57 protein-coding genes and 6 pseudogenes (1 of these 63 running past the window's edge) are annotated in these 57,671 nt (G+C 40.9%); 16 read left to right on the forward strand and 47 right to left on the reverse strand.

The window, feature by feature from the left end; genetic code table 11:
• Window positions 1-1,376, reverse strand: a 1,376-nt coding sequence (locus tag N9I19_RS09710; protein ID WP_317777655.1) for an SH3 domain-containing protein, incomplete at its 3' end; no start/stop codon positions are given.
• Window positions 1,377-1,983: 607 nt separating this feature from the next.
• On the opposite strand from N9I19_RS09710, the gene N9I19_RS09715 reads away from it, so the two are divergent.
• From N9I19_RS09715 to N9I19_RS09730, 4 genes are all read left to right on the forward strand, one after another.
• Window positions 1,984-2,589, forward strand: a complete 606-nt coding sequence (locus tag N9I19_RS09715; protein ID WP_317777656.1) for a protein kinase family protein — start codon at window positions 1,984-1,986, stop codon at window positions 2,587-2,589.
• Between the two features lie 30 nt (window positions 2,590-2,619).
• Complete coding sequence (locus N9I19_RS09720; protein WP_317777657.1) at window positions 2,620-3,063, forward strand: DUF6376 family protein; 444 nt, start codon at window positions 2,620-2,622, stop codon at window positions 3,061-3,063.
• 143 nt (window positions 3,064-3,206) lie between these two features.
• A complete protein-coding gene (locus N9I19_RS09725) occupies window positions 3,207-3,635 on the forward strand; it encodes an SRPBCC family protein (RefSeq protein ID WP_317777658.1) in 429 nt (142 codons plus the stop codon).
• Window positions 3,636-4,007 (forward strand): ArsR/SmtB family transcription factor, encoded by a 372-nt coding sequence (locus N9I19_RS09730; RefSeq protein WP_061465208.1) that lies wholly within the window; start codon window positions 3,636-3,638, stop codon window positions 4,005-4,007.
• A 41-nt stretch (window positions 4,008-4,048) separates the two neighbouring features.
• On the opposite strand, the gene N9I19_RS09735 is transcribed toward N9I19_RS09730, so the two are convergent.
• The 12 genes and pseudogenes from N9I19_RS09735 to N9I19_RS09800 all read right to left on the reverse strand — a co-directional run bounded on the left by N9I19_RS09735 (window position 4,049) and on the right by N9I19_RS09800 (window position 15,600).
• Window positions 4,049-6,901 (reverse strand): YhgE/Pip family protein, encoded by a 2,853-nt coding sequence (locus N9I19_RS09735; RefSeq protein WP_317777701.1) that lies wholly within the window; start codon window positions 6,899-6,901, stop codon window positions 4,049-4,051.
• A 2-nt stretch (window positions 6,902-6,903) separates the two neighbouring features.
• Window positions 6,904-7,410: an Rrf2 family transcriptional regulator gene (locus N9I19_RS09740; RefSeq protein ID WP_063574903.1), complete on the reverse strand. Its 507-nt coding sequence runs from the start codon at window positions 7,408-7,410 to the stop codon at window positions 6,904-6,906.
• Window positions 7,411-7,585: 175 nt separating this feature from the next.
• A pseudogene (locus tag N9I19_RS09745) lies at window positions 7,586-7,915 on the reverse strand (thioredoxin family protein); the annotation flags it as partial.
• A 561-nt stretch (window positions 7,916-8,476) separates the two neighbouring features.
• Window positions 8,477-8,875 (reverse strand): VOC family protein, encoded by a 399-nt coding sequence (locus N9I19_RS09750; RefSeq protein ID WP_317777659.1) that lies wholly within the window; start codon window positions 8,873-8,875, stop codon window positions 8,477-8,479.
• 47 nt (window positions 8,876-8,922) lie between these two features.
• Entirely contained in the window at window positions 8,923-10,200 is a 1,278-nt protein-coding gene (locus tag N9I19_RS09755) for a family 8 glycosyl hydrolase (protein ID WP_317777660.1), read from the reverse strand.
• A 101-nt stretch (window positions 10,201-10,301) separates the two neighbouring features.
• On the reverse strand, window positions 10,302-10,886 hold the full coding sequence (gene plsY / locus N9I19_RS09760; RefSeq protein WP_317777661.1) for a glycerol-3-phosphate 1-O-acyltransferase PlsY: 585 nt from the start codon (window positions 10,884-10,886) through the stop codon (window positions 10,302-10,304).
• A 74-nt stretch (window positions 10,887-10,960) separates the two neighbouring features.
• Window positions 10,961-11,626, reverse strand: a complete 666-nt coding sequence (locus tag N9I19_RS09765) for an O-methyltransferase (RefSeq protein ID WP_125161224.1) — start codon at window positions 11,624-11,626, stop codon at window positions 10,961-10,963.
• A gap of 1 nt (window position 11,627) precedes the next feature.
• Window positions 11,628-12,332: a glyoxalase gene (locus N9I19_RS09770; RefSeq protein WP_317777662.1), complete on the reverse strand. Its 705-nt coding sequence runs from the start codon at window positions 12,330-12,332 to the stop codon at window positions 11,628-11,630.
• A 164-nt stretch (window positions 12,333-12,496) separates the two neighbouring features.
• A pseudogene (locus N9I19_RS25220) lies at window positions 12,497-13,206 on the reverse strand (alpha/beta fold hydrolase).
• 287 nt (window positions 13,207-13,493) lie between these two features.
• Window positions 13,494-14,141: a pentapeptide repeat-containing protein gene (locus N9I19_RS09790; RefSeq protein WP_061465229.1), complete on the reverse strand. Its 648-nt coding sequence runs from the start codon at window positions 14,139-14,141 to the stop codon at window positions 13,494-13,496.
• A gap of 331 nt (window positions 14,142-14,472) precedes the next feature.
• Entirely contained in the window at window positions 14,473-14,946 is a 474-nt protein-coding gene (locus tag N9I19_RS09795; protein ID WP_317777702.1) for a YjdJ family protein, read from the reverse strand.
• Window positions 14,947-15,204: 258 nt separating this feature from the next.
• Window positions 15,205-15,600, reverse strand: coding sequence for a VOC family protein (locus N9I19_RS09800; RefSeq protein ID WP_125161229.1), 396 nt, complete (start codon window positions 15,598-15,600; stop codon window positions 15,205-15,207).
• 334 nt (window positions 15,601-15,934) lie between these two features.
• Here N9I19_RS09800 and N9I19_RS09805 point away from each other — a divergent pair, with 334 nt between their 5' ends.
• Both N9I19_RS09805 and N9I19_RS09810 read left to right on the forward strand, forming a co-directional pair.
• Entirely contained in the window at window positions 15,935-16,315 is a 381-nt protein-coding gene (locus tag N9I19_RS09805) for a MarR family winged helix-turn-helix transcriptional regulator (protein ID WP_089362787.1), read from the forward strand.
• Between the two features lie 12 nt (window positions 16,316-16,327).
• On the forward strand, window positions 16,328-17,527 hold the full coding sequence (locus tag N9I19_RS09810) for an MFS transporter (RefSeq protein WP_317777666.1): 1,200 nt from the start codon (window positions 16,328-16,330) through the stop codon (window positions 17,525-17,527).
• 167 nt (window positions 17,528-17,694) lie between these two features.
• On the opposite strand, the gene N9I19_RS09815 is transcribed toward N9I19_RS09810, so the two are convergent.
• The 16 genes and pseudogenes from N9I19_RS09815 to N9I19_RS09890 form a co-directional block, all read right to left on the reverse strand.
• A complete protein-coding gene (locus N9I19_RS09815; RefSeq protein WP_317777667.1) occupies window positions 17,695-18,915 on the reverse strand; it encodes a hypothetical protein in 1,221 nt (406 codons plus the stop codon).
• 24 nt (window positions 18,916-18,939) lie between these two features.
• On the reverse strand, window positions 18,940-19,773 hold the full coding sequence (locus N9I19_RS09820; RefSeq protein WP_317777668.1) for a hypothetical protein: 834 nt from the start codon (window positions 19,771-19,773) through the stop codon (window positions 18,940-18,942).
• A complete protein-coding gene (locus N9I19_RS09825; RefSeq protein WP_317777669.1) occupies window positions 19,770-20,456 on the reverse strand; it encodes an ABC transporter ATP-binding protein in 687 nt (228 codons plus the stop codon). Before N9I19_RS09825 ends, N9I19_RS09820 begins: the two co-directional genes overlap by 4 nt.
• Entirely contained in the window at window positions 20,453-20,833 is a 381-nt protein-coding gene (locus N9I19_RS09830) for a GntR family transcriptional regulator (RefSeq protein WP_061465243.1), read from the reverse strand. Before N9I19_RS09830 ends, N9I19_RS09825 begins: the two co-directional genes overlap by 4 nt.
• A gap of 191 nt (window positions 20,834-21,024) precedes the next feature.
• A complete protein-coding gene (locus N9I19_RS09835; RefSeq protein WP_317777670.1) occupies window positions 21,025-21,777 on the reverse strand; it encodes an AAA family ATPase in 753 nt (250 codons plus the stop codon).
• Between the two features lie 51 nt (window positions 21,778-21,828).
• Window positions 21,829-22,446, reverse strand: a complete 618-nt coding sequence (locus N9I19_RS09840) for a YdbC family protein (RefSeq protein WP_317777671.1) — start codon at window positions 22,444-22,446, stop codon at window positions 21,829-21,831.
• Window positions 22,433-22,972, reverse strand: coding sequence for a GrpB family protein (locus N9I19_RS09845; RefSeq protein ID WP_317777672.1), 540 nt, complete (start codon window positions 22,970-22,972; stop codon window positions 22,433-22,435). The genes N9I19_RS09840 and N9I19_RS09845 overlap by 14 nt, the downstream gene beginning before the upstream one ends.
• Window positions 22,969-23,390 (reverse strand): annotated as a pseudogene (locus N9I19_RS09850) (hypothetical protein); the annotation flags it as partial. The pseudogene N9I19_RS09850 and the gene N9I19_RS09845, both read right to left, overlap by 4 nt.
• A gap of 39 nt (window positions 23,391-23,429) precedes the next feature.
• Window positions 23,430-25,223 (reverse strand): response regulator, encoded by a 1,794-nt coding sequence (locus tag N9I19_RS09855; RefSeq protein ID WP_317777673.1) that lies wholly within the window; start codon window positions 25,221-25,223, stop codon window positions 23,430-23,432.
• Between the two features lie 121 nt (window positions 25,224-25,344).
• Window positions 25,345-25,923: a sensor domain-containing protein gene (locus N9I19_RS09860; RefSeq protein ID WP_284469478.1), complete on the reverse strand. Its 579-nt coding sequence runs from the start codon at window positions 25,921-25,923 to the stop codon at window positions 25,345-25,347.
• 811 nt (window positions 25,924-26,734) lie between these two features.
• Window positions 26,735-27,337, reverse strand: a complete 603-nt coding sequence (gene uptA, locus N9I19_RS09865) for an undecaprenyl phosphate transporter UptA (RefSeq protein WP_289336945.1) — start codon at window positions 27,335-27,337, stop codon at window positions 26,735-26,737.
• Between the two features lie 108 nt (window positions 27,338-27,445).
• Window positions 27,446-28,612: an MGDG synthase family glycosyltransferase gene (locus N9I19_RS09870; protein ID WP_317777674.1), complete on the reverse strand. Its 1,167-nt coding sequence runs from the start codon at window positions 28,610-28,612 to the stop codon at window positions 27,446-27,448.
• 217 nt (window positions 28,613-28,829) lie between these two features.
• The gene (locus tag N9I19_RS09875; protein WP_125161241.1) at window positions 28,830-29,441 is read right to left on the reverse strand and encodes a DedA family protein; all 612 of its coding nucleotides are present in this window, start codon (window positions 29,439-29,441) and stop codon (window positions 28,830-28,832) included.
• An 18-nt stretch (window positions 29,442-29,459) separates the two neighbouring features.
• Window positions 29,460-30,161 carry a polysaccharide deacetylase family protein gene (locus tag N9I19_RS09880; RefSeq protein ID WP_284469474.1) on the reverse strand — a complete coding sequence of 234 codons (702 nt, stop codon included), beginning with the start codon at window positions 30,159-30,161 and terminating at the stop codon, window positions 29,460-29,462.
• Window positions 30,162-30,196: 35 nt separating this feature from the next.
• Window positions 30,197-31,558, reverse strand: coding sequence for an ATP-binding protein (locus tag N9I19_RS09885; RefSeq protein WP_284469473.1), 1,362 nt, complete (start codon window positions 31,556-31,558; stop codon window positions 30,197-30,199).
• Window positions 31,559-31,561: 3 nt separating this feature from the next.
• Window positions 31,562-32,260 carry a response regulator transcription factor gene (locus N9I19_RS09890; protein WP_089362718.1) on the reverse strand — a complete coding sequence of 233 codons (699 nt, stop codon included), beginning with the start codon at window positions 32,258-32,260 and terminating at the stop codon, window positions 31,562-31,564.
• Window positions 32,261-32,614: 354 nt separating this feature from the next.
• Between N9I19_RS09890 and N9I19_RS09895 the strand changes: the two are divergent.
• A pseudogene (locus N9I19_RS09895) lies at window positions 32,615-33,072 on the forward strand (COG4705 family protein); the annotation flags it as partial.
• A 247-nt stretch (window positions 33,073-33,319) separates the two neighbouring features.
• Entirely contained in the window at window positions 33,320-33,604 is a 285-nt protein-coding gene (locus N9I19_RS09900; RefSeq protein WP_317777675.1) for a hypothetical protein, read from the forward strand.
• 432 nt (window positions 33,605-34,036) lie between these two features.
• Here the strand turns inward: N9I19_RS09900 and modA are convergent, their stop codons facing one another.
• Window positions 34,037-34,828 (reverse strand): molybdate ABC transporter substrate-binding protein, encoded by a 792-nt coding sequence (gene modA, locus N9I19_RS09905; protein WP_317777676.1) that lies wholly within the window; start codon window positions 34,826-34,828, stop codon window positions 34,037-34,039.
• Between the two features lie 131 nt (window positions 34,829-34,959).
• Between modA and N9I19_RS09910 the strand changes: the two genes are divergently transcribed.
• On the forward strand, window positions 34,960-35,886 hold the full coding sequence (locus N9I19_RS09910) for a substrate-binding domain-containing protein (protein ID WP_317777677.1): 927 nt from the start codon (window positions 34,960-34,962) through the stop codon (window positions 35,884-35,886).
• A gap of 57 nt (window positions 35,887-35,943) precedes the next feature.
• On the opposite strand, the gene bioB is transcribed toward N9I19_RS09910, so the two are convergent.
• Window positions 35,944-36,909 carry a biotin synthase BioB gene (bioB, locus tag N9I19_RS09915; RefSeq protein ID WP_221412444.1) on the reverse strand — a complete coding sequence of 322 codons (966 nt, stop codon included), beginning with the start codon at window positions 36,907-36,909 and terminating at the stop codon, window positions 35,944-35,946.
• A gap of 131 nt (window positions 36,910-37,040) precedes the next feature.
• Window positions 37,041-37,178, reverse strand: a complete 138-nt coding sequence (locus N9I19_RS09920) for a hypothetical protein (protein WP_317777678.1) — start codon at window positions 37,176-37,178, stop codon at window positions 37,041-37,043.
• Window positions 37,179-37,620: 442 nt separating this feature from the next.
• Here N9I19_RS09920 and N9I19_RS09925 point away from each other — a divergent pair, with 442 nt between their 5' ends.
• From N9I19_RS09925 to bioA, 3 genes are read left to right on the forward strand one after another with little or no spacing between them, the layout of a single operon-like run.
• Window positions 37,621-38,205 (forward strand): biotin transporter BioY, encoded by a 585-nt coding sequence (locus N9I19_RS09925; RefSeq protein WP_317777679.1) that lies wholly within the window; start codon window positions 37,621-37,623, stop codon window positions 38,203-38,205.
• Entirely contained in the window at window positions 38,184-38,891 is a 708-nt protein-coding gene (bioD, locus tag N9I19_RS09930) for a dethiobiotin synthase (protein WP_317777680.1), read from the forward strand. Before N9I19_RS09925 ends, bioD begins: the two co-directional genes overlap by 22 nt.
• Window positions 38,888-40,270 carry an adenosylmethionine--8-amino-7-oxononanoate transaminase gene (gene bioA / locus N9I19_RS09935; protein WP_317777681.1) on the forward strand — a complete coding sequence of 461 codons (1,383 nt, stop codon included), beginning with the start codon at window positions 38,888-38,890 and terminating at the stop codon, window positions 40,268-40,270. Before bioD ends, bioA begins: the two co-directional genes overlap by 4 nt.
• A gap of 75 nt (window positions 40,271-40,345) precedes the next feature.
• Here the strand turns inward: bioA and N9I19_RS09940 are convergent, their stop codons facing one another.
• From N9I19_RS09940 to N9I19_RS09950, 3 genes are all read right to left on the reverse strand, one after another.
• A complete protein-coding gene (locus tag N9I19_RS09940) occupies window positions 40,346-40,627 on the reverse strand; it encodes an alpha/beta hydrolase (protein WP_317777682.1) in 282 nt (93 codons plus the stop codon).
• Between the two features lie 111 nt (window positions 40,628-40,738).
• The gene (locus N9I19_RS09945; protein ID WP_317777683.1) at window positions 40,739-41,248 is read right to left on the reverse strand and encodes a MepB family protein; all 510 of its coding nucleotides are present in this window, start codon (window positions 41,246-41,248) and stop codon (window positions 40,739-40,741) included.
• Window positions 41,249-41,722: 474 nt separating this feature from the next.
• Window positions 41,723-43,216 (reverse strand): peptide MFS transporter, encoded by a 1,494-nt coding sequence (locus tag N9I19_RS09950; protein ID WP_317777684.1) that lies wholly within the window; start codon window positions 43,214-43,216, stop codon window positions 41,723-41,725.
• 329 nt (window positions 43,217-43,545) lie between these two features.
• On the opposite strand from N9I19_RS09950, the gene N9I19_RS09955 reads away from it, so the two are divergent.
• A complete protein-coding gene (locus N9I19_RS09955) occupies window positions 43,546-43,770 on the forward strand; it encodes a hypothetical protein (protein ID WP_284469464.1) in 225 nt (74 codons plus the stop codon).
• Window positions 43,771-43,874: 104 nt separating this feature from the next.
• Here N9I19_RS09955 and rsiV read toward each other — a convergent pair whose 3' ends face one another.
• Entirely contained in the window at window positions 43,875-44,744 is an 870-nt protein-coding gene (gene rsiV / locus N9I19_RS09960; RefSeq protein ID WP_284469463.1) for an anti-sigma-V factor RsiV, read from the reverse strand.
• Window positions 44,729-45,244, reverse strand: coding sequence for an RNA polymerase sigma factor SigV (gene sigV / locus N9I19_RS09965; RefSeq protein WP_089362704.1), 516 nt, complete (start codon window positions 45,242-45,244; stop codon window positions 44,729-44,731). Before sigV ends, rsiV begins: the two co-directional genes overlap by 16 nt.
• Before the next feature lie 185 nt (window positions 45,245-45,429).
• On the opposite strand from sigV, the gene N9I19_RS09970 reads away from it, so the two are divergent.
• The gene (locus tag N9I19_RS09970) at window positions 45,430-46,836 is read left to right on the forward strand and encodes a polysaccharide deacetylase family protein (RefSeq protein WP_317777685.1); all 1,407 of its coding nucleotides are present in this window, start codon (window positions 45,430-45,432) and stop codon (window positions 46,834-46,836) included.
• A 99-nt stretch (window positions 46,837-46,935) separates the two neighbouring features.
• On the opposite strand, the gene N9I19_RS09975 is transcribed toward N9I19_RS09970, so the two are convergent.
• Window positions 46,936-47,655 carry a YebC/PmpR family DNA-binding transcriptional regulator gene (locus tag N9I19_RS09975; RefSeq protein ID WP_089362702.1) on the reverse strand — a complete coding sequence of 240 codons (720 nt, stop codon included), beginning with the start codon at window positions 47,653-47,655 and terminating at the stop codon, window positions 46,936-46,938.
• A 261-nt stretch (window positions 47,656-47,916) separates the two neighbouring features.
• Here N9I19_RS09975 and N9I19_RS09980 point away from each other — a divergent pair, with 261 nt between their 5' ends.
• Complete coding sequence (locus N9I19_RS09980) at window positions 47,917-48,633, forward strand: DUF4261 domain-containing protein (RefSeq protein WP_289336937.1); 717 nt, start codon at window positions 47,917-47,919, stop codon at window positions 48,631-48,633.
• Between the two features lie 351 nt (window positions 48,634-48,984).
• Here the strand turns inward: N9I19_RS09980 and eutC are convergent.
• The 7 genes and pseudogenes from eutC to N9I19_RS10015 form a co-directional block, all read right to left on the reverse strand.
• A pseudogene (gene eutC, locus N9I19_RS09985) lies at window positions 48,985-49,737 on the reverse strand (ethanolamine ammonia-lyase subunit EutC); the annotation flags it as partial.
• A gap of 14 nt (window positions 49,738-49,751) precedes the next feature.
• Entirely contained in the window at window positions 49,752-51,116 is a 1,365-nt protein-coding gene (locus tag N9I19_RS09990; protein WP_317777687.1) for an ethanolamine ammonia-lyase subunit EutB, read from the reverse strand.
• Window positions 51,117-51,134: 18 nt separating this feature from the next.
• Window positions 51,135-52,541 carry an ethanolamine ammonia-lyase reactivating factor EutA gene (locus tag N9I19_RS09995; protein ID WP_317777688.1) on the reverse strand — a complete coding sequence of 469 codons (1,407 nt, stop codon included), beginning with the start codon at window positions 52,539-52,541 and terminating at the stop codon, window positions 51,135-51,137.
• An 18-nt stretch (window positions 52,542-52,559) separates the two neighbouring features.
• A complete protein-coding gene (eutH, locus tag N9I19_RS10000) occupies window positions 52,560-53,831 on the reverse strand; it encodes an ethanolamine utilization protein EutH (protein WP_317777689.1) in 1,272 nt (423 codons plus the stop codon).
• 146 nt (window positions 53,832-53,977) lie between these two features.
• Window positions 53,978-54,562, reverse strand: a complete 585-nt coding sequence (locus N9I19_RS10005) for an ANTAR domain-containing response regulator (RefSeq protein ID WP_284469458.1) — start codon at window positions 54,560-54,562, stop codon at window positions 53,978-53,980.
• 9 nt (window positions 54,563-54,571) lie between these two features.
• Entirely contained in the window at window positions 54,572-55,945 is a 1,374-nt protein-coding gene (locus N9I19_RS10010) for a sensor histidine kinase (RefSeq protein ID WP_317777690.1), read from the reverse strand.
• A gap of 348 nt (window positions 55,946-56,293) precedes the next feature.
• Window positions 56,294-56,487, reverse strand: a pseudogene (locus tag N9I19_RS10015) (SDR family oxidoreductase); the annotation flags it as partial.
• A 97-nt stretch (window positions 56,488-56,584) separates the two neighbouring features.
• Here N9I19_RS10015 and N9I19_RS10020 point away from each other — a divergent pair.
• Window positions 56,585-56,704 (forward strand): DUF4023 family protein, encoded by a 120-nt coding sequence (locus N9I19_RS10020; RefSeq protein ID WP_061465287.1) that lies wholly within the window; start codon window positions 56,585-56,587, stop codon window positions 56,702-56,704.
• Window positions 56,705-56,755: 51 nt separating this feature from the next.
• Here N9I19_RS10020 and N9I19_RS10025 read toward each other — a convergent pair whose 3' ends face one another.
• Window positions 56,756-57,451, reverse strand: a complete 696-nt coding sequence (locus tag N9I19_RS10025; protein ID WP_061466258.1) for a hypothetical protein — start codon at window positions 57,449-57,451, stop codon at window positions 56,756-56,758.
• A gap of 186 nt (window positions 57,452-57,637) precedes the next feature.
• A protein-coding gene (locus tag N9I19_RS10030; protein ID WP_317777691.1) for a vWA domain-containing protein crosses the window boundary here: on the reverse strand, window positions 57,638-57,671 show its end. Its footprint extends 1,883 nt past the window's final position; 34 of the gene's 1,917 nt are visible here — the last part of the coding sequence; the start codon falls outside the window, past its right edge; its stop codon occupies window positions 57,638-57,640.

Raw genomic sequence — 57,671 nt, forward strand, 5'->3', positions numbered from 1 at the left:
TACACCGTCACTTTCGTTCCTTTTGAAAGCTTCGCGACTATGCTGGCACTTTCCGTTCCGCTTTTTCGCATATTGAGGGAACCAGAGCTTACATTTACATATTTCGTCGTCGTTTTTTCAGGTATGATTGGATTGGGAGCCGTTCCTGGCTTCGTTGTTGAAAGATAGTCAGTACTGACATACCCATCTATTCCATTGGCCTTGATCTTCGCCCAGCCTTTGGATTCCGAATACACCGTCACTTTCGTTCCTTTTGAAAGCTTCGCGACTATGCTGGCACTTTCCGTTCCGCTTTTTCGCATATTCAGAGAACCAGAGCTTACATTTACATATTTCGTCGTCGTTTTTTCAGGTATGGTTGGATTGGTTTCCGTTCCTGGCTTCGTTGTTGAAAGATAGTCAGTACTGACATACCCATCTATTCCATTGGCTTTAATTTTCGCCCAGCCTTGGGATTCCGAATACACCGTTACCTGTGTGCCCCTTGTCAACTTTGTGACTATGCTGGCACTTTCCGTTCCGCTTTTTCGCATATTAAGTGAACCTGTACTGACAATCACATATTTTGTTGTCGTTTTTTGAGGTGTGGCTATTGTGGATCCCGATCCTGGCTTTGCAGCAGACAGATACTTGGTACTGACATATCCGTCTTTTCCATTAGCTTTAATTTTCGCCCAGCCTTTGGATTCCGAATACACCGTTACCTGTGTGCCCCTTGTCAGCTTTGCGACTACGCTTGCACTTTCTATACCGCTTTTTCGCATATTAAGTGAACCCGTGCTGACATTCACATATTTTGTTGTCGTTTTAACGGTTGCTGCAGCTTTGGTTACCGTACCAGGTTTTGTCGTCGATAGATACTTGGTACTGACATATCCGTCTTTTCCATTGGCTTTAATTTTCGCCCAGCCTTTGGATTCCGAATACACCGTTACCTTTGTGCCCCTTGTCAGCTTTGCGACTATACTGGCACTTTCTATACCACTTTTTCGCATATTAAGTGAACCTGTACTGACGTTCACATATTTCGTTGTCGTTTTAATGGCTACTGCTGCTTTAGTTAAAGTTCCTGGCTTCGTTGCCGATAAATAATTGGTACTGACATATCCATCTTTTCCATTGGCTCTGATCTTCGCCCAGCCTTTGGATTCCGAATACACCGTTACCTTTGTGCCTTTTGCCAGCTTGGCGACTACGCTTGCACTTTCAGTACCTGTTTTTCTCATATTGAGCGAGCCGGAATTTACATGGACGAACATGACACCTGTTTCAATATTGGCCTGTTCTGCATGTAGTGGAGCTGCAGATATTTTTTCTTCGAAAGCAACTGTAGACAACACTGCAAAACAGAAAGTTGGTAAAATTAATTTCTTCATCTCATTCTCCCTACTAAAGAATTATATTTTTAACATTTATTTAAATATCGGTTAAAATAAGTATTATGTTATAGGTATTTATCCTCATTCATTAAAAACATACCATAATCCTTTAAATCTATAGAGGGATCGATGAATTTGTAACAAAATAGTAAACTAATAGACTTTTAATTAATTTAATAGACATATTTGCAACGAAAATTCATTTCCTAAGTTTCTTGAAGCGGATGCACAAGTTTGTCGTCGAAATAAAGTATATTGAAATATTTATTCCGTTAATTAATTTATGGGGACGAACATCTTCCTGAATATACCGAATATACATAAAGGGTAAGCATACAATCCGAATATTTGACGGATTGAGGCAATAATCTATATACTCACTATATATACTTATATGAATCCTTCTGTTAAGGGGAGTAGCTATACAATAAAGTCGTCAATACAGGATTTTATCCTCGGCTTTATTGGCAACTGATCTTAGTTGTTTGCAAGACCTTGCCGATTATTTGGTGAGGTCTTTTAATTTTTAAAAGACGGTATAACCAACAATCGGTTATACCGTCTTTTTTTGATTCGAAAAAAATTCACAATAGAGGTGAAAAGTATGCAGAACTATTATGAATTAGCTCAAAGCGTTAAGATTTCCGATGATAAAAAGCATATATTGCTTGATGCCGACCAATCTTTATCACTTATCGGAAAAGGCCGAAGCGCTTATGTATTCCGAATTCATTCCACCAATAAAGCCCTAAAAGTGTTTTTCCCGGACCATACTCACACAGCAAAAGTTGAAGCTGAAATATACAAAACCGTTCAGGCCATCGATTACTATCCAACACTATATGATGCGGGGGGAAATTACCTGGTTATAGATCACATCGAAGGCAACACGCTTTTTGAATGTTTAACATTAGGAATCCCGATAACGGAAAAAAACATCGAGGAGATTGACCATGCCTTACAATTAGCAAGGAAAGAGGGATTGAATCCTTCGGATATCCATTTACGAAACATCTTCATCACTTCCGAAATGAAGGTGAAGATCATTGACGTTGCAAGGTTTAAACAAGTGAAATCATGTAATCAGTGGCATGACCTGAAAAGTGCTTTTCACCTTTTATATTCGAAGTCATTTTTTCCGAAGAAAATCCCTGGCTTCATACTGAATTCCATTGCAGCGATTTATAAAAAGAGATTCTTGCCCATCTGATCATCACCATAAAAACAAATGGAGGCATATATGAAAAAAAGAATGACCATTGTTTTTCTGTCCTTCCTTATATTAAGCGGCTGTTCGCTTTTGGGAGAAGTCAATTCATCATTGGAGTATGCGGATAATGCGACGGGATATATTAATACCGTTAAGGATTTTGCCAATGAGGTGCCCGCATTGGCACAAGATGCCGTCACGAATGCCGAAGCAAGGGAAAATCTTGAAAAAGAATTGCAATTGATGAAAACGGAGATCGAAGACTTCAATGCAACTGAACCACCCCAAATCGCTGAAGGCATCCATGAGAAAATCGTCAGCTCAAATCAACAGCTTTCAGATGGAATTGAATTATACTTGAATAATATTGAAAGTGGCCAAATCGACCCTAAGGCATTGGAAGATTCAGAGGTAATGAAATCAATCGATAATTTAACAGAACTGGCAAAACAAATTGAAGAATTGGGTAATTAAGCAGTCTGTTTCCCTTATTCCTGATTTCAGGAATAAGGAGAATGGCTCGAAACAAATCATTGACATGAAACCAAAAGGTTTTATATAATCAATAAAGCGAAACCAATTGGTTTCATATTTTTCAATGACAAAGGAGAATCAGTATGGAAAATCAACATACACTACAGGATATCAAGAAGACAGTTATTCTTGAAGCACCTATCCAAAAAGTTTGGGATACAGTTTCGACTGCAGAGGGCATAGCTTCATGGTTCATGCCAAATGATTTTCAACCGAAAGTGGGACATGAGTTCCATGTGCAATCACCTTTTGGTCCATCTCCTTGTAAGGTAACGGAGTTAGATGCTCCTCATCGTCTTTCATTCAGTTGGGATACGGACGGTTGGTTCATTTCCTTCATTTTAAAAGAACTGGATGGCAAAACGGAGTTCACCCTTATTCATGGTGGTTGGAAAGAGCCTGAAACGATTCTTCCGAAACCGAATGAAAAGAGCTCAGTGATTCGCGATAGAATGGATCATGGCTGGGAACAGCTCGTTCATGCAAAACTTAAAAAGGTTGTTGAGGGCTAAGTGTCTGCAGCAGAAAAGCATGATGTATTTCAGGCTATCGCCGACCCAACCCGCCGTAAGGTCCTGCAATTGCTTGCTGAAGGGGATTTACCCATTTCAGAAATCACTTCTCACTTTTCCATGAGCCGGACAGCGATTGCCAAGCATCTTCATATCCTTTCTGAAGCTGAATTGGTCAGTGGCCGGAAGGTAGGCAGAGAGAAACGCTTTCGACTTCAGCCAGAACCTTTAGCGGAATTGAAACAGTGGCTTTCCTTTTACGATCAATTCTGGGATAACAAATTATCCATCCTTAAACATGTGATTGAAAATTCAGGGGAAAATGGATTGAAAGTCATCGATAAAGAAAAGGACACAGATGAACCATCATAATGAAGAAAACCCCCGGCGCATTGCACCGGGGGGTTTTTTCATTAGTTTGCATCCATCTCCACATTGTGTTCTTTGCGCTTTCGGATGACCATCGTTAGCAATAGTAGTAGATTGAAGAAAATGATGCATCCAGTAAGGAACACGATACTCGTTGTCAATGCATCCACTCCAAGGCTCGTACTCATCGCCTGACGGAAGCCCATGACAGAGTATGTCATTGGTATGAACGGGTGAACATGACTGAAGAAGTTATTGGTCAGTTCCACAGGGAACATTCCTCCGCTTGCACCTAGCTGTAGTACAAGGAATATCATCGCTATTAAACGACCTGGATTTCCAAATCCTACGGTCAGGAAGGTAACGATGAACATGAAGGTAAGTGAAGTCAAAATGGAAACCCCTATGAATTGCCCCATGTTCTCGACCTGTAAGTCCATTCCCCAAATCATAATCGCATCCAACACTAATGCTGAAAGCGTTGCTTGGATAAATAGGACCGTGAATTTACTGAACCACCATGCCACTCCAGATGTAGGTCTTGTAGATGCCTTGCCTGTCGGGAATCCCATGTTGAAGGCAATAGCTCCTACAAATAACCCAAGAGACAATACATAAGGAGCCAGTGCATGACCATAATTAGGCACGTTACTGCTTTTTTGTTCTTTAACCTGTGCCGGTTCAGCAATCATGCTGTAATTATCATCTGTTGTTTCATTTTCATTTATTTCTTCTGCACCATCACTCAGTTTTTTCGAAAGTTCGCCTGTTCCATCTTTTAGAGAGGAGATTCCATCGCCCAATTTATTTGAACCTTCAGCAAGTGCTGATGAACCTTTATTGATTTTACCTGCTCCATCAGCAAGTTGGATGACTCCATTGCTTAAAGTTGGTAAATTGCTTGCCAATTGTTCAGTGCCTTTAACAAGTGCTGATGAACCATCTTTCAAGGAACCTGAGTTTGCATTCAGTTCATTCGCCCCATTAGCAAGTTTATTTGCCCCTTCGCCAACTTGGCTAACACCAAACGCATACTTCTCAAGACCATTCCCAAAGGAGGATGACCCTGCCTGAAGTTGTGAAACTCCATCAACCAACTGACCAGACCCCTCAGTTAGTTTTGAAAGGCCATTATTCAACGAGGAACCGCCTTGTGCTAACTGGTTGATCCCCTTCACTAATTCTGGTGTCTTTTCATTTAAACTTTGTGTTGCCGCCGTTAATTGATTGCTGCCATCAACAGCCTCATTCAAGCCGCCATTTAATTGGGTTGCACCAGGAATCAATTGTTCTTCCAGTGCGTTCCTAATTGCCGGATAGCCGTTTAACGCTGAAACGGCGCTTGGATTGACTTTATTCACCGCATTATTTAAATTGGCCACTTGTTCTGGAAGCTGGCCTAATCCATTCAATACAGGCATTACTTTATCCTTTAATTGCGTTGATAAGTCGGATACACTTGCAGCAAGATTCGATGCAATTTGTTTTTGTGCTCCCGCTTGTATTTGAAGTTCATTTTGAATGGCTCCAATTAATTCGGATTGTTGTTCACTGGTCATACTTTTGTATGCTTCAGTGTTTTGAACGGTATTGATTGTGCTTTGTCCATTATTCGCAATCGTTGATTGAAGTTCCGTTAAAGCTGCTTGGCTTTTATTGAGATCTTCAGTAATGCCAGATACGGTACCGGACGTGCTGCTTCCTGCTGGGACCGCTTTTTGCAATTGATTCACACCGCTTTGAATGCTTGACAGTCCTTGCTTAAGCTGACTCAGCTGTTCTTCTGCGGGCAATTGGCCATCCATCTTTTTCAGGCCGGCATTTAACGCCCCGCTTCCTTCGGCCAGTTTAATGATTCCCTCATTTAAACTCTGCTGACCTGCTGCCATTTTTGGGATTCCTGTAGATTGGTCCGTCAGCTGCCTTGCATTTTGCGATAATTGATTCAACCCATCATTCAAATTCGCACTGCCTGTTTGCGCTTGTGCTAATCCAGTATTTAAAGTTTGGGCTCCTGGAACCACTTTGGCCAGCCCAGTGGAAAGTTGGGAAGAACCTTGTATAAGTGCTTTACTATTATTAGTTAATTCCCCTGTACCTGATGCGAGTTCGTTCGCACCCTTTTGCAACTGACCGACACCAGAAGTGTATTGTGATATTCCCTTATTTAATTCCGAAGCGCCACTTTCAAGTTTATTGGCTCCTTCCAAAAACTCGCCAACACCAATTTGAAGTTTATTCGCTCCCTCTTTAAAAGTTAATGTACTGGAAGCTAATTTATTCAGATTCTCTGTCACTTCGTTGTTTCCATCATGCAGTTTTTCAGCACCTTCATCCAGTTTTGATGCCCCATCTGCTGCATCACCGAATCCATCTCCGATTTCATCCAGTTGTGAGAAGATCGCTTCCGCATATTCTTTTGTGACACTTTCAGCAATTTCCGTTTTCAGGTTATTCGCTGCCTGTTTTCCGACCGTTTCCGAAACGAAACTGCGTCCAGGATTCACATCATACGTTAAATTCATTTTCTTAGGCTTATCATCAAGGACGGTTGAAGCATTTTTTGAAAAGTCCTCCGGAATGGTGACGACCATATAATATGTACCATCATCGAACCCTTTTTTCGCCGCTTTTTCCGTTACGAAATGCCATTCTAAATCATCATTGTCCTTTAATTGCTCGACTAGCTCATTACCGACTGTTAAGGTTTTCCCCTCATATTCCGCCTTTACATCCTTATTCACGACTGCAACAGGCAATTTGCCTGTATTTCCGTATGGATTCCAAGCGGAACTAAGGAATAACCCCCCATAAATAATCGGGACGAACAGTAAAACGATTGCGACACCGACCAATTTTCGATTCGTAAGGAAAAGCTTCCATTCTTGTTTAAGCATATTCACTTCTTTTCACCTTTCTTTTCACGCAGTACATCACTCAATGACGCGGTATTCCAATTAAGAGTCGGTATGTCCGTGGTGCCAAAGCTTTCTTTAAGCAAATCCGCCACTGTTTGGCTGGAAAAGAACTCTATTAAAAGTTGATCCGCCCGAGAAAACATCCGACGGAGGACGTCCATTCCCTTCTCTGCATACTCACCATCTTTAAACGCTTTTTCTATAAGTCCTGTATCCGGAAACATCGAAATGGGGCCTTCCATCGCCTCAATAATTTCAAGGTTTTTAATCTTATCTACACTTTTGGCAAGAGTAAGGCCGCCGTTATTACCAGGAACGGAAGTGATTAACTGCTTTACGACCAATTTCCTTATGATTTTTTTCAAATAAGAAGGAGACACCTCTAATCGCCTGCTGATCTCATTTGACGAAAGCGGGACATTTTTATCCTGGGTAGAGAGTATAACGATGATGCATATAGCTTGCTCGACCCCTTTAGTTAATTGCAATTCAGTTCACCTCTTCAAATAGTTAAGTGGATGTTGAATATCCATAATGGATATTCGGTATCTATAATTAAACCCTGTTTCATCTAAGAAATCAAGTTATTTTTAGAAAAAAATCCCTAAAAAAAGGTGAACCCCTTATTACAGCATAATAAGGGGTTCACCTTTACAACAACTTTTATAGATCATTTAGAAATTCATTGACTGCCTCTGGGGTTTTAGCATTCGCACTGTGCAAATGTGCAATCTTTTCTCCATTTTTAAAAACCAATAAAGATGGAATTCCCATCACGGTCTGCTCTTCTGAAATCTCTGGAAACTCGTCACGATCGATTGTAAACCACTGTTTGTCTTGATGTTCTTGGGTGATCTCATCAATGAACATGTCTAAACGTTTGCAGTCTGGACACCATGTAGTCGTAAAAATCCCGACTGTCAGTCCCTCTTGTTTAATTTGTTCACGGTATTCTTGTTCAGTATTAATATTTTTCATGATTGTCCCCTCCGAACTTTTCTTATCATCATCATACTTTCATCCATGAATAAATGTACTCAAGGATTAATATATAATTAATTCCTTCACAGTACAAACGGTTTATCCTCGATCTGGTTCGGGGTGAGACACTTCCGCACCCCCTTTTGTAAACAATTTTAAGAAAAGCCAGTTTGCCCATAGTTTTTTCTTTAGGCTCTTTTCGTAAAGATTGTTGTTTTTAAAACGAAACTATTTAAGGTTGATTGGAGCGGAAGTGCGAGACTCCTGCGGGAGCAGCGGGACAGGTGAGACCCCACAGGCGTTTACGCCGAGGAGGCTCACCGCCCGCCCCGCGGAAAGCGAGCATCTGGAGGGGAAATCAACCACAACTCACTACCTGGTAAATAGCAACATAGTATGTGAAAACAGCCTTTCTTTAAATACGATCCAGTTGTTTCAGCCGGAGCACTTTTTTCGACCGTCACCGCACTTTTCCGACCTTCACTGCACTTTTTCAACCGTCACCGCCTCATCACTTCCGAACCCCCTTTGGTCAACAAAAAAAGCCACTATCCAGTGGCCTTTTCACTTCATTCATATTGGGAGAGTAAGTTGCCAGGAAACACCGAACTTATCAGATACCCATCCGAACTTCTTACTGAAGGAATAATCGCCTAATGGCATCAGCACTTCTCCGCCATCAGTTAAACTCGCAAAAACCCTGTCAATTTCCTCTTCCGTATCACATGTAAGGAATATTGAAAACGAAGGTGTAAACGTAAATTGATGCTTAATATTGCTATCGATGCACATAAACTCCTGATCCTTCAAGGTAAAGGCAGCTTGCATGATACTTCCCTCTGCACCTCCTTCATTCGCTCCATACCGAATCATGCTGGTTATTTTCGATCCTTCAATTAAAGATGTGTAATAATTCATGGCTTCTTCTGCATTATTTCCTTGGAACATCAAGAAAGGTGTGACCTTTTTCATTCATCATCAAACTCCTTTTTCAACATTAATTATTCCCGATATCGGGTTTATGGCGCCCACCAGTTACCTGAAACAACAATCATTGTTTGTAATTTTATCGTATTGGCAAAATAGTCATCATCTTCATGTTCCTGTATCGTCCTTTTCCATAATCGGTTGATCCATTGCTGATTGGAGGAATCAACCATGGCACTGACCATGAATGGAGCAACAAAGGTTGTACTATTTCCTTCTTCTAAGACTTTTCCGTTTAGAGTATAGCCGGATTGGATATTTTCGGGGTTCCCATCCGTTTCCTCCTTAATCCAATTATTCATCTTCTTTAATTGCGGCAGCGCTCTTTCATCACCAGTAAGTAAGTAATCGAGCGTATAGCGCCAAGGGGTCCTGCTGCTGTTCCAGCTATAATTGCCGTCATTCTCCCCTTCTAAAAAGTCAGCTTGTGCCGGCTGGTATCCTCCCTTGGATTGTACAATGAAGTCCGGCATGAGGCCTGTATTGCCGCTTTTTTCTTTATAAATGGATTGAATGATCTGATAAGCCTTATCCGTTACACCTTTCCATTCATGATTCCCAGTTGCCGCCTCAAAGGACTTCAAATGATTGAGAAGAAAGTCCGATGAACGAGTCGATTGTCCGTATACATCATCTTCATCTTCCGCCCAGTCCCCTAGTTTAATCAGGGACTGCGACCGATTTATCTCATTGGACATGATTGCATCCATGATGTCCTTTGCTCTGGCAAGATAGTTGATTTCCCCTTCACTTCCCCATTGGCGATCAGCCAATAATAACGAATAAGCGATATCCATATCGCCATCCGTTGCTGAATCGGCATCCCCTGGCGTATTTATGATTTTGCCCGATTTATCCTTTACTTGCTGCCACGCCATTAATGAAGAATCATTATCACTTTTATGCGCTTTATAAAAACGATAAAGCCCATCGAAGTACTGCCTATCCTTGCTGCCTGCCATGATTGCCGTTATCATCATCCCATAACCGTGCGCTTCAGAAACGGTCACTGCGTTCTTGGGTTCTGCATATCCTTTATCATTGTAAAAAATATAATATTCATCCTTTTTATCAGCAGGCTGCCTAAGATATTCATCTTTCCAGACTTTGTAAAAATCCGCTACATCATCATCCAGCTCTTCTTGTGATAGATTGTCAGGTTTTATCGTTCCTGATTGATAGACAGTATGCTGTGGAAAGGGCCTTTTGCTGTCCAGTTCTTTCTTTGTTTGAGATTCTAATGCAATCCAGGCGATGATTCCAAAAACGATCACGCCCATAGCTATTAATAAGCTTGCTCTTTTTTTCATGGTTGGCTCCTTGGATTATGGTCATATGAATTTGAGCGTGAAACATAAACATTTTTATGTACTTCTTTTCCTGCTGCGAATGATTCAATAGCGAGGTTCCATTAAAAGATCCTGCCCACTTTTGCTTCCGTGCCCTTCCATATTCTCTTTATATTTTCCCTATGTAAAATGATGACGAATAAGCAAATGAATGAAGAGAGTGCAGTGATGAGCCTGCCTTCAAATAATAGGCTGTAAATCAATATGGAAATGCTCCCCAAAATCGAACTGAGAGATACATATTTTGAAGTCAGCAAACTAATGAAAAAAACGATGCAAGCACTGAATGTACCTAATGGAGCTAAAAATAAAAGCACTCCCGCTGATGTTGCCACGGCCTTGCCCCCTTTAAATCCCGCAAAAACAGGAAAGGCATGCCCAATTATGGCAAGTAAGCCGCATAGTATTGGGGAAACGTTTGAATGCAGCATAATAGGGAGAAAGCAGGCGATGGAACCTTTCATTAAATCAGCAATGGCTACTACCGTCCCCGCTCTTTTGCCCAATACCCTAAAACTATTGGTTGCGCCAAGATTCCCACTCCCATATCCACGAATATCGGTACTATAGAACAATTTGCCGATAACCAGAGCAAATGGGATGGAACCTATTAAGTAACTTGATAGGAGAATGATCATGTTCAGCATAAATTACCTTCTTCTTGGAATCATTGATTATATCTCAAGGATCCTACGATTCTTTTATAACGCCTTTTGAAGCTTCACTCTTTTACAATCCCGATAACAAAACCATCATATCCTTTCATACCAACAGTTTGCAAGACGGTCGAATCGATTCGCGGTTCTTCGGATAGCCTATCTATGAATGTCCGTACACCCATCACACTCGGGTCTTTGCTATCCTGATCGATCACTTTTCCATCGCGGATGACATTATCGACCACGATGACGGTCCCAGGCCGTGAAAGTTCCAATGCCCATTTAAGATACTCGGGATTATTAGGTTTATCAGCATCAATAAAAATTAGGTCGAAGCCCGATAATCCTTTTTCTTGAAGGGTTGGCAAGGTTTTGAGCGCCGCCCCGACCATTATATGGATTTTATCGGCCAATCCCGCATTTTTGATATTGGCTTCCGCCACTTTTGCATGCTTAGCCTCGTATTCAAGCGTTATCAACCGCCCATCTTCCGGCAATGCACGCGCGAGCCAAACACTGCTATAACCTCCAAGCGTCCCTATTTCCAATATGTTTTTCGCTCCACTGATTTTTGCTAGTAAATGAAGGAATTTCCCTTGGTTTGGAGATACATCAATGGCAGGCAGCCCTGCTTCTGCATTCGCTTTCAATATCGAATTCATGATCGGATCTTCCGTATGAAGTTTATTACTAAAATATAAATCTACATCATTCCAAATTCCAGACATCTCAATCTTCCCCCTTGGTCAGTTTCATCTTTTTCAATTCCATGAATCCTTCGCCATCCAATGATATATCTATTTGCTGATCAATGACTAACGAAAGCGGAAAGATTTCCGACTCTCTATCCGAAAAGAACCAGCGCCGTTTCCTTGGACCTAAAAGTAAAAATGCTCCTGCTTCATGCTCCCCCATGAAATTCAATCCATCTTCTCTTATCCGTTCACCACTCCTTACTGGTATGCCGAAACTGATCAACTGATTCCCCAAAGCCCTGACTTCATTCGTCGTAATGTTCATTTCACTAATGCACAGGACGTTTTGAGCTGAGAAAGACTCAGCCCCAGATTTGGGTGACACGGAATACCTGGATATGAACTCAACAATGTTGCCTGAAGGGTCTGAAAAATAAAAGGCATGTGCATCTGAATAGCTGAAATAAACTTCGTCCTCATCATCTTCGCTTGTCAATTCCACCTTTGAATTCGCCCATGCTTTTGCCAAAGTGAATAAATCGGTCGGTATGTTCATGGCAAAATGATAAAAAGGCTTTTTTTGGAGATGGTATTTTTTAATTTCAAGTACACTGTCCCCAGCCCTAATTTCAAAACCATCATCTGTATGCGATAGTAACTCGAATCCTAACTCATTAACATAAAATTTCCGCATATCATTCAATGCATGACTGTACAAAGTGACCTTATTGATAATCAAAGTCTAATCCCCCTTAAAATCCCCAACCCACCTAACAAATATTGTAAACAAATACAGTATTTATGCAAATATTCTGTACTCTTCATTTACATGGCTATGTTACATAATATTGTTGATTTTTCAATTAAAAACAAAAGGACTCACACTATCAATAATAATAAATATCAACTGATCACTTTATATTCTTTTGGTACATTCTCTTCATGTATCCATATTTCCACCATATGATTAAAGACTTCAGGCATTGCCAAAGAAGCTCCATGCCCAATTTCAGGTATAATCACACCTATACAATTTGAGTTGGTTTCGACAATATCTTTTGCAGATTTTTTCATAACAGCTTTTTCTCTTTCACCCACAGTGACCAATATCTTCCCATTTGCTTCTCTAAAATCTTTGGGTATTTCAAACTTTTTCTTCTAATACTCTAACAAGAGTGTCAGGTTTCATTTGACAACTTTCTTCATAATATTTTCCAAAGCAGTCTTCACTTACATTTAATGTTTTTGCTTGCAGTTTGGAAAACCACCTATCTTTGATTAATGGAAATGATAATCTAATAGAAGGTTGAATCCATTTTTTAGCGTATGAAATCGGTCTGACCAAAGCTCTATTTATTATTGCAAAATCAATTAAATCTGGTTTCATACTTAACGGATTACTTCTTCCCGCTTGCTTTTTCTTCGATTAATTTAATTCCTTCTTCTGCACTACCTTTTATAGAAAAATTAATTTCATAATTGCTTAGTCCATGTTCAGGTAAGTCTGGAACTATGCAATGATAATGAGTGAAGTATTCCCATATCCAACTACTCACTCCGCCACATGTAAAAATAGCACTCTTATCACCATATTCTTGACAATGTAAAGCCAAATGTTTCACCTCTCTTTTTTGTAAATATTATTTTATTGGTAAGTGTTATCTTCATAAAACTTTCAAGGTTACTACTACTAAACTTGATACGTTCTTAATATGTAATAAGTTCCATTAATTGGACGTAAACAATTCCATTCAAAAAAGGCCACCAAATTGGTGGTCCCCCGCTTAGAGAGCAGTACATTTTCCTTACGCTCTTCCTGGCAATGCATGCTTTATAGCATAATATGCGATAAGGCGATTACATTCCTTAAAATCATACTCACTTTTCATCTTAAAAAGTTTCACTCTTTAATTTTCAGTCCAAGCATGGCTGCAAAGCCTATTGCTTGGTCCGGGGAAACTTCGCATCCATTTAAATCCTCCAGGGATACGGTAAGCCTTTGAAATGTAGAACTGCTAATATCAATTCCTTTTAGCGGTGTCCGGGAAAAGTTCACTTCATTTAATTTACATGTATCGAACATCACTTTCTTGAATTTACAATCATAATAATCAGCACTTTCCAATGAGCAATGATCGAACTTCACTTGTTTTAATGCGGCATAACCAAAAGCACTTAAATTACAATTGCAATTCTCAAAGGAGACATTCCCTAAACTGGCATCAGAAAGATTAATGCCTAATAGTTTGGACTCTTTGAATTCCACCCGATGAATCGAGCCACCCATGAAATCGGCATTCGTCAAATCGCAATGGTCAAAAACGACATCCGTCAGCTCAATATTCCTGAATGATACATCGCTGAATATCACATGTTTAAAAACTACCTGTGATAATACGATTTGGTCCATCTTTTCTCTATCGATCGTACAATTGCTTATGATACAGGTATCCAGATATGGCTCATCTTTATAATATATTTCCTGAAAGTTCGCTTGAGTTAAGTCATGGGGGATCTTCGGCTGTTCAATTTTGATTTTGCCTGACATATTATCACCTTTTCACTTTATTCTTAAAATCATTAAAGACCATTGAGGCATTGTCTAAAATTCCAGCAACATGTAAACAGGATCATTCAAGTAATCACGTTGCTTTGCTACAAACAGATCTGAATGAAGTTTGCCATGTGGCATTCCCTGTCCGAATTTCAAAAGCCTGTTTAAACAGCATAACAGCTTTTCTAAAATGTGCGGGCATTAATATTTTTTAGAAGAATGGCTATTAATTTTGATCATTTTGTGTCTCCTTACCAGCTTTCCATATTGCCCAAATAAAAAAGCCGCCCCGTATGGCAGCTTCGCAAAAAAGCATGAAGTGAATTTAAAAATCGGTATTGATTTCTTTAGGCATCCGGAAATAATATAGCACGGCACCCATTATGGCCATCATACCGCCTATCAGAAAGAAAGCTTGAAAGATATTTCCTCCCACAGTTGGGGAATTGGATACAATACCACTCGAAATCAGAAAAAGGACGCCAAATCCAGCCAAAAATAGTGCTATTTTTTTACTACTTCTTTTGAATAGGGCATAACCCGTAAGTATGATTAAGTAAGAAGACGTTAGGACCATCAACACCGGAAATACCGGTTTGAATTTTGCTGCATACACGAAATAGTCCAAATTCGAAATATCTTGATCATCCATCACTTGATCATTCAACATCTGTGAAAAGTGAGTTGAATATTTCCATTCCCAAGGGTTATCCAGAATTTCGCTGCCTTCATACCAGGTACAAAATGAAAAAAGTAAAAGGAAAAATGCAGCGATTATTATTTGGACAAAGTATTTCACTGACAATATCACCACCTATAGACAATAGACCTACATTATACCAATAACTTGGAAATTTATATACAACTAACCATCTTCCTATAATAATTAGAAAACAAGCGACCCGGCAAACTTTCACCAACAGCTAAAATTTAATCAGAAAAGGGAATAAGATATTAAGGGCTAGCAAAAGCTAAACATGGATGTCGTTAGCCTTTATTTATCAGATAGTGCGGTTGCTTAGCCATTTCCCTTCATCTTACCAATTAACGAAAATACTTAAGGTGCGACCAATTCAACTTTCATCCTATCCGGGTCTTCGAAAAATACAGCATAATGTTCCTTCCCACCGGCGAAGGGGTGCTTGTCGGCATAGAGGATGGTAACTCCCCTGTCCCTTAATTTTCTGGTGATCTCATCAACCTGTTGACGGGAGGTGGCGTGAAAGGCTAAATGATTAAGACCCACTCGTCCCCTATGATAGGGAATGTCAAGAAACCTAGTTTCTGCTTGTACAAAAACAATGTACATGTCATCCAATCTCCAACTCTTCCCGCTTTCCCACTCCTGGAATGGCTTATAATTGATTTCCTCCAAAAACCAGCCCCAAAAATCAACGGTCCTATGTAAATTTGAAACATTCAGCTCAATATGATGTAGAAATCCCTTTGACAACTTTCATCCCCCTTTAAATTGGGCTTTTACTCGTGAGTTTGGCACTTTTACTCGTGAATTTCGTGCTTTTACTCGTGAGTTTGGTGCTTTTACTCGTGAGTTTGGCGCTTTTACTCGTGAATTGGGCTTAAATCGTACATGCTTCACATCTTCTCCTATATTCTCCCTCACCTTATCAAAAACCCTCAAAATTAACAATCCAAGTCCAATTGGACATAATGAATGATTTCTGTTATTATAGTTACTCAGGGTAACAATTACTCAAGGTAACTATATATTATAAGGAGTGTTTCTGATAAAGACTTACCAAAAATTCTTTCAGCAATTATTGCTAATGTACCGGCCTTTTGAAAATAATCTAAATATACAGCTAAACAAGCATGATTTACACAGGGCGCAATGGTCCATTTTACATTACTTATCCAATTATGGTTCGGCAACGCTTGTAGAGCTTGCCAATTATCAGAGTGTGGAAAAGCCCACAATTACCAGGACCATTACCCGTCTGGAAGAGCTGGGATATGTCGAGCATGTGCCAAGTAAAGATAGACGGGAAAAAAGAATGCGGCTTACTGAGCTTGGCTCAAAGCTCTACAGTGAAGTCCGCGTGACAATCGATCAATACGAACAGGACATCTTGAAGGGGATCACTGAAGAGGAACAACTCGCAGCCATACGCATTATGGGCGAAATAAGAAATAACATTATAAAGTAAGGAGATAATAAAATGGAACAATCCAAACCTAGACTGTGGACGAAGGACTTTGTCATCGTTTCTTCCATCAATTTTTTCATAACATTAATCTTTTATTTACTGATGGTGACACTTGCCATCTATGCCGTAAATGAATTGGATGCCTCTACAAGCCAAGCCGGACTCATATCGGGTATTTTCATAATCGGGACATTAATCGGACGTCTGTTCATCGGCCGTTTCATTGATTCAATCGGCCGCAAGAAAACATTATTCATCGGATTGATCTTTTTCACTTTGACAACACTTCTATATTTTGTGGATCTCGGAATTGGCTTCTTGCTCGTTAACCGCCTGATCCATGGGATGGCGATGGGTATGGCGAGTACTGCGACAGGAACGATCGTCGCCCAGATCATCCCGGCAACACGAAAAGGAGAAGGCATCGGCTACTACAGCATGAGCGCAACACTTGCGACGGCAATCGGCCCTTTCATCGGTCTGTATATGGCTCAACATACAAGCTTCCAAGTGATATTCAGTTTCTGCCTGGCTTTAGGGCTGATCAGCCTGATTACAGCATTCTTCCTTAATGTCCCGGCATTGAAAGTGACGGCAAAAGTGACTGAAAGTAAAGGATTCAAGCTTTCCAATTTCATTGAACCTAAGGCACTGCCCATCTCAATCATTACTCTGTTATTGGCATTCTGTTATTCCAGCGTCCTTTCTTTCATCAGTTTCTATGCTATCGAAATCGACCTGGTCAATACAGCAAGCTTCTTCTTTGTCGTTTACGCAGTAGCCGTATTATTATCACGCCCTTTCTCAGGACCGTTAATGGACCGGAAAGGATCGAACTTCATTATGTATCCATCCTTTTTGATTTTCGGAGTCGGTTTGCTCCTTCTAAGCATAACAACCAATAGCTTCACTTTACTGGCAGCTGGTTTCCTCATCGGCCTTGGATTCGGTAATATGCAATCAAGCTCGCAGGCGATTGCCGTTAAACTGACACCGCCTCACCGAATGGGGATGGCAACATCCACCTTCTTTATCATGCTTGATGCAGGACTTGGATTCGGCCCTTATATTCTGGGATTCATCATTCCAGTAACAGGGTACAGCACACTGTATGTCATCCTTGGCGGTGTGGTCATCGCAACTTCCATTCTTTACTACTTCCTGCACGGCAGGAAAGAACGTTCAGCCAGAGCGAACTTGGCTTCCGTTTAATGAAAAAGGGATATCCCATTGGAGGATATCCCTTTTTTCACGATTTTTGTGCCATTTAAAGAATCAAGCCGATTAGAATTCGTCCGTTGTTGGAGGTAATTCGTCCTTCACTAAAAAAAGAAGCTGTCTCAAAAGTTTTTGAGACAGCTTCTAGTGATAGTCATCCCTTATTTGACTTCCATGCTTTCGATATTAAAACCATAATTTTTGCCGTTCTTTTTATTTGTGACTGTTTCACCTTTATATAAAGTCTTTCCAGTCTTATAATCGGTAATTAGAAGTTGGGCAGGCTTGGATGTTAAAACGCCCTCTTGATCCCTTCCGCTGCCTAACAGGAAGTATACACGCCCATTCTTAAAGGCAGCGAAGTTTTGTTCTTTTTTATTAACAGTTAGATCTAGCTCCATGTCATTCGTTATCTTTTGACTGCTTAGATCAAACGTCTTAATGTGATATTTATCAGACTTGGTATCAACTATGTAAAGTTTTTTCCCATCCGCATATCCACCTCTTGCCATGTCCGGGCTAAGCGATTCTTTTTTGGGCAATTTAACCGTTTCTAATTTTTCCGTTTCATAATTATAAGATAAAAGCTTGCTTTCCTTTAGTTTTTCCTTAAAGCCATCCTCATGATTTACCCCTTTAATTAACGAAATTAATACCATGTTGTTTGGCTGGGAAGGTGCAATATCAGTTGGCATCTCAAGATCAACTTGATTGGGATCAGTAAAAGTTTCAGATAAAAGGGTTTTATCACTCAAAACTTTCTTATTAGCTAAATCGATCGTATACAGATGAACCTCTATTGTTTGCTTTTCATCGTTTGAATTAACATCATTCATCGTTAAAACCTGCAGTTTTGAATGGACCAACTGCACATCCCTGACAACAACATTCATGATTCTCTCTTGATCGGGAAGTTCAATTTTGAAAGAAGTTTCATCCTCGCCTTTCTTCTCCAGCAAACCGATATCAAACTCCGCTTCCATTTTTCCGTTCTTTGTAAAATCTTCATTCACCGAGGCGTAAGCCAGGAAATCATCGTCTTCATATAAAGAATTAATGGAATCCCTACCACGCATAAATGAACGATGTTCTTTTATCAATCTTTCAATTTGAAAATCTTGTATTCCAGATAAGTTTTCAAAGTAAGACCGTTCGCTGGCATATATGGATTGATTGGATTCAATCGTTAATGGTTCATATCTGGGATCAACTTCGAGTGAACCATGTATTATTACCGGATCAAGCTCTTTATCACTGCCTTCTAGCGTCTTGAAATTATACTTTGGAAGGCCGGAAGCGGAGGAAGCTACTTTGACATAATAGGTCCCGATGCTTAAGATGACAACCATTCCAATAATGATGCTGCATATATAACGTTTCACCTTGTCACTCTCCTTTAATAGTTGTTATACCGTAACGCGATTTTTCAATAACCAGGAACCAAGCCAAATCGATAATCCTGTCAAAATGATTCCTAAGGCGAGCTGCAGACCAAGTATTTCATTAGGGTAAAAATAGAAATTACCACTCTCCATTACGAAAACAGGGGCTAAAAACACTGCAGCAGAGATCCCGACATACACCAAGCCCAAAATGATTCCTTTTATGCGGAAACTTCTTTCAAACATGATCGCCGTGAATAATATCGACATGATCATAAGACCTATGCCATAGGAAAGCAGGAATTGCGTGAACGAGCTAGGGATTATCAATGACAAAATCGGAATGAATTTCGTAATGCCGTAAGTTGACATTTCATTCAAGAGCGATTCAGGTACGTATGAATTAAATAGGGCATTTTCCATGGGTAAAATGATAATCTGGAAAGCAATCAATCCTAACACCATCAAGAAGATGGCCGTGGCTTTGGAAAGGTAGATTGATAATCTGGATGTCGGTAACATCAATAGACGATAAATGAACGTATTCTTTCCAAACCAATCACGATACCAAATAAGAAAAATGTAAAAAATCAGGGCAACGGCACTCAGCGCGATCGGTCCTAGAAACCAGAGGGTATTGGCGATATGGGTAAAATCAATGCCTCCTCCATATTGGGTAATATAAGTGGCTTCCGATAGTTTTTCTCTTGAGATGATCTCCCTGGCATTATTAAGAAGACTTTTCGTTACGATGATCACGCCAGCAAATTGCGAAACCAAGGTTATCAACAATAAGGATATATATATTTTACTAAAACGATTGATTTCAAAATTCACTAGCTTTAAATATCGCATCATGCTTGATACACCTCTCTCATTACATCGACTACCGATTTCCCTTCATCCTCACGCATTTCTTCTGTATTGAACTCTTTGAGGACTTTACCGTTATCCAATAAAATGACCTTATCGATTAAATGTTCAATATCGCCGATTTCATGGGTCGTGATGATGACTCCCCTATCTTCAATTAGGTGGCTCGCAAAGACATCGGCAATTTGCTCGCGGCTAAACATATCAATTCCCGAAAATGGTTCATCCATCAGTACATAATCCACGTCAAGGGACAGCCCCAGCATTAGGTTTAGCTTAGCTGTGTTCCCTTTAGACAACTCGGAAATGGGGGTCTCTTCTTTCAGTTTAAAAAATCCCAATAATTGATTAGCTCTTTCTGAGTTCCATGACGTATAGAAATCTTTCATGAAAACCATAGCCTGTTTAACGGTCATTTGCGGAAGCATGGTCGGTGCGTCCGGAATGAACGTGATTTTTTCATAAATGTTATGTGTCATTTTTTGATCATCGATCAGGATTTCACCTTTATATGGCGTCAATCCCATGATCGCTTTGAGTGTAGTCGTTTTACCGACACCATTTATCCCGATCAGACAAGTAACTTCGCCTTTATTGGCTGTAAATGAAACACCATCTAAGATTGTCTTCCGTCCATATTTCTTAGAGATCTGTTTTACTTCTATCATTTTTCATCCCCCTCCCTTATTTCTTCCGAATATTTTTCTTTAACCACTTGAAGCAGCTCATCAACTGGCACATTAATCGGACGAATAGCATCAACAAAAGAATCAACAGCTGCAAGAATTAGCTCCTGTCTAACAGCCTGTAAAATCGTTTCATTAGTCGTGATTTGACTTGGAAAATTTCTTTCTGTATGAATCAAGCCCTGTTCCTCCATTTCTTTATACGCTTTTTGTGCTGTATTAGGATTAATATTCAGTGAAGCCGCCAGTTCTCTTCGGGAAGGAATCTCCTGTCCGGCTACGAAATTGCCAATGGCTATTTGTTCTTTAAAATGTCTCACGACTTGCAGATATACCGGTTCCCGGGTATTAACGTTCATAAAACCACCCCCTATTATTTAGGAAAAAATCTAATTTACATGTAGTCACCTGTGTATGTACTAAGTGGTTCATACACCTTATAGATGTACTATACCCGTAATACACCTAAGCTGTCAACAACCAATTCCAAAAAAATGAAAACCCCGAATGCGCAGTGCAAACGGGGTTTTTCATTGAAGATGCTAAAAGCTCATTGAAATAGATGATGAAGCAGCCGATCTTTATCTTCAAAAAACTGTTTCATCAACAAATAGTGATTGGACTCCTCTAAAGTCACTTCATTCATACCCTCATCTGATATTTGAAGGATTTTAGCATCTGGATAGGCCATGATGATCGGGGAATGAGTGGAAATGATGAATTGGGAACCTTGTTGAACAAGCTCGTTTATCCTGGCTAACATCGATATTTGCCTTAATGGCGACAAAGCAGCTTCAGGCTCATCGAGGATGTACAATCCATTGCCTTGAAATCGTTCTACAAAAGCAGAAAAAAACGATTCCCCATGAGATTGCTGGTGAAGTGATTTCCCACCGAAGGAATCGATGATTTTCCGTCCCGATGCCTCCCTGTCCAATTCCTCTATATTCGTAGCTAAATTATAAAAGGTTTCCGCCCTAAAGAAAAAATGATCCTTCGGTTTGTACACGCCTTTTTTCAAACGGAGGTATTCGTCCAAATTGGAATGTGAATCATAATTGGAAAAATTGAAATTCAACGTTCCGCCTTCTGGATTGAAGCCATACGCAATCGCAATGCCTTCAAGCAAGGTGGACTTCCCCATTCCATTTTCCCCGATAACATAGGTAACACTGGGATGAAAAGCCACTTCTTGAAGGTGCCTGATAACCGGCAGATCAAGAGGGAAATGGTCATACGAAGATATTCGGTCCCTATTCAGGTAGATGCCCCTTATGTACTGTGAATCATAATCTAGTTTCATTAGTAATCACCTTCTGTAAAATAGATTTTTAGCATTGAAGTTAGCCATCATTTAAATGACCGCCCACTTTGGATGCAATTCAATTAAGCTTCCTGTAATACGTTGGGTTGAATCTTTCACTCCCGATTCCTTTATCAAGGCAGGCAATTCCTTATCCACGTACCGTTGATATGAATATTCATTGTCCCATAATGAGGCGACCAGATATCTCCCGTTTTGCTTTTTACCGAATGTACCTGACAAAATGCCCGGTGAGTACATCATCCCTTTGTTCCATACTTCTTTTTGCATCTGCTCAAAGTGGGCTTGTTTATTTTTTTCAACATAACAGTCAGTCACTCGAAGTAGTATCCCCTTGCCAAAAAAAGCGGTAATATCTGTAGTTCCTATATTGAATATTTTCTCGAATATATCGACGGAAATTTTTGTATAAGTACTTCTTTGGTCACTCTTCAAGAATAAATCATCATGTTGATGCCGCATGAAACGTTGATAGGAATGGAGGTCTTTCCATACGGAGAGAATCCCTGCTTCAAGTGGCTCATTTTTATTCCACCCTCCGATTTGACCCATGAAACCAGCACAATGGAGCAACTCTCCCCATCCCTCTTGTGCTGTAGAAAATGCATGCTTGTTTTCCACATTCACTTGGCATTTAATCCACTTCATCAACATGATGATCCCCACGCTTCGCCCATTGTTTCGCTCTTTCATCCACCTTTTTTATAAAATCATTTTTCCCGTTTACATACCCTTTGATATCATCTGGAAATTCTGCTGCCAAGCGCTGTTTCAGCTGACTATACTTTTGTGCTTCATAAGGGTGTGCCAGCATATAATCCCGAAAAGCGAGGTGTCTGGAAATTTCCGCATGCCCTTTTTGAAACATGTGAATATGGTGTGTCCTCTCATCCCCGCCTTTAAGAAAAAACCTTCGTCCAGCGATGCCATTCTCACCCCTAGCATCATAACCTATCCGTTCCATTTCTTTATTAAAATCAGCGACACATTCCACATCTTTAACCACTGCCAAAATATCTATTACTGGCTTGGCATGGATCGCAGGTATGGCCGTGCTGCCAATATGGTATAAATTCATCATTTGATGCCCGAAAATATCTTGTAATCTTTTGCATTCATTTTGAAATAGCTTGGACCATACTTTCTTATGTGAAACGACTTCGACCTTTCTCATGAAAGCCTCCTTTTTTCATACACATTCCCTTTAGTTAATGTTTCTTCCATTTGATGCTGCTTGTAAATTAGGCTTTCATCTGTGAATGGAGCCTGTTCGAAGACATATGCCAGTTTTATCAATAACCCTTCACTAAAAGCGGTGCTGGCGATTGTCACACGAAAAGGGCCGCCGCTTTTCATGAAACCAGCAGGTACCGCAATGGACGGATACCCAGCTTTGGCGCAAATGGCGGAACCTATGTAGGAAGGAAAAAGAACCGCATCAAGGTCATCCTTCTTCAAGGCAAAATCAATGCCCTGTTCCAATATAAATCTTCCAGTTTAGCATTCAAGTATTCTCGGTTTCTTAACGTATTAGGGAGACCTTCTCTATTCTCCAATTTATTTTGCCCATATTTTAATGCTCGTTCCCTTATGCCTTACATTCGTAGCCGAGCATAGCTTTCGTTCGTATTCTAGCTAATAGTGATCCCAATTTCCAATGCTTTCTGGACGGCTTCTTCCTTGTTACGGACTCCTAGCTTTAAATAGGCCGAGGAGGCGTAGTTTCTGACCGTGCCGTCCGACAAATACAGCTTGGAAGCTATCGTCTTGTACCGGAGCCCTTTGGCAACAAGCTGCAATATTTCTATTTCCCTGGTCGTCAGGTCATAGTCGTCTGCGGCTTTCTGTTGCGGTGATTCGATGCTCTCATCGAATTTCTCGAATATTTTATGGGACATCCCCTGATCGATTAGGGTGCCTCCCCGGTGAATGAGCCGAATCGTATTGGCCAGCTCGAGCGTTTCGGTCGATTTCAGCAGGAAGCCGTCCGCACCGTTGCGCAGCACGTCCAACGCTTGCCCCGAATCCTGGAACGTCGTAAGAATCAACACGCGGATATGCGGCCATTGCTGCTTGATCATTTTGGTTGCCTCGGCTCCGCCCATGCCCGGCATATCCAAATCCATAAGCACTACATGGGGCTGAAGGCGCCCGCACAGGTCGACGGCTTGTTCGCCATCCTCGGCCAAGCCGTCGACGTTCAAATCCTGGTACCTGTCGAGCAACGTCCGCAGACTTTCCCGAATAAACGGCTGGTCGTCGACGATCAACAGGCGAATAAGCCCGTCTGCCATTTCCGCTTGTCGCGGCAAAGTACAGGCGACAAGCGTCCCGTCCCCGGAATTCGTATAGACGGACACTTGACCTTGCAAATTCATCGCCCGCTCCTTCATCGCGTTCATGCCGAAGCCCTCCCGCCACTCTTTTGTCCCTCTTCCGTTGTCGTGCACCTCCAGCCTCGTATATTGCTGCTCGAATTGCAGAGAAACGGTGATTTCCGTCGCCTGCCCGTGACGAACAGCATTCGTAAGCGACTCCTGCAAGCAGCGAATGAACGCCATCTTCGCTTGAAGGGACAGTTGGTACTCCTCTCCGAACAACCGAAAGCTTACATCGACCTGGGCATGCTCCTGAAATTCATCTCCAAGCTTTTGCAGGGACTGGACCAAGGAAAGCGACTGCTGAGGAGACTCCATTTGATGCAAGTATCCCCTCACTTCCTCGATGCTTTTGCGGCCCATCTCAAGCAAGGAATCAAGCCTCTGTATACCCGTTTCGTTAGCAAGCTCGGGGCGCAACGTTTCCATTCCCATGATGATGGAAGTATAAGCATGGCCGACTGTATCGTGGAGCTCCCTAGACAACCTGCTTCGTTCTTCTGCCAGCGTAATGCGCTCGATTTGGGACATATATTGTTCAAGCACCGCATTTTGTTTACGGATCGTTTCATTTTGCCGATGATTGACGATCAATAAGTGAAAAGCGAATCCCAACACATAAGCAAGTCCGTAGTAGGTGATCATGACCCAATAGCTGTTGCTTGGCGAAACCGCATGGAAAATTCCGGGCATCACCAAGACCGTTGCCGGAGCCGTCCAATGATAGGAAAGATGATTGCTGTTTGCAGCGATAAGAAACGCCGATACAATAAATGTAGAATAAGCATCCGGAAACAATGAGGTTAAAAATATGCATAGTCCGCCATATAGCAGTATTTCCGTGAACAAATAATATTTGTAGTTGAGCAGCAAGCAGACCCAAGGAATGGAGAAGGCGGCAATCTCCCAAAAAATAACGATCCAAAGCGGCAGCGTTAGACCTTCCTGAAAACTTATCGTCGTCAGGATGAATGAAACGCTAGTAATAAGGCGGAGCGCCAACATAATCCAATCAAACCAAAACCACTGTTTAACCATATCCAACAAGTCGTCCACCCCCTAAGTAGCCTTCTGTTTTGTAACCTATATTATAGACCTAACCTTCGATCAATGACATATTTTTCTAGTTAACGCTGCAGCCCTTACACAAAGTCCGGAAACAAGACCTTTATTGGTTTAGCTTTCTAATCATCATTCGTGTATAACCTCCCAATTTCTTCGCCAAAACATCTGCAAGCTTGAAGCTTATTGCAGTAAGCACCACTCCCACAGCCATTATAAGGAGTGATTTCGCAAAAGTATCTACCTCCATAAAAATGACATGCATATTGATGTATCGATACAATAGTGGTGCAACCAGGAATGCAAGAGGTGCTAAATAGAGAACGGCTGCGCTGACGAGACTGAAAAGCCCGATCACGAACTTCTGCATTAACCAAATGACGGCAGACCAGTTGCGGCGATCCGTAAGCTCTAATTTGGCTTGAGCCCAGACCGTTGCATCCGTTGTTACTATTCTGTCGTAAGGGGCCGTCGTAATATCGGTATAGATTTTCGTCTGTGTGCGCTCGAATTGGATGAACGTTGTAGTAGTTCGCAATACGCGTAAAACTAGTGGAATGCCGACTACTGTAAATGAAAGACTTAAACTGAACGACAGTGCTACCATGTAAAAACAAAAGTAAAACAATCCTGTAACGAAAGTTAACAATAAAAAATAACCATTCTGGATGAAACCTGATTTCATAAGGTCCATCACTCCTCTCTGTGTAATATCCGCATCGTATAGCTTCTTCTGTCAACCGCACAAGTGCAAAAATGTCATATGACATTTCCGAAGGGTTCCTATGCGGTTCGTGAAGTTTATTATGACGCCGATAATCGAAGTTGGAGTATTGGCTGTTCTCTGATTATTAGCATGTTTTGGCGAAAAATATTTAGGGCACCAAGCCCGCGAACGCCACAACTGCTCAATTGTTTCAGGTGTCCAAGCTATACTCCCAAACCGACAGCAGTCTAAAAACCTGACGATTATTCCTGTTCCGAAAAACGAAATAAGCTTACGAAATAATCCAATATAGGATGATCTCCAAATATGACAAAAAAAACAAGCTAACATTTTTTTAAAAAATGACGTTAGCTTGCGATGCAGCATATGAAATCACTCTGAGATTTGGAAAGGAGAATCCGGCCTGATTAGCGCTATTATTATCTTTATTGCTGACTCACTGTGTCCCGAACAACCAAGCTCGTAAAGCATGGAGTTGGCTTGAAACGACATATGGCTTTACTTTATGCGCTGTAACCAGTGTGCGCGGTCGTATTTCTCAATGGAAGAGCGGTGAGTTAAGTGGGGTATCTTTCAGAAGGATTTTAAAGTTTGAAATAAAGTTAAATTAAACATTGATTCAATCATAAAAGAATCCCACGCATTCTGAAAAAAGATTAATCAGAATGCGTGGGATTAACTATATTCGTATTTCTTGGTTTCACATTAAACTCATGACATTCCAATGTTTTAGCGATCTTGGTTACCTTTGCGGGCTAATCCATAATCTTCATGAGACTTTGCTTTTCTTTTTTTTCATGAATCCACGAATGATCATTCCGGCAATAATGAGAACCGCCACCACTGCGATTGGCTGGATATATGGCTTGGCCATCTCGTTAATCTGTCCCCAATTGCTTCCTAATTTCATCCCGAGGAATACAAAAAGTATAGACCACGGAAGTACAGCTAGTAGCGTATAATTCGTGAATTTCATTAAGGACATCTTAGAAATCCCTGCTGGAATCGAAATAGCATGTCTGACAACCGGTATGAACCTAGCCGTAAAAATCACGCTTGGCCCATAGTTAGTAAACCAAGATTCCGCTAGTTCGATATGTTTTTTGTGAATGAATATATACTTTCCATATCGTTCTAAAAATGGTCTTCCACCATAATATCCGATTAAATAAACAAATATTTGGGCGATAGTTCCTCCAATCGTTCCAGCAATAACCGCCCCAACAAAACTTATGCTACCTTGGGAAACTAAAAAGCCACCATAGGATAATACAATCTCACTTGGAATAATTTCAATCATAAGACCAAGGGTAATTCCTAGGTACCCATAATCCATGAGTGTAAGTAAAATAGTTTGGATAAAGTCGTTCATAATTCAACTTCTCTCTTTCATTTTCGCTTTTCTCAAAACGGATCACAAATGTTGTTATTAACTCCACTTGTTAATGGGACACTGGCGACACGGATAATAGAATGACCCTTAGCTATAAATAACTTTTGACTGATTTGTGAGATAGGATGGCTTATTGACTTGTTTAAGGTTAAGAATCGATTTCATAATGCCCACCATTTCCTCAGGGTTTTCCCATTCCATTTCCTTTTGATAGGTTTCGATGGATTTATCCCATTGATCCATTTTTTTATGGTCCTTTAATATATTAAGCATTTGTTTTTCAAATGATAATTTGCGATTGATTTCAAATACAAGGTTATTGTCTTTTAAATACTGTAGATTTATTTCCTCCTGTCCCGGGAGCATCGAATGGACAAAAATCGGAAGCCTTTTTCGAAGTGCTTCACTAATGGTGACACCACCTGGTTTCGAAACGATTACATCCACTTCTTCATAAAGTTCGTTCATTTCCGATCTTGATGAAATATACGGTAATGGTTTAATATGAGCTAAATCCCATGTTTTGATCTCATCAAATAGCTTTTTGTTGTTGCCACAAAGTACAAAATAATCAAAGTTGGTTGATTTCTTTAACTCACCAGCTAAATTCAATATCCCGCCCAGGCCACTATTTCCTCCCGAGATTAAAACTTTGGGCCGATCGGTGTTTTTTAAACCACTGGCCTTCTTAGTGATTTCCTCATGCACAGGAATACCAGTCACCATTATACTATGTTTCGGTATTTGATTCTTGCTTAATAGCTTTTCTTTCAATTCTTGACTTGGAATAAAGTGAAAATCAATCCCTTTGCTTCCCCAGACATTATTAATAAAGAAATCCGTATACACGTTGATAATTGGGACACTGCATTTCCCTTTTAATTTTAACTGGCTTAAGAGTTGGGAAGGAAATCCGTGTGTACACACAATTAAGTCAGGATTTTCCTCATCTATCAATTGTTCCATTTTCTTCAAGAATATATGTTGACACCATTTAAATGGACGTTCCTTTTTTGAGTTAACGTAAAAAAGGTTTTTGTAGGCGAGATTATAGGTTTCAGGTGCATAACGAATCCATTTCAAATATCCCGTCGTTATCATTTTTTCTAAAGAATTATTCGTATAACTTAGCAGATCCACTTTTTTCAAAATGACTCCGTTTGTATGTTTTTTTAACAAATCCATTAAGGCCTCTGCAACTTGATGATGTCCCGACTGCATGCGGAAGAGAGGTAAAAACAAAACCTTCTTCATATATGTCATCCCCTATAGAAATCATTCTTTTAATCGATGGATACGTACTGAGAAAAAAGTCCATTTGTATGTTCAAAATCTTTTTTCCCCTTACAATATATCACTGTTTTTGTTAAAACCTTTCTTTTTAATCAATTTTTAATGATATGTTCATGGTATCATAAGCCCTAGTCCCTAAACTTAATAGCCCGATTAGGAACCAATTATAGTACATTGGTTAATCCAATCGGGACGGTAATTTATTCTTTTTTTTCCTCTTCATATAATTGATAAAAGTATATATCAGTAAAAAGACTAAGAAAACGACACCTAAAAGTGGAACATATTCCGGGTTTATATGAAAGGCATTACCTATATAATACCCTGCGACTATAAGAGGGACAGTCCAGAGAAACGTGCCTAACATGGAAAAGAGAATAAATTTGAACAGGGGAATGTTATTGATTCCTGCGAAATACGGACTGATTTGTCTTATTCCAGGTAAATAAAATCCAAACACGATCGTTTTTTTTGTATTATTCATATACTTTTTCTGTACTTTCTCCCAGCGATCATTGGTAATGCCCACGTATTTCCCATATTTTTTTATAAATGGATACCCAACGTATTTCCCACATACATAAGCGATAAGCATCCCTATGAAGGCTCCGAGAAATGCACTGAGCACGGCTAAACCAAATGAGAGCTTATTTTGCCCAATCAGGACTCCGATTAGAAATAGAAGAGATTCTTCTGGAGCGGGAATCCCCACAATGCCCATGAATAAAAAAAGAAATATGATAAGATATCCATATAAGTCAATAAAATGCAGGATACTATCTATGTTCATAAAGTCCCCTCGAATCAGTTATAAGTCTTTTAATGTAATAAATTGTGTTCCCTTTTTTATGGTTTCCTCTAGGTAAATTTCCAATACTTCAATCATATATCGCGGTGCTTCTTTATCCGCCCCTAAGGTTTCCCCACAGTCATGGAGCAGGAGAATCGAATTTTCTGTTGAGGTTGTCCGCAATTGATTAAGCAGGTCATTCCTGCATGTTTCCACTTTCCAATCTCCGAAAATGTCTGACCACATGATCACTTTATATTTCTTGCTGGCTATTTTCGTAAAAATATTAAAATGGCCCCATGGAGGCCTATAAAAAGTGACTTTTTCATGCGTACATTCCATTATCGCCTTTTCCGTCATACTCAACTGTTTCGATAACTGAAAGGGCGAGAGGATCCAGCTTGAAATATGATCAAAATGATGGATTCCAATTGTATGTCCCTCTTCATGCATTCGTTTAATGATATCAGGGTTATTTTTCACTTTACTGCCCACAACAAAAAACGAACCCTTTATCTCGTACTTTTTTAAAAGATCAAGTAATTGTGTAGTATATTCAGGGTTAGGGCCATCATCAAAAGTAAGGGCTATCCCAGTATTCCTCTTGTTTTTATTGGTAATTCCCAGTCTGCATACACGAATAATTACAGTAGGAAAAATCGAATAAATTAGAAATAACAATACTATGATACTCAGACTAATTATCCCTATATGTGTCACTCACAGAACACCTCATTCTTGTATTTAGCAGCAAATTACCTTTTCGGTAAGGATAATACCACCTCTGTTCCTATTCCGTCGATACTTGCCACTTTAATTTCCCCATTATGTTGATTCATTATATTTTTGGCTATCGACAAACCTAGCCCTGTTCCGCCTGTCTCCCGGCTTCTAGCCTTATCCACCCGGTAAAAGCGTTCGAAGATATTTTCCATTTCATGCTCAGGAATACCAATCCCATAATCTTTTACCCGTATGACCGTAGAGTATAACTGATCCTCTACATACACATCAATTTTGTCTGTACTATATTTGATTGCGTTATCTAAAAGGATAATAATCACCTGTTTTATCTTCAATTCATCTGCTGTAATCATAATGGTATCTTCTTGATAATGAAAATTTATTTCTCGCCCATAGACCTCTTTGAATTGTTTAAACACGTTCGCGCATAAAGTTATTATATTCACTGATTTAATATCTAAAGAATTTTCCATTTCCGTATCGGCTAATTCCAGCAGCCTTTCCGTCATTTTCTGTATTCGGGTTGCCTCTGAATGAATTACATTTATAACATCCAATGCCTTTTCTTCGCTTTTTATCCGGCGGCGGCGCAAGAGATCGGCATAACTCTTTATTATCGTTAGCGGAGTCTTTATTTCATGTGAAGCATCTGAAATGAATTGCTTCTGTTTTTCCAAATTCACATCCAACCTGTTCATCATCCGATTGAAAGTAACAGCCATTTTTTGCAGTTCATCTTTTGTTTCCTGTTGGATGATGATTTTTTTCGGAATACCGCTTTGTTCAATATCCTCCATCGTATTAATCATATTGGAAATTGGTCTCATAATTACACTCGATAACCACCTGCCGCCTAGCAGCGATAGCCCCGCCCCTAATAGGGTACAAAATGTGAGTATGGAAAGTAATACATCCTTCCCTAATTCCAGACCTAGTAATCTATCTCCGATTTCTAAAGTTCCAACAACTTTACCTTTGGATTGGATAGGAACCCTAACGATTAATATTTGTTCTTCTTTATGCTCTTGTTTAATTGTGCTTCTATGCGATTCTTGTTTAGTAGAAAATTCCCCTTTAAATTTCGTAAGCAAATAATGGTCGCTGGACACTTCGCTACTGATTTTAGAATCAGGTTGAATGATCCTTATAAATGAATGATTCGTCAAATATGTGGTTAATTTTTTGTTTAATTCATGGGGCGTATCATCCATATGTATTTCAGCAATGACATTTTGCGCTTTATGAATTAATACATCCTCTTCCATATTTACAGTGATCTTCATAAACGAAAAAAATACAACAGCATTGACCGCAACCAACACACAGAGTATCCAAGCCGTAGTAATCAGGTTAATTTTTGTTGTAATTTTCATTACTTATTTCTCCCTTACAGTATAACCAATTCCTCTTACCGTCTGAATGATTGTCGGGTCAGAAAAACCTTCTTCCGTTTTCTTTCTTAAATGGCGGATATACACATCGATTACATTTGTCTCCCCTTCATACTCATAACCCCATACATTCATCAGGATATTTTCCCGCGTCACGATTTTGTTTTTATTGGATAGTAAATAAATGAGTAAATCAAATTCCTTTGGGGTTAACGCTATGGAAGAATCCCCCCTCTTAACCTCTCTAGTATCGAGATTAATGAATAAATCTTTTATTGATAAGATCGTTTCCTCTTCTCTCAAAGCATTGGCAGTTATTGAATTATGACGTATAGCTGAACGTATTCTTGCCAATAACTCATCGATTTCAAAGGGCTTCGTTATATAGTCATTGGCCCCTTGATCTAGTCCTGCTACCTTATCCATTGTAATATTGCGAGCTGTTAAGAGGATGATTGGCAGTAATGAGTTCTCATTTCGGATCCTTCTTAAAACTTCAATGCCATTCAGCTCAGGTAACATAACATCTAAAAGTACTAAATCTAATTTTTCTTGTAATGCAGCTTCCAACCCCGACTTGCCGGTATGGGCAAGAAGCACTTCATACCCCTCATATTCGAGTTCTATCTTTAATATCGTCGCTATCTGGATTTCATCTTCTACAACCAGAATACGCTGTTTCATTTAAAACCCTCCTACTTGAGTAGTATATGGCAAGGAGTTCACACCCTCATGTATTGTTTATCGAATTTAGCCAGGAATATTACTTGCATCTTAAACACGAAAAAATTGTCCTCCGCTAAATAATTCAATCCCCTTTATATTTGCTCCAAAGTCCTGTATTTTAATCGTTTCCAATTATTCTTGAAACGCTCTTCCTTCAATTTAGCATTATTTTGCTTTTTATTTCGCTTTTTAATTGATTTTTAATTCTTTTTTCAAGTTGCGTTAAGGTTGAATTGCTATATAGTCTCCAGGGAACAGCAGAACTTGCCAATGAGGTTCAAACAAGAAAAGATCAGGAGGATTCAATAATGAATGATGCAAAAGGTCCCCATCGGGCGTCAGATGTTGAACAAGGTTCCTGAAGTCATCATTGGAGACCGCTGCAAACTTCCTGAACGAAAATCTGAACTTGGGCTTGACCAACACTACCTTAATAATGAGTGTCCTTTTGATCATAACTCTTTTCTTCCAATTCAAAGCGAGTAAGTATGTGCCAAGGGTTTACTTGATTAGCGTTGTAGGCACGCTAATTACCGACAATCTGTGGACAATCTGTGGACAATCTCGGGGTCAGTCTGGTGACGGCAACTATCATCTTCACAATCGCAATGCTTGCGACGTTTGCGGCTTGGTATGCGAGTGAGAAGACGCTGTCCATTCACACTATCTACACATCTAAACGAGAAGCGTTCTACTGGTTAGCCATCTTGTTCACTTTCGCCTTGGGTACAGCAGCTGGTGACCTCATAGCAGAAGGTCTCGATATCGGCTAATGGAGGTCTGCACTGTGTTTTTCACCAAAGCACATTTGTGTGACATGTCCGTTTTTGTCAAAGTGTACCGAAAGTAAAGACCATCAAAAAGTAGTGATACGTCATATTTGGCAAGATTATATGGAAGAAGCGGACGTACCTCAACAAAACCAGGTTCAAGTGCTACACAACAGAACAAAGAGCCTTCTTTCAGCGCACCAAAGTATCATATGACGGGCGGTTGGACAAATGATGAATTTTAATAATGATCAATGGCAGCAGCGACATTAAAGGTGCTGACAAGTATATACTGCAAAAAATCCCGAAAAAGGGAAAAGAGAAAGTCATAAAGCATTTACAGTTAACCGAATCCACCGGAAATAAGGTAACTGCTATAATCTATAGTGAAGATTCAAATAAGACTTCATTTCTAACGTTAGAAATGAACAAAGAAAAAACTATAACTATGCAGAATGAAAAACCCGTAACTTACAAAAAAACAGATCTTCTTCCAAGCGAATTTAATCCTGAATATGTATGGGGCACTTAAAACCAAAGATAAATACCCCCCCGAGAACATAGTTAGGATGCCAAAAAAATATAATAAAAATTAAACTCTAAGGCACCTATATTAGGGCTTTTTCTAACCTCTGAAATCAGTTAAAAAATGGCTGTTTTCACATACTATGTTGCTATTTACCAGGTAGTGAGTTGTGGTTGATTTCCCCTCCAGATGCTCGCTTTCCGCGGGGCGGGCGGTGAGCCTCCTCGGCGTAAACGCCTGTGGGGTCTCACCTGTCCCGCTGCTCCCGCAGGAGTCTCGCACTTCCGCTCCAATCAACCTTAAATAGTTTCGTTTTAAAAACAACAATCTTTACGAAAAGAGCCTAAAAAATAAACAAAGGGGATAGATCACCTATCACCCTATTACACCAATGTTGTATCATTATTTAAACGCTAATCGATTAACGAAACAGCGGAATTAGTCCAAATCTTCAAATCCATATTTTTCAAAAACCTTGTCAGAATCTACACTTTGAAGATAGTCGTAAAATAGCTGTGCTTCCTTTCGGTGTGAACTATTATTGATTATTCCTACCGGATAAATGATCGGATCGTGTAAATCCTCCTTGGCTGTTGCAACGATATCAACTTTTGATGAGTTCATGGCATCCGTTTTATAAACGAGTCCCGCGTCCACGTTTCCTGTTTCCACATATGTAAGCACTTGCCGGACATCCTTGGCATATATCAATCTATCTTCAACCTCTTTCCAGAGATTCATGTTTTCCAATGTTTGTTTCGCATACTGCCCTGCCGGTACAGACTCTGGCGTACCGATCGAAATTTTAGTAGCCTTTTTTAGGTCTTCCAATGATTCCATTGCCTTATCGGAATCCTTTGGCACCACCAGCACCAGTTTATTGCCGACTAAATCGATCCCGTTTTTCTCTTCAATAAGATCTTCATCTACTAATTTATCAAATTTATCTTCAGCAGCTGAGAAAAACAGGTCCACAGGTGCGCCTTGGGAAATTTGCTGCTGAAGAGCTCCCGAGGCTCCAAAGTTATAATTAACTTTCACATTTACATTCTCTTTTTCAAATGAATCTTTTATATCATTTAAAGCATCTTGCAAACTTACAGCTGCGGAAACCGTCAATTCCACTTGCCCCGCCTTCATTTCTGTGTTTTCCGCTTCATCATTTGAACACCCTGTCCCCACTGTCACAAGCAGCATAATCGAAAAAACCATAAAGTATATTTTTTTCAAAATCGCTCTTCCTTTCTAACCAGTTATAACTATTTATATCTAATTATAACTAGTTAATCTAATATTTCCTATTTATCTATGAATGTACTTTTCAAAGGGCACTAAGATACAATAAGGACGGAGGGATGCACATGTCGCAGGAGCTATCCTATACAATCGAAGAAGTGGCACAGCTTTTAAAAGTATCTAAATTGACAATATATGATCTTGTTAAAAAAGGGGAACTGCCTGTATTCCGTGTGGGCAGGCAAATGAGAATGGATGCAAAGGACTTAGAGAAATATATCACTGACAGTAAGTCCCTTACATCCCCGGGTCCTATCGCCGAACCCAATCGGAACGAAGAGAAGGGCACACCAACCCTTGTCATCAGCGGTCAGGACATGGTTTTGGATATACTGGGGCAGTACATCGAGAAGGATTCCGGCCATAAAACATTACGATCGAACACAGGGAGTTTAAGCGGGCTTATATCCATGTACAATGGCGATTCCGACATCGTGAGTATGCACATGTTTGATGGAGATACGGGTGAGTATAATCTTCCATATATAAAAAAGATCTTGGTTGGCTATCCTTATATTTTATTTAATCTCGTTTCAAGGAAAGCAGGTTTATATGTTAAAAAAGGGAATCCTTTCAATCTCACCACTTGGAATGATTTAAACAAGGATCACTTGACCATCATCAATAGGGAAAGAGGATCTGGTGCAAGAATCCTTCTAGATGAGCAGCTAAAGATCCATAAGATTCCGCCTAAAAGCCTTAAGGGGTATGAAAATGAGGAAACCAACCATTTAAGTGTCGCATCAGCTGTTTCATCAGGTATTGCGGATGTTGGCGTTGGAATTGAAAAAGCGGCAAAAATAGTCGGAGTCGACTTCATTCCATTGATAACGGAACGTTATGACCTTGTTCTATTAAAAACTCCGAAAAACGAGCATATCATAAAAATCGTCAAAAGAATTTTATCCTCGAATCCATTTCAAGCGGAAATCGATGCTTTAGGTGATTATGATATTTCCAGGACAGGCTCGATCATTCACGAGACATTTTAAAAAGGAAGGCTACTGTAACAGCAGCCTTCCTTTTTACTTTTCTTTTTTTCCTATTTCCTAAAGAGCACATTCTTCGATTTCAAACCCCAGGTCTTCGATGATTCCCCAATCCGCCGTTGGTTCTTGACCAGCTGTCGTTAAATAATCTCCGACGAAGATGGAATTGGCTGCATAAAGTGCCATTGGCTGCATGGAACGGAGATTGACCTCACGACCGCCGGCCAGACGGATTTCTTTGCTCGGGTTGACGAATCTCATCATCGAAATCAGTTTCAGGCATTTAGTGGGGGTCAACTCGGAAGTTCCCTCAAGAGGCGTTCCGTCAATTGCATTGAGAAAATTACAAGGAATGGAATCCGCATCAAGGCTGCGTAAGGATAGAGCGATTTCCACTGCTTCCGCAGCAGATTCCCCCATACCGAAAATGGCACCTGAACATGGGGACATTCCCGCATCTTTCACAGTTTCGACTGTATCTACCCGGTCCTCATATGTATGTGTTGATGTAATATTGCTGTAGTTTTCCTGTGATGTATTCAAGTTGTGGTTATAGCGATGAACGCCCGCTTCTGCTAGTTTGCCGGCATGTTCCTCATTCAGGAAACCTAAACAGCAGCAGATTTTAAGATCCGTCGTTTCACGGATTTCTTTTACCGCTTCAATGACATGATCAATTTCCCTGTTGGTCGGACGACGGCCAGAAGCAACAATGCAATATGTACCCGCTTTACGACGGATTGATTCTTGCGCTCCCTCGACAATCTTTTCTTTAGTCAGCCATGCATATTTATCGATCGGGGCTTCCGACACGATTGACTGCGAGCAGTAGCCACAATCTTCGGGACATAATCCTGATTTCGTATTGATGATCATATTCAATTTGACCTTTTTTCCATAATGATGCTTGCGTATGAGATATGCTGCATTCAAAATTTCCAAAACTTCGCCATCTGGGGCTTGTACGATTGATAATGCCTCTTCGGCCGTAACTTTATATCCTTTAATCACGCTCTCCGCTAACATCTTCCAATCCCTTACTAATGTTTCCAAATCCAATCCCTCTTTTCTTTTAATGTTGTCTATTTCTTTCCATGAATCTGCCGCGATTAATTACGAAGAACTCGCGAAGTTCCAATCGATACGAATGCTGGTGCCTAGATCCCGTGCTTATGTACTTCCTTGGAAAGGAGCTTGGCCCGGGCAAGAATCGATGCTTCCCTCCCGACACCTGCAGATAAAGTGAAAGCTAACGCTCCGACTCTAAAGAGATCGTCTACAAAGACCTGCTTCATGCGATTTATCCCACCTTCTGCTGCTACCGCTTTTTTAGGGTGTCCCCATTTCGATATCCATCTTTCCCTTCAAACCAAAATGTTCGGAAGTTCCCCACCAGTCACATTTGCATCACAGACCATAATGCTTTGCATTTGGAATGGCAGAAAATGACTGGTAACGGAGCATTAAGTGAAATAAATGGGCAATAACCAACCTCCAATTCACTTAATATGTTAACTAAAATAGTTTATAGTTAACATATGGATGAATAATACCATACAAACAAAATATTATTCAATGGCTATTTTTCAATATTTTCCTAGTTTGTCCTTGAAAAACTGAGAAGGCATGCACTTTATATGTTAACCTAAATATTAATTAGTTGACATATAAAATAGAAATCAGGCAAACTAATAGTGGGCAATTTGCCTGCCATTTCTAAAAAAGGTGGTGAAAACCTTGAAAGCAAGAACGATTTCTTATGTGGCCCTTTTTACTGCGTTAACCGCAATTGGCGCCTTTATTAAAATACCTATCCCTTATATACCATTCACACTGCAAATTCTGGCAGTCTATTTGGCAGGCGCATTGCTGGGGCCCCGGCTTGGGATGCTCAGTCAGTTATGCTACGTCTTGATCGGACTTATCGGGTTGCCAGTGTTTGCTGAAGGCGGGGGAATCGGCTATATATTCAAACCCACTTTCGGCTATTTGCTCGGATATATTCTGGGAGCCTATGTAAACGGGTGGCTGATCAACCGGTTTTCCCTCTCCACGATTCGTTCCATATTCCTTGCTAACGCTGCCTCTTTGCTGACCGTTTACTTCTTCGGCTGCATATGGCTGTATGGTGCAATGAAGTGGATTGTGGAAACGCCGCTTTCAATCAACCAAACGATTCTTTACGGCTTCTTATTACCGGTACCCGGTGATTTACTGCTGTGCATTCTATGTGCTGTCATCATTCAACAAGTACGTCCGCGAATTGCAAGATACATAAACGTAAAGGAGCTGAATCATCCATGGGCCAAGCCTACTTTATAACCGGAACTGGCACGGATATTGGAAAGACCATCGTCACGAGTGCACTTTATCTTTCTCTTCAAACGTTTGGAAAAACCGTCACGATATTCAAGCCATTTCAAACAGGAATCAATGAGGAAACGAATACATACCCGGATATTTCTTGGTTTGAGCAGGAACTCGGTGTAAAGGAATCAGGGTTTTACACACTGGAGCCCGAAACCTCTCCACATTTGGCGATTAAATTAACCGGGAGTCTAATCGATGAGAAGAAAGTCGTGGAAAGGGTTCATGAACTTGAGGAAATGTATGACATCGTATTAGTTGAAGGAGCAGGCGGATTGGCTGTTCCGCTCATTGAACGCACGGAAGGTTTCTATATGACGACGGATTTCATAAGGGATTGCGGCATGCCTGTCGTATTCGTATCCACAAGCGGTTTAGGGGCGATTCATAATGTCGTGACGACCCATTCTTATGCCCAAATCCATGATATATGCGTTAAAAACATTTTGTATAATCATTACCGGCCAGAGGATCGGATTCATCAAGACAATATCGAAACCATTGAAAAGCTGACAGGGCTGAAGGGGCTCGCCTGCATTCCGACACTGGCCGATGTTAGAAAAGATTTGAGGATCTGCATCCTTGATTTACTTGGTGACCAAAATTATACCCAACAATTGAAAGAGGTGTTCAAAGCATGAACAGTCAGGATTTAGAACAATGGGATAAGGAATATGTATGGCACCCGTTCACGCAAATGAAAACGTATCGGGAAAGTAAACCGCTGATCATCGAGCGCGGCGAAGGCAGCTATCTGATTGATGTGGATGGCAAACGCTATTTGGACGGCTATGCTTCATTATGGGTGAATGTGCACGGACATAACGAGCCGGAATTAAACGGAGCCCTTATTGAACAAGTGAATAAAGTCGCTCACTCCACGCTATTGGGATCTGCAAATGTACCATCGATCTTACTGGCAAAGAAACTGGCAGAGATCACTCCTGGTCATTTATCGAAAGTCTTCTACTCTGACACGGGATCTGCCGCTGTGGAAATCGCCCTTAAAGTCGCTTATCAATATTGGCAGAATATCGATCCCGTCAAGCATCAGAATAAAAACAAATTCATCTCCCTTGACGAAGCATACCATGGCGATACTGTCGGTGCTGTGAGTGTGGGCGGAATGGATCTATTCCATAGAATCTTTAAGCCCCTCTTATTTCAACGGATTTCCGCCCCTACACCATATGCCTATCACATGACTGAATATGGAGATCAAGAAGCAGTGAAAAACCATTGCTTGAAGGAACTGGAGAAGTTGCTGCAGGAACAATCAGAGGAAATTGCCGGATTGATCATCGAACCGCTTGTGCAGGGGGCGGCAGGTATCATAACCCATCCCCGGGGCTTTTTGAAAGAAGTTGAACAATTATGCAAGAAGTACGATATCCTCCTAATTTGTGACGAGGTGGCCGTAGGGTTCGGTCGCACCGGTACGATGTTTGCCTGCGAGCAGGAAGATGTCGTCCCTGATATCATGTGTATGGGCAAAGGGATCACTGGGGGATATATGCCACTCGCAGCCACCATCATGAACGAGCAGGTCTTTCAATCCTTTTTGGGAGAACGGGAAGAACATAAAACCTTCTATCACGGCCACACCTATACAGGAAATCAGCTAGCCTGTGCACTGGCCCTGAAGAATATCGAGCTAATGGAAAGCCGGAATCTCATTAAAGACATCCAGAAAAAATCAAAATACCTATCCGAAAGACTGCAAGCGCTATACGAACTTCCGATCGTCGGCGATATTCGCCAGCGCGGCTTCATGATTGGAGTGGAAATCGTTAAAGACCGTGAAACAAAAGAAACGTTCACCCTCCAAGAGAACGTCATTTCCGGGATCATCCATACAGCACGGGAAAATGGCCTGATCATCAGGGAACTTGGTCCAGTCATCACGATGATGCCGATCCTTTCCATGTCAGAAAAGGAACTCGATTTCATGGTCGAAACGGTCTACCGTGCCATCCAGGAAGTCTCCATTCATAAAGGATTGATTCCAGCAGCAAACTGATTCAAAAAGATGTTGAATTAAAAAGGGCACCTCAATGAGATGCCCTTTTTTCGCTTGAATTTTGGATGAACTCACCTATTCAAACAAAGGGATTTCCGGCGGCATCCCGGCTTCAGGCAAGAAATAAATGAAAATGGTGAAACAAATGATAAGCACGGAAAAGATGATGGCAATAAACGAAATGCCCAAGAGAAATTTTTTACCTGCTAAATATAAGCTGATCATCAGACTTGCAAACCCAATGATCAAATAAATGCAGGCTCCAACATATGAATTCAACTTTGGGAGAATCCCCGTGATGAAAAGCAGAACGAAAGTCATTTGCAGGGATATGCATATTCCAAGTAAACGTTTCATTCTTACCTCCTGTCTATTTGAAAAGTTTAGTGAGATATTTAAATAAAAAAACTCGCCCCTATCAGCCTCTTCATGAATCATTGATAGCTAAGTGGTTCCTACATGGAAATTTCACATAGAATATAGTTCTAAAATTTTTTGTATGGGTAACTTATTCGCATGACTCAAATCAACAAAAAAAGGTAGTTGCCACTTTTGAGTCGTTATTGCCTGTTTACTAATTGGATTATCCCAAATAGGATAAATCCTTATTGCCATTTTCCCTTTTACATTTTGCGTTTTAAGGACATTTTGTTTTACGAGAATTTCTTTCGGGAAAATAAATTGCCCAAAATGGTCATTACTCATTGAGGTATTGATGACCAATAAATCAGGAGAATTTTCATATGCAAAGGGTTGATTTTTATCATTTTCGTCTTTTTCCCAAAACGCAACAAACTGTCCCACTTTATTGGGTGTTATTTTTGCGACTCTAAATCGAACCGATTTTGCATTTAAGTGAAATGTTCCAGCTCCGTATTCGGAATTTTGATATTCTTCTTGAATTGATTTTATAGACAGATGATTAGGTTCATAAACTATTTTGTTTACATGAGTTAAAGCTCTATAAAATTTATTCATTTCGCTACTCCTATTTACTTTGGAATGAAGCTTCATTGGTTTTTTAAGCATAAACTATGAGGCTGCTAAAACATCATATCAATTTTTTGGTAAAAATGGTATGTAATCAATCTGGCACGGTCGATACTATTACAATGCGAAAAAGCAAGGTGCCAAAATCATTGTAATAAAAAGGCTGTTTTCACATACTTTGTTGCTATTTACCAGGTAGTGAGTTGTGGTTGATTTCCCCTCCAGATGCTCGCTTTCCGCGGGGCGGGCGGTGAGCCTCCTCGGCGTAAACGCCTGTGGGGTCTCACCTGTCCCGCTGCTCCCGCAGGGGTCTCGCACTTCCGCTCCAATCAACCTTAAATAGTTTCGTTTTAAAAACAACAATCTTTACTGAAAAGAGCCAATAAAAAAGATGACCCCGTTTAATTCGAGGTCATCTTCATTATATAGTCCATTCCTTTTTTCCTTACTGCTGGCTAAGTGTTAGCGAATGCCTTTCATGTAACCTTGAATCTTTGGTGATAAGGCCATCAGGGCCAGTCCAAGGATTATTGAAGCAACGCCGATCACTCCAAAATAAGCCATTTCGGTTTGAGGAGTGTAGAATCTGACGATTTGTGCGTTTAGTGCTTGTGCTGCTGCACTTGCCAGGAACCACAGGCTCATCGTTTGTGCCGAGAATGCAGCTGGAGCCAATTTTGTAGTTGCTGAAAGTCCAACAGGGGATAAACAAAGTTCTCCAAGCACTACAAGGAAATAGCTAAGTACAAGCCATAGCGGATTGACTAAAGAGTCTGATCCACCGAAATAAACAGGAAGCAGGATCACCAGGAATGATAAACCGGCGAACAGTAGACCTATTGAGAATTTTTGCGGTATGGTCGGCTGGCGCTTTCCTAGTTTAATCCATAACCATGCGAATACTGGTGCAAGGGTAATGATGAACAAAGGGTTCAATGATTGGAACCATGCCGGGTTTATTTGCATTCCAGCAAAATTCAACTGTGTCCGTTTGTCTGCATAATTTGCTAATATAGTTGCACCTTGCTCTTGAATTGCCCAGAACATGACAGCTGCTATGAACAAAGGAATATAGGCTATCAATCGTGAACGTTCAACAGAAGTTGTTTTAGGGCTGCGATACATGAAAATGAAATAAAGGGTCGGAATAAGGATCCCTAGAATACCTACAAGATTAATAAAGGTTTTAATCGTTAAGATACCTTTAGTGGCAGTGATGCCGATGATGGCAGCTAAAATCAATGCAGCTATTCCCAATTTAGTGAATACGATTTTCTTTTCATTTTGTGATAATGGGTTAGCAGGAAGAGTTCCAGCTAGGCCCAGGTTCTTTTTCTTTGTTGCAACAAAGACGATGAGCCCAATTAACATACCAATTGCCGCCAGCCCAAAACCAAGGTGGAAGCTGTAGTTCATTCCGACTGTACCTACAAGAAACGGTGAAAGGAATGCACCCATGTTGATACCCATATAGAATATACTGAAACCGGAATCCCGGCGATCGTCATTTTCCGCGTATATTTCCCCTACAATGCTGGAAACATTCGGTTTTAATAGACCAGTACCCAGAACAATGAGTACCATGGAAACAAAGAACATGGAGAGACTGCCTGGTACAGCAAGGACAATATGCCCGAGCATGATCAAAATACCACCGTAAAATACGGCTTTTGAAGTCCCGAAAATCCTATCGGCAAGCCATCCGCCAATTATACCGGACATATATACTAAAGATCCGTAGATGGATACTAGGGCAAGGGCTGTGTGTTCATCAAGACCTAGTCCCCCTTTAGAAACTTCGTAATACATATAGTAAACAAGAATGGCCTTCATGCCATAATAGGAGAAACGCTCCCAGAACTCAGTAAAGAAAAGGGTGAATAGTCCTTTTGGGTTTCCAAAAAAACCTTTTTGGGGTACACTATCCACAATTTTCTGTTTATTTATCGTTGCCATACCTAGCCCTCCTTTTATTATTGTATGATAACTTTTATTTTTTCTGTTGTAAACAAATATTTAATATATTTAAATAATTGATTTCAAAATAAATAATAATAGCTATTAAACAAAGCAATTCACACTAAAATCCTCCTAAAAAAAAACACCCAATCAATTTAGTCTAAAAGGAAGCTTCCATGAATGATATATTGCCCTAACTTTACCCATGTATTACGTTTGATAACAGTTTGGTTACCAGAGGGAAATTGCGAACCTTGAAAAAAACCAGCCAAAACCGTTATATACACCGTATAATAGAAATAACAAAAAAATGAGGAGGCACAAATATGATAGGGTTAGTAACCGTTGTAATGATATTTTCCATTCCCATTATTGGAATCCTAACAAGCCATTTCGAAAAACAGGCAAAAACCAAACATAATATGATTAAAGACGAATTGGAACTCGAAAAACTTAAACACGCGAACTTCCTTATTGAAACGGAAAAAATGAGGCTGGAACTGGATCAGATGAAATTTGATGAAAAAAAAGACGAGCCAAGGTTACTGTAGTCAAGTAACATTGGTTCGTCTTTTTAATGGTTTTTGTGAGTTCTCGTTTTATAAACCCCTCGCCCTTCATAAGTATAATTAACGGACATTACAAATAAGTTCATTTAATGGATATATTGATCACCCACAAGTAATTCTGAAAGCACCTTTGTCGGGATGATGAACTCGACGGCCCCCATATACCCTGGGGCGGCCTCATAGCTGTTAAAGGCGATGACTAGCTTGCCATCTTTGTTTATATAAAAGTTTTGGTTTTCATCAATGCCTTTAAATGCAGTAAAATCATCATCTTCGACCCAATATATCTTTTCCGGATCTTCAGCCATCTGCCGCTTCATCTGTTCCTTGATGTTCTTACTGATCACCTGAAGATAACGATCATCTTTAAATAGGCTATTTAACGTTAAAAGCACTTCGTTTTTCTTGTCGACTGTATCGAATTGACTTTCTGTAGAACTGGAAGCAGAAATCGTGTCCGTATAGCGCTGTACGGATAATATCGTTTCATTATCTGTCAATATCTCATATCCGCTTTCCACCGACATATTGCCCTTTTCCCCTTCCTTCAGTTTTGACATGGAGTCCGTGAATTCCTTGTAGAGCTGCTTGCTTTCCGATAAGTATTTATCATTCAGGCTATTTTCAAGCTGTTTATTCTCCAGTCCGGAAATTGCAGGTGTTTTGATCACGGCCGAGGAATTATTCACATCCTCTTTCCACTCGACGAAGGTAATCACTTTAATGACCTTATCGACTATCGGAATATCACTCATGGCCTTTGCCACTGCCGGACTGATGTTTACGGAAGCTGTCACTATCAGAAGCGCTGCAGCCGCAGACACCAGGATATTCCTTCCAACCCTTGGCTTCTTCCTGGGCTTTTCATTCAAAGCTGCTTGAACGACATCATTCAATTCTTTAGGGATCGGTGTTTTAAGATACTCTTCCCGCAGATCTTTTAATTTTTTTTCCATCTTTTCGTTTCCTCCCGTTCAGTCATGTTGATCCGCAATAGTTGCAGCGCTTTATATAATCTCGTTTTAATCGTGCTTACATTCTCTTCCAGAACCTCCGCTATCTCTTCCAACTTCAGGTCCTCAAAGAAACGAAGAACGACTACTGTTTTATACTTGACCGAAAGTCCTTCCAGGGCCTTTTGTAAATCCAGGTCGGGGTAGTGATCTTCCTCTCCGCTGCGTAAGTATTCTATTGTTTCGTCATCGGCGACTGTCAGCTTCTTTTTCTTCCGCAAAACATCAAGTGACGTTCGGACTATGATCTTATATAACCAGCTATCTATAGAAGCAGCGTCTTTTATTTTGTTGCTGGAGGCAAGTGCTTTTCTAATCGATTCCTGCACGATATCAAGCGCATCCTCTTGATTTTTGACATAGTAAAAAGCAAGTCTGTACAAATTGTCTTGCCGTTCGGTTATCCGGGCCGTTATTAATTGATTCATATCTAGATTTTTCATTGCATGATAGAGCTCCTTACATTTAAATTACGTATCCTAGGTACAAAGGATAGACGTTCGTGCAGCCATAAAAGTTTGAAAATGAACAAGGAAATATTTATAAATAAAAAAATGAAAATTTTTACAAACTTTTAAGGCTTTTGGCGCGTCTATATAGTAGAATGATTATCGAGGTGGAGTGCAACATGAGGAAACTAAATTATAAAAAAGTCTTTATTTTTCTATTTTGTCTAATAGCTGCAGTGGGAACGGTGGGGTTAGCCATCAAAAGCCTTGCTTTTGATAAGAAGAGAACCGTTTCCGCCTATACAAACGATAAAAATTACCCGGAAGCTGATATTCAAACGTATTTGAAAGATAATACGAAAGGCGGTTATTCGGCAAGCAGACCCGTTTTGCATATAGAAAATATCGACAAGCAACTAGAAGCTTACATAAAGAAAGAAATTAAAGATTATGAAAAAAGATGGAAAGCATCCGACGGAAAAGCATCCGAGCTTAACCTCACATACACGATCCTTCATTTCAGCCAGCAGACCATTACCATTTCCTTCGATAAATATGAACAAGTGGAAGGAAAGAAGCAGTCCGAATCCCGGATCTTCACTTATGATATTCCATCTCAGCAAAAGCTCTCTATAGAAGACATCTTTGCCACGGATTCTGATTATTTATCCGTTTTATCCGATATTGTTTTTGAAGAGTTAACCGAGAAGGAAGAAGAAGGCATTTCACAGAGTCTTATTAAGAAGGAAAACAAACTGAAGGCGGCCAACTTCGATTTTTTTTCAGTCTTGAAAAATACGCTTGTATTCTACGTTAAGACTGATGATTCAACTAAGACACATACAATAGCCATCAAGAAGGAACTTTTTAACGATAGCTTGCTAGATTCATATAAAAGTAAAGAATTGAATGAGGATCGTGTAAAGGAATGGCAGCCGAAACATATCGTCGCTAAACTGCCCGTGCAAAATGAATGGATTGACCCATCAAAAAAGGTCATTGCCTTGACGTTCGATGACGGGCCACATCCAATTCATACCATGTCAATTCTTGAAGACCTGAACAAGTATGATGCACACGCGACCTTCTTTGTGCTTGGAAGCCGTGTACAGCACTATCCGGAAGTTCTGCAAAAAATGCTTGAACAAGGAAATGAGATCGGCAACCATTCATGGGATCATCCGCAGCTGACTCGTTTAAGCAAGAACAAAATCAAGAGTCAAATCGAACAGACCCAAGACGCTGTAGAAAAAGCTACAGGTTCTGAGCCAAGTCTCGTCCGTCCCCCATATGGAGCGATTAACGGTAATGTGCGTGAATACATGGAGGATATGGAAGTCACACTCTGGGATGTCGATCCCGAAGATTGGAAAGACCGCAATGAAAAGAAAATCGTGAGCAAAGTGATGAGTAAAGCCAAAGACGGCGGAGTCATATTAATGCATGATATCTATCAAACTAGCGCCGAAGCTGCAGGAAAAATCATCAAACAACTGCATGACAAAGGGTATCAGCTGGTCACTATTTCGGAAATGGAAAGGGTAAAGAAAGACCGTGAACTTTCCGGAATCGTCATAAATGAATAATCAAAAGGAAAGAGCCTGTTTCATCATTCAAAACAGGCTCTTTTGCATCAGATAAAATAAGCAGGCCTTTGATCATATAGCAAAGGTCTGCCCATTTTTTCATTCACCAAGATCTACATTATGATAAACTTGTTGCACATCTTCCAAATCTTCCAATGCATCAATCATCTTTTCGAATTGTACCTGTGCATCTTCTGGAAGGGTTAGGTCATTTTGTGCAAGCATCGTCAGCTCTGCCACTGTAAAATCGGTGATTCCCGCATCCTTGAATGCTTGTTGCACAGCATGGAATTGTTCAGGTTCAGCATAAACGATGACCGCTTCTTCTTCTTCAATGATGTCACGTACATCAACATCCGCTTCCATTAACAGTTCAAGCACATCATCAGCCGTTTTACCTTCAATCCCGATGACAGCCGTTGCATCGAACATATAAGCAACAGAACCGCTGACACCCATATTCCCGCCATTTTTCCCGAATGCGGCACGTACATCAGATGCCGTCCGGTTCACATTGTTTGTCAATGCATCCACGATGACCATTGATCCATTTGGACCGAATCCTTCATAACGAAGTTCGTCATAGCTTTCTTCCGAACCGCCTTTAGCCTTTTCAATCGCACGGTCAATGATCGCTCTGGGAACATTGTACGTTTTCGCACGCTCAAGTACGACCCTTAATGCCTGGTTGGATTCCGGATCTGGTTCACCTTGTTTCGCCACTACATATATTTCCCGTCCGAACTTAGCATAAATCCGACTTGTATTTGCATCTTTTGACGCTTTTTTTTCTTTAATGTTATTCCACTTACGACCCATTATATTCCACTCTCTTTCATCATTGAATATACCGATTAGATTATTAAGATACTGCCCCACGAGAAAACCAATTACGGAAATTCCTTTGAAGATAGGCTATACGTTTACTAGATTATATTATACATCAATTGTATAAGTTTGAAAAAGTCCTGTACATCCCTCACTCGCATTAACTCAGCGGGTTGGCGCTATATATTATAAAATGCTATGGTGACATCAAGAGTGGTATAGTATGAATTGATCGGAAAGGAGAGATGATTCATGACGGAAAACCAAATCATCATCGGGATACCCGGAAAGTGGAAGGACCGGGCAGAATTGATTCAAACGGTCGCTTCCCAAAGCGAAGGGTACCTGTTAGCAGGGAATATTTTTCATAACAAGGATAAGAACATAACTTTTCAGGCAGAAATCCAGGATTATGAACCCACTTTAAAAGAGACCTTTTCTTACGCCAGTAAAGATGCCTTTTCAGAGAGATTATTAGCGGAAATTAATGAACATACCTTTACCGTTTATATAATAGCCGATACCGGAAATGTTACGGACTTGATCGATGCTGGGGCGGCAATCCTTAGGGCAGGCGGAATGGCAGTGAAAATAGAAACAGCTGGCATTGCCCATTCTAAGGAAGATTGGCAAAAGCTTCATCAAAGCCCCGATATTCTCTCGGTATATGCCCATTTTGCCACGATCATCGGAGAGGAAGATTATTATTGTTCATTCGGAATGAAAGCCTTTGGGCTTCCAGATGCCGTGACACTTAACACAATGAGTCCGAAAGAGGCGGCTTCTTTACTTAACACATTTAATTATTACCATCTAGGTGAACGGCCTCTCTTTACAACTGGCGAAACCTTTAGCATACAACAAGATGCCCCCGACTTTATATTGACAGGCCTTCAGGACTTTAGATATGAAGAAGACCATCCCTTCTACAACCCGTTTGGATTGTGGAATTTAGGGACAAGTAAATAGAGGAACGATTTGCTCCTCCCAGACTTAGACAAATTCGAACTGCCCCGTAAATGATAGACACCAAACTAACATTTACGGGGTGTTTTTTATTTTAAAAACGTTCCGATTGATTTCAGAAATCCGCTCCCTTTCCGCCGACTGTCTGCCAAGCCTCCTCGGCGCAAGCGCCTGTGGGGTCTCAGCTAGCCAGCTTTTCGGCAGGTGTGTCGCATATTTCTTCCATCCAATAACGGATTCATAAAACAATAAAAAAACATATAAAGCGAGTGCCTGGAGAGGAAATCAACGACCTAGTCTTAATGATCGTCAGGAAAGAGACCATCCGAACTTCCTTTTTTAGACACTAGGGGTTCAACCGAATTTTTCACTCTTTTCTTCTTCATGTTCTTTCTTCACGAGTGACATGCCGCTCGCTTGGTATTTAAGGATCTTTTGAATGACCGTGCCAAGATGTGCACCCGCTTCAACGGGCGGGATGCCGCCTTTATGAATGTTGGAAATGACCATCCTCTCTGCTTCGATTATGCCCAAACAAGGTTTATAGCAAATATAAGCGCTTAATGATTCAGCACTGACAAGACCGGGCCGTTCGCCGATCAACAGGACAATGACCTCAGGCCTAAGGATTTCTCCAATATCATCCATCACGGCAACCCGGCCCTTTTCAATATAGAACGGTGTACCTGCATCCAATTTTGCCGCTGCCAAAGATTGTCTGAAAGATAAATAGACGTCCTCCACATTCTCTTCGATCGCCTTGGCACTTAAGCCATCGGAAATGATGATTTGGACCGTTGGGCCCTTTATGCATTTGGCTTCGATCATTCGCTTTGCTTCGTCCGACAGCTTCCTGCCATAATCCGGACGCCGTAAATAGACTTCCTTATCATCGGCCTTCGTTTTCACCTTGAATAAATCCAAGCGTTTCAATAGAGTTTCACTCACTTCACCATATACAGCATCAACGGCCGCCGCATGGTCAAAACGGAATTTCAGCCAAGAATCCGTTTTAGGACGTGTACCCGATCTGCCTATCCCTATCCGGGCAGGGGTTTTCGCTATCAAGGCATCCAATTCTTCTTTATTATTCGGATCTTTCATTCCCATATCATCCACTCCTAATGGTTAAATATAGTTGGATCACCGGCACGCATCGTTAACTTGCCGTTTTCCAGAATCCCCATCTTCTCCAGCCAAGCTTCATATAATGGGGCTGGCCGCTTATCCATCGTTTGTCTCAATGTCGCTATATCGTGATAACTCAAAGACTGATAGTTTAACATGCAGTCATCCCCCATCGGAGTTGCGATGATGAAATTCACACCAGCCGCCGTTAAAAGTACACCCAGGTCTTCGATATCATTCTGATCCGCCTTCATATGATTCGTATAGCAAATATCCACTCCCATCGGCAGACCATGCATTTTTCCCATGAAATGATCTTCCAACCCGGCGCGGATGACCTGCTTGCTGTTATATAGATATTCAGGTCCGATGAATCCGACGACCGTATTGACAATGTACGGATCAAAATAGCGGGCAAACCCATAGTTTCTGGCTTCAAGCGTCACCTGATCGATTCCGAAATGCGCTTCCGCCGATAACTCGGAGCCTTGCCCCGTTTCAAAATAAAGATGCTGCGGACCTGTGCCGGTCCCATGAGCCTTTGCCACCTCGTTGGCTTCTTCGAGCAATTGAACGTCAATTCCAAAAGAACGATTGGCCGCTTCCGTTCCGGCTATGCTTTGAAAGATCATATCAGCAGGTGCACCCTGCTGTACTGCCTTCATTTGAGTGGTCACATGCGCAAGTACACAATTTTGGGTCGGGATATTCCACTTCTGGATTACGTCCTGTGTCGCATGAAGCAGCCGCTTTACGCTTTCGACTGAATCATCAACAGGGTTGATTCCAATGAGGGCATCCCCGATTCCATAGGAGAGACCTTCTTTCAAAGATGCGAGCATGCCATCCACATTGTCAGTCGGGTGGTTAGGCTGAAGGCGCGAGGCAAGCGTTCCCTTGTATCCAATCGTACTATTATTCTTTGTGAGCACTTCGATTTTATTGGCAGCATGGATAAGGTCAAGGTTCGACATGATCTTGGCTGCCGCAGCAATCATTTCACTATTCAGCCCCCTGCTTATTCGCTTTAAATCGTCACCTGTCGTTTCGTCACTCAAAATATATTCACGAAGCTCGGCAACGCTCCAATTCTTCACAGATTGATAGATGGTTCCATTGATGAGACCATCTATGATCCGTGACACTTCATCCTCTTCCGGGGAGAGTAAGGGATAATTCCTAATGTCCGCCAAAGTCAATTCGCTAAGCACAGCTTTCGCCGCAATCCGCTCTTGGACAGAATCCGCCGCAATTCCCGCAAGCCTATCTCCTGATTTCTCTTCATTCGCTTTGGCCAAGACTTCTTTCAACGATTTGAATTGATGGATTTCCCCAAAGTATTGAGTAGATAATTTCATCGTATAATCCTCCGTTTCTTAGTTGTGGAAGGTCAGTGTTTTTACGACAACCGGAACGACCCCTGTCCGCAGCAGCCTTCCTATATCTAAATAATCCCCATGTTCCACTTGTGTCTGATCAATGCAGATGACCGGCAAATCTGGTCGGTTCGCTAGAAATGTTTGACCAAGCACCTTCCCATAATCACTGTCCATCACAATTATCAGAGGTTGCTGCTGATTCGGTTTTTGCATCAAAGCCTCGGTAAATTCGGCTGCGAGCTGCTGTATGTCCCGAAAAGATAGATAAGGTAAATTCGTTAAATAAAAGGCAAAATTCAGTCCTTCCTTTAGTGGATCGTATATCGTTATCGCATCCTGAACCGATTGTGCCATTGTCCCGGTTCCATCATCCAGCACGCCTTGAAAATCGATGCGGTAGACTGGGATATTACGGACTGGCAGATGAGAATCATTCACCTCGATGGTAGCACCGCTGATTTCAGTTGTATGCGTGCCTGCTCCTAGAACAGTCGCCCGAACCGTTTCAACGGGCTGTTCCCACTCCCATGCAGCCAATACTTCATTTTCCTTTATAGAGGTTGCAAGCATCATGCCGATATCCTGAAAGCTTTTGTCTTCCCGTTCTTCATGATAGATGCAATCACTGACACCTCCCGAGAACATCAACACATCTATTCGTCCTGTCCAAGATGGCTCCTTCCCCACTAATAGAAGTTCATCTTCTTTTGTGAATGAACCAGCCAAAAACCTCGAAAGCACCTTAGACATTTCATTTGCGATGATTACCCCATCAACATTCAAAGGTGAATACCCTTTTGATTTCAGCCATTTTCCTATTGAAGGAGCAACCTTCACCTTCGCTCCCTCCCATTCCACCAAACGGCCTCCTATATGCAGTGTGCAAGTTCCGCAAAGCATACCAGAACGGTATACGGCAATATTCGCCGTTCCCCCGCCAATATCTATATTCGCTATAGTCTTTCCTGTCTCAATCGAATGTTGATAGGCACCAGATCCCTTTGCGGCAATGATTCCCTCCAAATCCGGACCAGCTGCCGCTACAAGGAATTCCCCTGCCGCTTTGGATAACCGGTATACCATTTCTTCTGCATTTTGTTTGGTTGCCGTTTCACCTGTGATGATGACGGCCCCTGTTTGTATGTTTTCCATCGTGATCCCGGCTTGATGGTATTCACTTTCCACCATACTTTGAACAGCAGGTATATCAATTACCGTATCGGATAAAAGCGGGGTCTTGAAAATGGGACTTCGATACAGAATTTTCTTATCGGTAATTTCTATTTTTGGCACCTGTCCGCCACCCGCCACATTCCTAAGCGAAAGCTCGCTAATAACAAGTTTCGTCGTACTAGTGCCAATATCGATTCCTGCACTGATGATTCGTTCCGTCTGTTCATTCATTAAATTCACACCTCAGTTTTACACCACTTGGATTTCATCGCTATCTTCTTCCTGGTTATTCGTTTTATATTCATTTATGCCGATGACTCCCGCTGCACGATCTTTTTCCTCCAATTCCAAAGCTTTCGGAACGGACAGCCAGTAAGCAAGACCGATTCCAATAGCGCCGGCAGATAGCTTGCCTACTATGACGGGTAAAATTAAGGATGGCTGAAAGTTGGCAGTGAAAGATAAATGATCGCCTAATAGGAAAGCCGCACACACAGCGAAGGAAATGTTTATGACCTTATCCTTCGGAGGCATATCTTTAACAAGTTTGAACATCGCCAATATATTGGCTACCGTGGCTAAAATCCCTGCACTCCCCGCTTTGCTCAATCCGATTTTCCCGCCCATCACTTCAAGCGGCCTGCCTGCATATTTTTGAATCAAGTAAATCATTGGAAAAGCACCTGCCAGCATAATCCCGATATACCCTGCCGTTTCCAGGGCACGGAACTGGTCTGCCTTATCGGCCATGATGGGATGGAACCCCCAAGCGCCAAATACATTGGAAAACAGTCCGGTGAAAATCTCCACGATTGAAAACACGAGTACAAGTTTAATCGCGGCATCCAATATTTTCCCAAACCACATGAACCCTTTGATCATCAAATCCGGCAGGAAATAAAGACCTAACGCAAGCAGCACCACAAAAATAAGAAGTGGAGAAAGATTCAAGGCAATTTTCAAATAGCTCAACGCGAATTCGTGTGTAGAATTCGCATTCGTGGAAATCACTTCGCGAATTTTCGAATTCGTTGCCACCACTAGCACGCTTGAGATAAAGGCGCCAATGGGAATCGTCAGGATCCCTGACATGACACCAAGTGCCATGTATTTATGATCACGCTTCTCTAGCATGGCAAGCCCCATTGGAATCGAGAATACAATCGTTGCTCCAGACATGAATCCGATAATCATCGCCATGATCCAGCCTTCATATGATTCCTGCAGCTCGGCCGCCAATTGATAGCCGCCCATATCCGTTGCCAAAATCGTTGTTGCAGCGAGTGCGGGATCTGCACCGATCGCTGCGAAGATCGGGCCGCATACTGTATCGATGAACCATGATAAATAAGGGATCGAGGCCATGATTCCAGCTGCCGGGATAAATATATGGCCAACCGTATGCAAACCTTCCATGAACTGTTTGCCCAAGCCTTGCTCACTGTCTTTAATCGATGCCATTGCACCGACAACGGCACACACCATAATGATATAAATAACGAATTTACCTACCATCTCCATACATATTCCCCCTGAATTACGATTTGATTTGGCCTATCGACTTTAAAAAAGGGTATAAAAAAAGACGCCTCTTATAGCCCAAACTTTGGTTATTTCAGTAGAATTGCCTACCTACAACCAATTTGGTCCATCAAAGCGCCATTGCTTCATCTATTTACTTGTTTTTGATCCTTTGTAACGATTAGGCGTGCCACTGTCTCCATGGAAAGCTGCTTATCCATGCTAAGCTTTCTCAGTTTTTTGTAAGCGGTTTCTTCCGATACATTCTTCCTTTTCATGATAATTCCTTTTGCCTTTTCAATGACTTTACGATTTGTGAGCGTTTCATCCAATTGGGCATTTCGTTCCTGATACTTTTTTGCATTGGCTGCTTGCAGTAAAGCTATCTCCACTGCCGGAATCAAATCCGCCTCCGTTATTGGCTTTACAAGATATCCTACGATATTTGCCCGTTTCGCCTCGTCGATATATTCACGCTGGCTGAATGCAGTTAAAAGCAGGACCGGTATCTGAAAGGTATTGGAAATCACCTCGCTAGCCTTAAGCCCATTCATTTTAGGCATTTTTATGTCCATCAAAACGAGATCCGGCTGCAGTGCATGTGCCAATTCAATCGCCTTCTCGCCGTCACGTGCATGTCCAACCACATCGAAGCCTGCATCCTTGAGCATAATCGTTATATCAAGGAGAACGATCGATTCATCTTCCACGACCAAAATCCTCTTGACCACGTCTCCCACCTACCTCTTGTATGGAAATCTTACAGAAGCCAGGGTACCACCTTTAATCTGGCGAATAGAAAACTCCCCTTCCAAATCATTTTCCACTGTCATACGGATGATATCCAGACCCAAAGAAGGTTTCACTGCCGGCGAATATCCGATGCCATCATCCTTAACTTGAATCTCCAATTCAGGACCATCCTTGTGAAAGCATACGGTAATCTTCCCATCCGTCCCTTCCATGAAAGCATGCTTCACACAATTATGAATGAGCTCATTCACCACCAGCGCGACGGAAATGCCGATGTCGGAATCAATGGAATGAAGCTCCCCCGAATATTCAATGCTTATGACATTACGGGCATGATCCTCCGTACAAACAATCATATCTCCTATTTTCTTAATGAGCTCCAATAAATCCACGTGGTCGACATGGCTGCTTGCCAAAATGATTTCATAAACCGACGATATGCTTAACACCCGGTTCAAACTGACCAATAAATGGGGCTTGCTTTCTTCTGGGGCCCCTATCCTCATTTGCAGCCGAAGTAAACTGGCAACAGTCTGCAAATTATTCTTCACCCTATGATGAATTTCACGAATGGCTACTGACTTGCTAATCAGCTCTCTCTCTTTATCCCGCAGTTCAGTCAGATCCCGGATGATGATGAACGTTTCATTGGCATTCTTGTTGCCTAAATGGAACTTCCTTATTTGGAAAATCTTTTTACCAATGTTCAGTTCCATCATTAAAATCTCTTCTTTTGAAGCAAGAACATCTGCAAAGCCTGGAAAATAATTTAAAATGGAGTCCCCTAACACACAGTCGGTCAAACATATTTCCGTTACTAAATTAATGGCGGCGGGATTCGTATAGACAAGTCGGTTCTGGCTATTAATCAGGAAAATGGACTCTTCGATAAATTCGGGAACTAAGGAATTTTGTTGATCTTGCTTTCCAAACTGATTAAACGTTTCAGGTTCTTCTTGAATCACCTTCTCCATGATCAAAACGGCTATGACCCGATTGCATTCCCCCTTGACCGGAACGACACTTTGCTCCACCATCGCTCCCTCTTGAGTCAATGCGCGATTCACAAACATGTCCTTTCCGGTCCGCAATACATAAAATACTGCCGGCTCAAAAGCCTCATAGGCAAATTTCCCGACAACCGGATGATCGTAAACCGATTTTACGGAATGTGCGCTTGCCTCTGCCACGACTATGGCATGCTTCCCTTCAAGCACCGGACAATCAATAAAGACATTCGCTTTATTCAAATTGGCTATCAACGATAAATTCGCAGACAAGTTTTCAAGAGTTTGAATATCCTTGTCCAGTAAGTGAGTATGCATCTCACATAATTCTCGGACAGCAGTTGTCCGTTCCATAGGCAAAACCCCAATAAACGTTTATTCATGGATATTATTATTGATTATTATAGTTACCGCCCTTATTTTTGTCAATATTCAAAATATTCAAATGTTATGTATTCTAACATTAGATAACGATATTTAAATAGTATTCAATTTCATGGCCACCATTGCATTAGCAGGAGTCGCCTGGCAAAAATGGATCCACTTTTACCTGCCCTTGTTTTTTATCCGGTTCCTCTTATCTGGCGCTTTCTTATCATCGCTCAAACAATTCAATGGAATGGTTAAATTCAAATGAAAGAAATACTAGAGCAACTTTCATCATTACGTTGCTTTAATTAATTGAATGACAAGCAATTTAAATTAAACGCCAGTTACCCTACTCGTCTGACCCGTAACCCATTGGGTTTGTTTACTCACTAAAAATGAAACCACATTGGCAATGTCATTCGTTTCACCTAAACGTCCGGAGGCATTCATTTTTTTCATCCCTTCAATTTGCGGCCCTACATAAACAACTCTGTGTTAACCGGTCCTGGAGCAATTGCATTGATCGAAGCCTTGTTGATAAGCGAAGAATATCCCCTTCCATACTCATGAATTTCACCTCTTTTGGTTATAGTAAAGAAGAAAATAACGGAGGAGGTCCATTCCATGAAAAGTTCAAAGGAATTTGTTGAGAGCATTCAAGAGCAGCAAAAAAAGGAAGAAGGCAATTTTCGCCGCCAAGGTAACGGCAACCCCGCGCAGAAATTACCGAATAAAAAACATTAATGAAGCCCATCACCAAAAAATCCCCGCCTTATATTAAGGCAGGGATTTTTTTCATTCCGGTGTACTTTTTTTCTTCTTCATCACTTCGATTTCTTTTGAAAATGTGTCTTCTATCTCCTTTTTATTTCCATATAAAAAGAGATTATCCCCTAATTTAATTTTATACTCATATAACTCTTTCCTGATTTTCACTTCTCCGCTTTCAATAAATAAAATATTGATGTCCGCTCCATGTGGTATGACATCAAACACTTTGACATCAATGAATTCGGAGTCCTCATAAATATCAATCTCCATGACCACGTCTTCATCTTCTAAAAATAGGACCTCTTCTATCGGATGTTCCCATAATTCATAATGATTGTACATCTCACTGCGCATCTTATTCGATATTCTATTATTCAGGAACGGAGTTTTCACAAAAATGGCTAAAACCACCAATATTCCAATAATGATGCTTAACTCCATCAAACGAAGGTCATCTGTAAGCAATGTACTAATCGATGAAATGATGACAGCAAGTGAGAAGGCACCAAATAAAATTAAAAACATGCTTATTTTCCTTCGAACGGGATGATCAATAATGGATTTTGACTCGTCAGTTGTAAAACCAGTACCTGTAAGCATGGAGATAACCTGAAATCTGGCTACAGTGCTTTTTAATCCAGTCAATTTCAGCAAGGTAACCGATATTTCAATAACAAGAACAATAATTATAAAATAAAGTAGCATAAACACTAAATTCATCAAAATGATCACTTCCTCATCTATGGTTTACCCCAATCCCGTCAAAGAAATCATTCACTTACTGCGAAGAACTGGCATGACAAACAAAAAAACACAGTAAGATCCAAATCTGAATCCTACTGCGTTTATCAATTTATCAATCAGGATCTATCATAACTTCCAATTTCATTATTAGTATGTTTCATATCAAATCGACTTAAGCAGTAGTTTTTTTAACAGC

Source organism: Peribacillus sp. CSMR9 (genome assembly GCF_033141925.1).
Taxonomy (GTDB): domain Bacteria; phylum Bacillota; class Bacilli; order Bacillales; family DSM-1321; genus Peribacillus; species Peribacillus simplex_A.

Bases quoted from the DNA above. Each gene is read 5' to 3' on its own strand.
- N9I19_RS09715 (WP_317777656.1), top strand. From the start codon at position 1,984: ATGCAGAACTATTATGAATTAGCTCAAAGCGTTAAGATTTCCGATGAT.
- N9I19_RS09720 (WP_317777657.1), top strand. From the start codon at position 2,620: ATGAAAAAAAGAATGACCATTGTTTTTCTGTCCTTCCTTATATTAAGC.
- N9I19_RS09725 (WP_317777658.1), top strand. From the start codon at position 3,207: ATGGAAAATCAACATACACTACAGGATATCAAGAAGACAGTTATTCTT.
- N9I19_RS09735 (WP_317777701.1), bottom strand. From the start codon at position 6,901: ATGCTTAAACAAGAATGGAAGCTTTTCCTTACGAATCGAAAATTGGTC.
- N9I19_RS09750 (WP_317777659.1), bottom strand. From the start codon at position 8,875: ATGAAAAAGGTCACACCTTTCTTGATGTTCCAAGGAAATAATGCAGAA.
- N9I19_RS09755 (WP_317777660.1), bottom strand. From the start codon at position 10,200: ATGAAAAAAAGAGCAAGCTTATTAATAGCTATGGGCGTGATCGTTTTT.
- plsY (WP_317777661.1), bottom strand. From the start codon at position 10,886: ATGCTGAACATGATCATTCTCCTATCAAGTTACTTAATAGGTTCCATC.
- N9I19_RS09765 (WP_125161224.1), bottom strand. From the start codon at position 11,626: ATGTCTGGAATTTGGAATGATGTAGATTTATATTTTAGTAATAAACTT.
- N9I19_RS09790 (WP_061465229.1), bottom strand. From the start codon at position 14,141: ATGTCAGGCAAAATCAAAATTGAACAGCCGAAGATCCCCCATGACTTA.
- N9I19_RS09805 (WP_089362787.1), top strand. From the start codon at position 15,935: ATGTACCGGCCTTTTGAAAATAATCTAAATATACAGCTAAACAAGCAT.
- N9I19_RS09810 (WP_317777666.1), top strand. From the start codon at position 16,328: ATGGAACAATCCAAACCTAGACTGTGGACGAAGGACTTTGTCATCGTT.
- N9I19_RS09820 (WP_317777668.1), bottom strand. From the start codon at position 19,773: ATGATGCGATATTTAAAGCTAGTGAATTTTGAAATCAATCGTTTTAGT.
- N9I19_RS09825 (WP_317777669.1), bottom strand. From the start codon at position 20,456: ATGATAGAAGTAAAACAGATCTCTAAGAAATATGGACGGAAGACAATC.
- N9I19_RS09830 (WP_061465243.1), bottom strand. From the start codon at position 20,833: ATGAACGTTAATACCCGGGAACCGGTATATCTGCAAGTCGTGAGACAT.
- N9I19_RS09835 (WP_317777670.1), bottom strand. From the start codon at position 21,777: ATGAAACTAGATTATGATTCACAGTACATAAGGGGCATCTACCTGAAT.
- N9I19_RS09840 (WP_317777671.1), bottom strand. From the start codon at position 22,446: ATGAAGTGGATTAAATGCCAAGTGAATGTGGAAAACAAGCATGCATTT.
- N9I19_RS09845 (WP_317777672.1), bottom strand. From the start codon at position 22,972: ATGAGAAAGGTCGAAGTCGTTTCACATAAGAAAGTATGGTCCAAGCTA.
- N9I19_RS09860 (WP_284469478.1), bottom strand. From the start codon at position 25,923: ATGAAATCAGGTTTCATCCAGAATGGTTATTTTTTATTGTTAACTTTC.
- uptA (WP_289336945.1), bottom strand. From the start codon at position 27,337: ATGAACGACTTTATCCAAACTATTTTACTTACACTCATGGATTATGGG.
- N9I19_RS09870 (WP_317777674.1), bottom strand. From the start codon at position 28,612: ATGAAGAAGGTTTTGTTTTTACCTCTCTTCCGCATGCAGTCGGGACAT.
- N9I19_RS09875 (WP_125161241.1), bottom strand. From the start codon at position 29,441: ATGAACATAGATAGTATCCTGCATTTTATTGACTTATATGGATATCTT.
- N9I19_RS09885 (WP_284469473.1), bottom strand. From the start codon at position 31,558: ATGAAAATTACAACAAAAATTAACCTGATTACTACGGCTTGGATACTC.
- N9I19_RS09890 (WP_089362718.1), bottom strand. From the start codon at position 32,260: ATGAAACAGCGTATTCTGGTTGTAGAAGATGAAATCCAGATAGCGACG.
- N9I19_RS09900 (WP_317777675.1), top strand. From the start codon at position 33,320: ATGATCAATGGCAGCAGCGACATTAAAGGTGCTGACAAGTATATACTG.
- N9I19_RS09910 (WP_317777677.1), top strand. From the start codon at position 34,960: ATGTCGCAGGAGCTATCCTATACAATCGAAGAAGTGGCACAGCTTTTA.
- bioB (WP_221412444.1), bottom strand. From the start codon at position 36,909: ATGTTAGCGGAGAGCGTGATTAAAGGATATAAAGTTACGGCCGAAGAG.
- N9I19_RS09920 (WP_317777678.1), bottom strand. From the start codon at position 37,178: ATGAAGCAGGTCTTTGTAGACGATCTCTTTAGAGTCGGAGCGTTAGCT.
- bioD (WP_317777680.1), top strand. From the start codon at position 38,184: ATGGGCCAAGCCTACTTTATAACCGGAACTGGCACGGATATTGGAAAG.
- bioA (WP_317777681.1), top strand. From the start codon at position 38,888: ATGAACAGTCAGGATTTAGAACAATGGGATAAGGAATATGTATGGCAC.
- N9I19_RS09940 (WP_317777682.1), bottom strand. From the start codon at position 40,627: ATGAAACGTTTACTTGGAATATGCATATCCCTGCAAATGACTTTCGTT.
- N9I19_RS09945 (WP_317777683.1), bottom strand. From the start codon at position 41,248: ATGAATAAATTTTATAGAGCTTTAACTCATGTAAACAAAATAGTTTAT.
- N9I19_RS09950 (WP_317777684.1), bottom strand. From the start codon at position 43,216: ATGGCAACGATAAATAAACAGAAAATTGTGGATAGTGTACCCCAAAAA.
- N9I19_RS09955 (WP_284469464.1), top strand. From the start codon at position 43,546: ATGATAGGGTTAGTAACCGTTGTAATGATATTTTCCATTCCCATTATT.
- rsiV (WP_284469463.1), bottom strand. From the start codon at position 44,744: ATGGAAAAAAAATTAAAAGATCTGCGGGAAGAGTATCTTAAAACACCG.
- sigV (WP_089362704.1), bottom strand. From the start codon at position 45,244: ATGAAAAATCTAGATATGAATCAATTAATAACGGCCCGGATAACCGAA.
- N9I19_RS09970 (WP_317777685.1), top strand. From the start codon at position 45,430: ATGAGGAAACTAAATTATAAAAAAGTCTTTATTTTTCTATTTTGTCTA.
- N9I19_RS09975 (WP_089362702.1), bottom strand. From the start codon at position 47,655: ATGGGTCGTAAGTGGAATAACATTAAAGAAAAAAAAGCGTCAAAAGAT.
- N9I19_RS09980 (WP_289336937.1), top strand. From the start codon at position 47,917: ATGACGGAAAACCAAATCATCATCGGGATACCCGGAAAGTGGAAGGAC.
- N9I19_RS09990 (WP_317777687.1), bottom strand. From the start codon at position 51,116: ATGAAATTATCTACTCAATACTTTGGGGAAATCCATCAATTCAAATCG.
- N9I19_RS09995 (WP_317777688.1), bottom strand. From the start codon at position 52,541: ATGAATGAACAGACGGAACGAATCATCAGTGCAGGAATCGATATTGGC.
- eutH (WP_317777689.1), bottom strand. From the start codon at position 53,831: ATGGAGATGGTAGGTAAATTCGTTATTTATATCATTATGGTGTGTGCC.
- N9I19_RS10010 (WP_317777690.1), bottom strand. From the start codon at position 55,945: ATGGAACGGACAACTGCTGTCCGAGAATTATGTGAGATGCATACTCAC.
- N9I19_RS10020 (WP_061465287.1), top strand. From the start codon at position 56,585: ATGAAAAGTTCAAAGGAATTTGTTGAGAGCATTCAAGAGCAGCAAAAA.
- N9I19_RS10025 (WP_061466258.1), bottom strand. From the start codon at position 57,451: ATGAATTTAGTGTTTATGCTACTTTATTTTATAATTATTGTTCTTGTT.